Source organism: Rickettsia africae ESF-5, assembly GCF_000023005.1.
Classification (GTDB): domain Bacteria; phylum Pseudomonadota; class Alphaproteobacteria; order Rickettsiales; family Rickettsiaceae; genus Rickettsia; species Rickettsia rickettsii.
The window spans coordinates 807,198-864,868 of the sequence record NC_012633.1 but is presented as its reverse complement, the minus strand read 5'-3'; the positions used below and the strand labels follow the sequence as shown (position 1 = coordinate 864,868).

The following is a 57,671-nucleotide window of genomic DNA, read 5'->3' as shown; positions in this document are numbered from 1 at the left end:
CTGGTTCAAATATTAAAGCCAAATATTGCCATGATTACTAATATTTCAGAGGCTCATTTAGAATTTTTTAACTCGCTTGAAGAGATAGCTGAAGCTAAATGTGAGATTTTTGCAAATTTTAGCAAAAATGATATTGCCGTTATTAATGCCGATACTAATTGCTATAACAAAATATTATCGATATTAAAAAAACTTTCTATTACCGATATACATAGCTTCGGTAGATCAGCTAAAACTTCAGCAGAATTAATTTTATATGAGAACCTAGGAGAGCAAGTCTACTTAAAGTATAAGATAAATAAGAAAGTCTTAGATGTAATGATACCGTTTATTCCTCGGCATTTTACCGAAAATTATACCGGTGTACTTTTAATTATCGATATATTAGGTAAAGATATAGAGATAGCTGCAAATCACTTAGCAAATATTTCTCCTACTAAAGGAAGAGGGGAAATTATCAATATACAAAATTGTCGTGTAATTTGTGATTACTATAACGCAAGTCCGCAGTCAATGAAAGCTGCATTAGAATATTTAAAACAAGTACCTGCCGAGAATAAAACTGCTATAATAGGCGATATGCTAGAGCTAGGGGAAAATTCTAAACGATTACATGAGAAACTAGTGCAGTACATATTAGATGCCGCTTGTTCTAAGGTCTATTTAGTAGGAGTAAATACTAAATATATTAATGATTTACTACCTTCCAAAATAGCTAAAAAATACTTTAAAAATGTTGATGAATTAATTACGCATATTACGGATTTATTTGAAGGTAATGAGCTGATTCTAATAAAAGGGTCAAGAGGCGTAAAACTTGATAAGATTGTTGATTATTATAAATAAATACACTAGGATATTCTTAATATTGTGTGGTTTGGTTGCCCGTCATTGCGCGGAAATTACGTAGTAATTGACGAAGCAATCTCAGGATGTTTGACGAGATTGCTGCCGCGCAGTCGTAGACTGCGCGCAATGACGATTTAGTATCCATGCACAATGAATAACATCAAAATATACTTTTAAATTTAAATCTACAAATGTTATACAATCTTTTACTTCCTCATATCCATAATTCACATATAGCTAATTTATTTCACTATATTACTTTTCGTGGCGGTCTTGCTATTATTATAACTCTAAGCCTTAGCTTTATCACGGGTCCGATATTAATAGAATTTCTGCGATCTCTTCAAAAAAACGGTCAGCCTATACGCTCAGACGGACCTGAATCGCATCAAACAAAAGTAGGTACTCCGACAATGGGGGGCATTATGATTATTTTGTCTAGTTGTCTTTCTACTTTATTACTTGCTGATTTAACGAATAAATATATTTGGATTACGTTATTTGGTTTTATTAGTTTCGGTATTATAGGATTTATGGATGATTATGCTAAGGTAACTAAAGATAATCATTACGGAGTAAGAGGAAAAAGTAAGCTTTTACTTCAAGGAATTATTAGCTTCATTATATGTGTTTTACTAGAATATCTAGATAAAAGTCCAAGTCATTTACTTAACGTACCGTTTTTTAAAAATTTAAGTTTGGATCTTGGTTATTGTTATATAGTTTTTGCTATATTTGTTATAGTCGGCTCTTCTAATGCCGTGAATCTAACGGATGGGCTTGATGGTCTTGCTACCGTTCCTATTGCCTTTACTGCCGGTTCTTTTGCTTTAATAAGTTATTTAGTAGGAAATCTAATTTACTCGAACTACTTACAGCTAACCTATATACCGAATACCGGAGAGTTAACGGTGTTATGTGCGGGATTAGTCGGTAGCTGCCTTGGATTTTTATGGTTTAATGCACAACCGGCAGAAGTTTTTATGGGCGATACCGGTAGTCTAAGTCTTGGCGGTGTGCTTGGTATTATTAGCGTTATTACTAAGCATGAAATAGTTTTAGCTATAGTCGGCGGCTTGTTTGTTATTGAAACGGCATCCGTAATTTTACAGGTATATTACTTCAAAGCTACTAAAGGAAAAAGAATATTTAAAATGGCACCGCTCCATCATCATTTTGAAAAACACGGTTGGGCAGAATCAAAAGTCGTAATAAGATTTTGGATTATTTCAGTTATATTTGCTCTTATAGGCTTATCATCCTTAAAATTACGTTAACTATATTCGTTTATCTATCTTTTATTTATCAAAATACATTACATAAATTAACTTTCTCTTTGCTTTTGTACAAGAAATTTGCTATAATACTGATATTAATTTATATTAGGTGTATGGTATGGTTAAAGAAATAGATATAAATAAATTATTAGCACAAGAAAATAATGCTTTAAATACTATATTGAGCCAAGTAAATGAATTATGCAAACAAAATAAGCAGTTGCAAGGTTTAATCGAAATACAAAATGAAACTAAAGAACTAGAAAAAGAACATAATAGATCGTTGCCTTGGTTTAAAAGATTTGTAAAAACAGTTTCTAATGTAAAGTATATTTTGATAAAAAGTGAAGAACAGTTAACAAATGAAGCAATAAAGTATAATAATAGAATATTAAAAGATATTGATAATAAGATATATAATATAGCGGAAAAATTTGCACCTTTAAAGCAAGCATTACAAGAAGAAATCGAAAAAAATTTTAAGGATTTAACAAAGAAAGATTTATCTAAAGATCAAAGAGCAAGATTATCAGAAGTATTTTTTAGTTATAAGAGTAAACCTGAAAGATTCTCAGCTCTACATATGACAAATCCCTTACAATTCATTAATGCTGAAGCACTAGAGAAACAATATAATGCTTTAAATGCTACAAAACAAAACATCCAAAATTTAATATCCGAAAATTCTAATATCAAAGAACTTAAAGAAATACAAAAACAGGTTGCTGAAATTAGGGCAGAAGTACCTCATACATTTTTTGAAAAATTAAATAATATTTGGCAAAATGTTAAAAATGTTTTTGTAAATAATAGTGAGCAGGTTTTAGCAAAAAACAAAGAGAGTAATACTAGAACAATTAGAAAGATTGATGAACAATTATATAAAACGAAGCATAAATTTGAGGAATTAATTGAAAATAAAGAAAGAAATATTAAGGATATAATTGCAAAATTACCTGACAATGAGAAGTTACAAAAGATAGTAAGTAACCTTACAAATCACATGACTTCACAAAAAGAACCAATATTAGCAAATGCGTCCCTAGCTAAACCTTTGGAAAATAATATAACACCACCGTCTCCTTTATCGGAAAATAACATTCCACCTTCACCTCCACCTCCACCTCCACCTCCACCTCCACCTCCACCTCCACCTTCACCTCCACCTCCACCTCCACCTCCGCCTATGGCTCCGGCTCAGGCTGAGACATTATCTAAGCCTGTAGAATCTACTACGGTTAAAAAACTGGAAAATCAACCACGTCCTTCTATAGATACTTCTGCTTTAATGAGAGAAATAGCAGGGCCAAAAAAACTAAAAAAAGTTGAATTTGACCCTAATACAGGAAAACCGGTTGTACATTCTCATAGTCAGCCTGCTCAGGATGTTAACAAACCTAGTGGACTTGAATCAATTCTCGCACGAAGAATTGCTATAGAGGTGAGTGATAGTAGTAGTAGTGAAAGCGATAGTGGTAACTGGAGTGATGTTAGTGTTAATAGGAATAAATCAAAAGTGCTTAAAACTAAAGGAGAACGAGATGCTACAATGACTACGCATGCTCAAAAAATTAATAATAGGAACTCACAAAAACCATCACTTGTTAGATAATAAATGTCATTCCCGCTTTGCGGGAATGACATAAAACACCATATAAATCTACCCTTTAAACTTCTTAGTTATTTCAACTATTCTTTTACCAAAGAAATTAGCAGTTTTTAAATCGCCTTGAGTAGGAGTAATATCAGGAGAAGATTTGTGGTTAGATTGAGTCATACGTCCTGACCAGCTACCTAAGCGGTGAATTTTATTGGGATCAGGCATCTCATGATCAGAAAAATTCGGAGCAGTTTCAGTTTGCCCGACCCAAATCATACAATGCTGCATAGCGAAGTGAAATAGCTGCTAAATACTGCAAACTTATTACCTGAATAAAAAGCAGAATTAGTAAAAGCTGCAGCTATTTTATCTTTCCATTTTTGTTGTGCCCATCTAGTTGAGGTAGCTTCCATAAATGTTTTAAACGATCTGGCTACACTACCCATATAGGTTGGGACTCCAAGAATGATAGCATCTGCATTGTCTAATAAAGCTCAATCGAGATTATTAGGTTTATCTTTATTTATTTGTATAAGAAACATTTGCTCCTGCTGCCTTTATGCTCTTATTTAGTGTTTCAGCTACTTTGCAGTATGACCGTATCTACTATAATATTACGATAGCTACTTTAACCATGTTATTCTCCATATTATAAATTAACTATAAACTCGGCTTCAGTTTTAGACTTTATTTCTTCAATAGTAACATCGTCAGCTTGTCTAACTAATATCATTTCATCTTTATCAATATCAAAAATTCCAAGATCGGTAATTACTCTGTTAACTACTTTTTTACCTGTTAACGGAAAGTTGCATTCTTTTAATAATTTAGCACCGCCATCTTTTGCGTTATGTTTCATTATAATAACTACTCTTTTGGTGTTAGCGACCAAATCCATAGCTCCTCCCATACCTTTAACCATTTTACCCGGAATAGTCCAGTTGGCAAGATCGCCTGTTTGTGAGACTTGCATAGCACATAAAATAGTTAAATCGACATGCGAACCTCTAATCATCCCAAATGAAAAGCTACTGTCGAAATAGCTGCTTTCAGGAATAGCAGTAATAGTTTGCTTACCGGCGTTAATTAAATCAGGATCTTCCTCTCCTGCGTAAGGAAATGGTCCCATACCAAGCATACCGTTCTTACTTTGAAATATTGCATTCACTCCTTGAGGTATATAATTTGCTACATGCGTAGGCATACCTATACCAAGATTGACATATAATCCGTCTTTAAGTTCCTCTGCGGTTATTTGATAAATTTCTTCTTTGCTCCAAGGCATATCTTATTTTTCCCTGACAGTTAATTGCTCAATACGTTTCTCATATTTTTCACCTACTATTAATCGCTGTATGAAAATATTAGGTGTGTGAATATTGTTAGGGTCAAGCTCTCCCACCTTAACTATTTCCTCTACTTCACAAACTGTAACTTTAGCGGCACCTGCCATGACTGCATTAAAATTTCGTGCAGTTTTATTATAAATCACGTTGCCGCTTTTATCAGCTTTAAAGCCTTTAGTAATAGTAAGGTCAGCTTGAAGGGCAGTTTCCATTATATATTTTTTGCCGTTAAACTCCTTTGTTTCTTTACCTTCCTCTACAATTGTACCTATACCTGTTTTAGTATAAAAAGCCGGAATTCCCATACAAGCAGCCCTAATTCGTTCAGCTAAAGTTCCTTGTGGGTTTAGCTCAAGCTCTAAAACCTTATCAAGATATTGTTGCTCAAAAATCTTATTTTCTCCGACATACGAAGAAATCATTTTTTTTATTTGTTTAGTTTGAAGAAGAAGCCCAAGTCCGAAGTTGTCAACACCGCAATTATTGCTTATAACTGTTAAATTTTGAACATTGCTTTTAAGAAGTGCATTTATTAAATTTTCAGGAATACCGCATAGACCGAATCCGCCCGACATTATAGTCATGCTGTCATAAAGAAGTCTTCAAGAGCAGCTTCAGCCGAAGGATAGATTTTTTATTCATAAATTTTAAATTATTTAATATCTATTATTTAAGACATTAGGAAGATTTTCAAAAGAAGTCAAGGACATACACAAGTTTGGTATATTAAAAAAATACTTTACAAGAAATTAAATTTAACCATTGCTGCTTGTTTTTTGTATTCATCAACAGTATTAGTAACTGCATCAAATATTGATGACAATATAACAATTCAAGAAAATTCTAAAAAAAATTATAGTTATGTAGTGACGTATGATAAAGATATGTCCTCAAGAGCGAGTAGAATGTTGCTATGTCATTAATTGAAGGTTACCGTCAATTAGATGATGCTATGTTTGCCGATTCAGATAATATAGCTATGAAGATCTTAAGTTATATTACAAGATTTACTGCTACATCTTGGATTATGGTAGGTAATCATGAAATAGGAGGTTATGGAGCAAGAGCAAAGAAGTTGATTTAAAAGTAACAAAATATGAAGTAGATCCTTTTGAGGGTACAACATATTTTAAAACTAAAGATTTTAATTCTTTGCAAGTTCATAAGCACATTGCTATAGATACAGGGGGCATGCAAGCAAGTTATTTGTTATCTGAAAATATTAAAGATAGATACATGGCAAGTAACAACATTAATCCTACTTACGGTATAGGTTATTTATGGACAAGATTAGAGCAAGCAAGTTATATTTTTAGTACTAAGTTTGATGGCAAAGATAAAAGCGGTGATGATATAAATACATATGTAAAAGCGATTAACTCCATATACGGTAAAAATTATATTACTAAAAATAAAATTTTTTCATATGCTTATTTAGATTTATTTGATCCGTTTTTATTCTATTCAGGATATTCATTTATTAACTTAAATAATATTCCGATGATTGAATTAGGACCGGTTAAATATTTACCGGCTACTAGAGCGATACTTGCTCCATACGGTTTAGAGTGTGGTTTAGTTAACCATTTTGTTGTTGATAACAAATATATGCAAGTTAATATTAATTACGGCAAAAATCAAAAATTTAAGTCTTACGGTGTCGGAGTTAAAGCTAATAACTTAGTCAAAGTTGAATTTATCGGTTTAGGTAAGGTATGCCTTTAAAATCCTCAGCTATAGTTAGAGCAGGGTTAAAATTAGATTTATAAGAGAAGGCTTTGTTGTATGATTAATATGTCATTCCTGCGAAAGCAGCAATCCAGAAAAAAGCGTGATACATCAAGCTTTTAATTTTCAAAACTTACTGTGTATGCACCGTTTAATTACTGGATTCCCGCTTTTGCAAGAATGACATATTAATCATAATTTGTATATTTTATTATTCTTCTTTTATTATAAAGTATATATATTTGTATATAAGATAATTATGACTATATATGCTAACTATTTTAGAAAAATTCTTATTCTCTTCTGTAAAAACGTTCATCAATATACGTGAAGATACCGTATCTGCTCTTAAAAGGCTTGGTATTAACAATATTCGTGATTTATTATTTTATCTACCTGTTTCATATCAAAATAAAATATTATCGCCTAATTTAACTGAAGTTAGAGACGGTGACATAATCCAAACAGAAATTGTAGTTGAGAGCATTAATTTACCAAAGAAAAGTAGTCAGCCTTTAAAAATTACAGCTAGCAATGATACTGGTTCTTTGTTATTAGTGTTTTTTCATAAACCCCCACCGTTTATTTTTAATAAGCTGCAAGTTGGTACTTCTCATATTATCAGCGGAAAGGTACAATTTTTTGATCATTACTTACAAATTGCGCATCCTGAATTTATTGTAAATCCTAAACTCGCAAAAGAAATAGAGCCGATTTATTCCCTGACATATTTACTTAGTAACAAGCAGTTATATTCATATATCATAAAAGCAATAGAGATATTTGAAGAGAAGTGTAAGAGTATAGAAGATAAAGAAGTAAAAGATTATTTAGATATTATATTGCAGAATTTGCAAATGTTGCATGTTTTCCATCATTGCGAGGAGGCGTGCATGCCGACGAAGCAATCCAGTAATGTAAAATTAATAAATTCTAGATTGCCGCAGCCCCTAAAGGGGTTTCGCAATGATGATTTATATACTAACGCCAAAAAACAACTAGCAGCTAAGGAGCTTATCGCTAATCAAATATCTCTTTTAAATGTACGTACGCAAATAAGTAGAAGACAAGGTAATATTTACCCTAAAGCTGTATCTATTCAAGCAAATATATTAAATGAGCTAGGATTTGAGTTAACCTCTTATCAAAAGCAAGTCATAGAAGAAATAGAGTGTGATCAAAGCGATAAAATAGAAATGATGAGATTGTTGCAAGGCGATGTTGGCTCCGGTAAAACTTTGGTAGCTCTGCTGACGATGGTAAATGTGGTAGCCACTGGATTTCAAGCAACGCTTATGGCTCCAACTGATTTGCTTGCCAATCAGCATTATGAGTTTTTTGTTAAAGCTTTAAAAAATACTAATATAAGAGTCGGATTACTTACAGGTAAGATACTGGGGACAGCTCGTAAAAATATTATGATACAACTTGACAACGATGAGATTGATATATTAGTCGGCACTCATGCTTTATTTCAAGAAAAAGTAAGTTTTAAGAAATTAGGTTATATAGTTATTGATGAGCAGCATAGATTTGGGGTACAACAGCGTTTGAATTTAATAAATAAAGGAGTAAATCCCGATGTGTTAGTTATGACTGCAACGCCGATTCCTCGAAGTCTTGCACTTACTATGTTTGGTGATATGACTATCTCAAAGCTAATGGGTAAGCCGAAAAGTCGTTTACCTATCGCTACAAATACCATGTCCGTTAATAAGATAGAGCATATTATAGTAGCGATAAATAAGAAGCTTATTGCAGGTGAGCGGGTATATTGGATTTGTCCATTGATAGAGCAGGGAGAGAAAGAAACGTCGGAAGAGGATAGTTTATTGATGGATGTGATGAATCGTTTTAACTCTATCGACAATATCTATCAAGGTTATACCGGTATTATTCACGGTAAGATGAAGAACGAGCAGAAAGACCAAATAATGAAGCAATTTAAGGAAGGTGAAATTAAGATATTAGTTGCAACAACCGTTATTGAAGTCGGAATAGACATACCTGAAGCCACTTTGATAATTATTGAAAATGCTGAGCAATTTGGTCTCGCTCAACTTCATCAGCTTAGAGGTAGAGTAGGACGGGGTAGTTTGCAGTCATATTGTATATTGTTATACAATCCTAAAAGGCTTAGAAAAGTTGCACGAGGTAGGTTTGAGATAATGAAACAAACTAATGATGGATTTTATATAGCTGAGCAGGATTTAAAACTTCGAGGTAGCGGTGAGATTTTAGGAGTAAAACAAAGCGGTGAAATCGCATTTTTCTTCGCCGATTTAGCGGACGATTATGACCTACTTCTTAAAGCGCATAAATTTGCGGCAATAGGCTCAAAAGGTAATGTAAATTTTGTTAACTTTCAGATCAAGCTCTTTGCCAAATCTCAAGTAAGCGAGTTGGTTTAGTTTGAATATGCTATTTCCGCTTGACATTGGCGTTGTTGCGTGGATCGATTTTTCCGTCATTGTGAGAAGAATTACGCAGTAATTCGATAAAGCAATCTCTTGCCAAAATCCTGAGATTGCCGTGCTCCTTTCAGTCGCTCGCAATGATGAAAAACCGTACCATGCAAGCAAGCTTTTTTATAAAATCTAGAATACTATAAGTTAAAGCTAATCCTGTGTGATTTCAGCAAGTCTAGTAAACAGAGCGTCAATCATATCCCAGCCTTTTTTTTGAATAGTGAGTAAAGAAGAATCATTAATGTTTATTTGTTTTAATAAATCTATTCCCATTTGTTCATGTTCAGGATCAAGATACATATGTGTTTTGAAATGTTTTGCTGCTTTATGATTAAAAAATATTGATCCTAGTTTTGCATAAAATATAGTAGCACAAGACTCTATTACTAAATGGACAAGGACGGCTCTTTCACTATCTCCAAGAGTCATCATTTTTAGCGTAAACCAAGAACCTAAGGCCTCAAAAATAGAATCTGTAGTTTCTTCATTATTTTCTAAATTTTGGAATAATTCTATATTATGTCCAAATTCATCGGTAAGATGCTCCCATGCAAGTTGTTGAAATTCTTTTGTTTCAGAAAACACTACTCTTGCTAATACCATTTTTTGAAATTCGTATGACCAAATCCGAAAATGTTTAAGAAATTTATTTTTTCGTAGCGTACTATCTAACTTAATTTTAAATAGTTTGTTTTTTTTAAATTGCTCTTTATATTGTTCATTATCCAAAATTAAACGATCTATTATATTCATATATTTAATTATCAATTTATTTAAATATATTAATATTAACTAAATTACGCTGTCACTCATTATTAATGTTTATTTACCAATTTTTAAAACCATATGTGTATTTATAGATGAATATGAATTGTAAGATCATAATGTGTATGCAGTAAATATATAAAACATTGCGACTTATCCATTTTAGATTTATAGCTATTTTTTGTGAATAATCGCTTAGGATCATTAATATATAGGTAATTGTTAAGAAAGTGAGGTTTAAAATTAAGTCAGTATTTGAAAAATTAAACTCATTAAAGGAAATCGCAAGAGTAAAAAGAGTTGAATGCACGAAAGAAGCAAAAATTGCTATAAAACAGCAAAGTTTTAAGTTTGCCTGCTCATGTTTTGAAATAAATCCAAGTATCATTGTAGCAATTACAAAAGTCCCGTAATCAATTAAAGGCCAGCTAATATACCACAATAGTACCATTATAATTGCATGACAATAACCGCTATAGAAAAAGCGAGTTAAAGAATTACGAAAATAATAAATATACCATTGCCCTAAATAGATAGAGATTAGAATATTTGTAGTAAGAAACTGTTTAAATAGTACAGTAGTATATATTTGTAATAAAACACCGAATATTATTATATGGGTTTTTGGTTTATCATGAAAATTATAACCGGCAAAAAAGCAAAATACTGGCATAGCTGTACGACCTATGATCCGCATAATCGTTAATTCAGGATATAGATATAAACCTACATGATCAATGATCATGGTTATAATAGCTAAGGCTTTTAGCCAATCCTGATAATTTGATTGGTGCTTATTTGTTGTTATTATCATAATTAACCGTTTTTAATAAATATGCAGTGCCGAAAAATGCTCCCATTCCAACTGCAATTGTACTACCTAGCATACAGACTTTAATCAGTAAATATTCCGAATAAAAATATTCTAAATAATAATGCTTTATTAAAGCAATTATAATAGACATTAATATACAGCATAACAAAATTTTACCGCAGAAAAGTTTTATACCGGCTTCTATATGAAGCTTATTTTGTTTTGTAGTATAGCTATATAATAAACCTAGATTATACCAAGCTGCAATAGATGTACCGACTGCAATACCGATATGTTTCAAAGAATCCATTAATAATAGGTTCATGCCGGTATTAATTATTATTGAAAATAAGGTTATTTTGAGCGGTGTTTTAGTATCTCCGTTAGCATAAAAAATAGGAGTTAAAATTTTTGCCAAAATAAAAGCAGGGAGCCCAAGTGCAAACGCAGAAATAGCCTCAGCTGTATTTGTAGTATCTTGGCTCGTGAATACTCCTCTTTCATAAATTATATTAATAATCGGATGAGATAGAATTATAATACCGAATGTAGCAGGCAACGATAATAATAATCCCATTCTAATAGCATTATTCTGTATTTTTTTTGCAGCTACTATATCATTTGATTTATAGATTTTTGACAGCTCAGGTAGCAATATAGTAGAGAAGCTAGTACCTATTATTGATAGAGGAAATTGATATATCCGGTCGGCATAAGATAATATAGAAATAGCACCTTCAATAAAGCTAGCAATAGATTGGGATATGAAAAGGTTTAATTGCTGTATGCCGGAGCTAATGGTTGCCGGTCCCATATTAATCAAAAGCTTTTTTACATCGGGATCGCTTGGGTTAAAAATTATCGGAAAGTTTAAATCCGCTCTTTTCACACAGACAAACATAAACGAAACTTGTAATATTCCGGCCATTATTAAAGATAAGCTAATTGAGATAGTAGATTCTATATAATGATCAAATGTTAAAGTAAAAATTATTACGCATATACTTAAAATAACCGGTGAAAAAGCAAATGCAGCGAATTTTTTTATAGAGTTTAATATTCCGCCAAGTAGAGCCGTTAATGAAACAAATATTAAATAAGGTATTGTAATTCGGCATAAAAATACCGTAAGCTCAAACTTTTCTTTTTTACCGTGAAATCCAGGAACAATAAACAGCATTAATTGTGGCATGAAGATTTGCATTAATGCTATTATTACTATTAATGTCAGAAGTAAAAGGGTAAAAATCTCACCTGAAAAATTATTAGCGGCTTTCTTAGAAATAAGCATTTTTTCATTATAAATAGGAATGAATACGCTTGATAATGCTCCTTCTGCAAAAATTCTTCTAAATAGATTCGGTAGTTTAAAAGCAACATTAATGCTATCACCCATAGGCGTAGAGCCGAATAATGATGCGATAAACTGTTCACGCACTAAGCCAAATATGCGAGAAATTAATGTGAAAAAAGCTACTACGACTCCTGAACGAAATAATCGACTTCTTGCATAACTTGCTTCTAAAGGTAATTTGTGCGTCAATCCGGTACTCGCATTCTCACGTACTAAAGTGTACGCTGCGGTGCTGCGTTCCGTGTTTCCTTCAAATTCCTCTTTATTAGCTACGTTATGCAAGAAGTCGGTCACTGTTTGTTTTTTATCTTATTTTTCTGATGTCATTCCCGCGGAGGCGGGAATCCAGTAAAACCTATAAAAAATAAAAACTTGTTTTTATAGGTTTATTTTGTTAATTAATGTGTAATTGTTGAGATCGGGATTAAGGCTACTTTTTCTGGATTCCCGCCTCCGCGGGAATGACATCAAGCACCATGCAAGCAACGTCATGAATTCTTATCCCTAGCTGACCCTATCTATTCCTTCATTGATTAAAGCGTCTGCTTTTGATTTATTTTCCCATCCAGTAACTTTAACCCATTTACCTTTTTCTAAATCTTTATAATGCTCAAAGAAATGCACGATACGTTGCTTGAGCATGTCACATAAATCATCTAGCTCTTTAATATGATCGAAAGTAATATCGAGCTTAGAAGTCGGTACTGCGATTATTTTCTCATCAAGCCCTGATTCGTCTTCCATCATCAATACACCGACTGCTCGGCATTTTATAACCGACCCAGGCACTACCGGATGATGAGCTACGACAAGTACGTCTATCGGATCACCGTCATTTGAAAGAGTATGAGGAATAAAACCGTAATTGCATGGATAGCTCATGGTAGTTTGCATAAAGCGATCAACAAAAATTGCTCCTGATTCTTTGTCACATTCGTATTTGATTGGACCGCTATTCATCGGAATTTCGATAATTACGTTTATTTCGTAATTATTTGCTTTTGCTTTGATTTTATCTATAAACATGTTTTTATTTATTTGGTTTAGTTATTTTTTGTCATTGCGAGGAGAATTACAACGTAATTCGACGAAGCAATCTCAGGCCTATTTTACTAGATTGCCACGTCGCTTCGCTCTTCGCAATGACGTTGTTATTGCGGAGGCCTGTAATTCTCATCATGCTTTGCAAGTAATTGTCTTGCTATAAATTTCCCGTTCGATAATTGTCCGATGGCAATAATTCCTTGTCCTTTACGAAATAGAGTCGGAAGGGTTCCTTGATATAATATCTCGAAATCCTTAATATTATCGGTAATAACAAAACTTATCTTATCATCAGCAATTTTATTTATTGAGTCTGTTTTAACCAGCCCACCGACTCTTAACTCTTTGCCTTGTTCTATTTCATTAATTTTTGACGGCGGCAAAAAAAATACTATATTTTTCTCTAAATTGTAAAGTATTATACTAATTCCTAAACATGCTGAGCAAAAACAAATAATTATTGTTATTAATCTATTTCTTACTCTCTTTTGCATTAAAGTTCTGTTTATTTTTCAATGACTTGTAATTTAAAAAACTTACAATTAACAATGTCGCTAAGGTTAAAAAGGTAAATAAATACGCTACCGATATATAATTATTCATTTCTTAAAAATTCCATCATTTCCTTAGGTGAAGAATCTAAATAGAAATGTTTCAGATATTTTCCGTTTGCATCGATTAAATATGTAAAAGATGAATGATCAAGCATATAGTTCGGGTCGTCATCATCACCATGCACACGAGCATAGAAAACCTTGAATTTATCAGTTACATCTTTTATTTGCTGCTCGTTACCGGTAAGACCTATAAATTTCGGATGAAAATGTTTTAGATATTCTTTAAGTGCTATAGGAGTATCACGTTTTGGGTCAATAGTGATAAAAACAGGTAGAATATCTATTTTATGTTTATTTAAAATTTCTACAATCTCCGTCATTTTATTTAGAGAGGTTGGGCATATATCAGGACAACTAGTAAATCCAAAGTAAATGAGGCTTAAGTTGCCTTTCAACTTATCACTATTAAATATCTCTCCATTTTGGTCTATTAGTTCAAAGTCACCGCCGATTTTTACGTTATCTTCATAGATATTAACTTGACCGGCAAGTGGCTTTTCAGGCGTTCTTAAAGATAACAACAAATATAATGCTCCTACTCCTATTATTAATAAGCTAATTACGATAATTATTTTTATAACATTTGACTGTATTTTCATAAGATATTATCCATTTTTGCGTTGTCATCCTAGCTGGTCTTGCTGTATGGCTCTTATGTCATTCCTGCGAAAGCAGGAATCCAGAGAAAAGTGAAAATGTCATACCGTGGCTTGACTACGGTATCTTATATCATAGGCCGTGTTCTGAGATTCCGCAATCAAGTTGCGGGATGACATTAAAGGTTACTGGATTCCCGCTTTCGCAGGAATGACATAAAAATACCATACAACAAAGTCTACTCTTTTACACAAGCCCTAATTTTTTAGGTTTAAAATATTGTACCCAAATGTCTATTAACAATTTAGTAATGATAATTGCCGAAAACATTGAAGATATAATCCCGATCGTTAATGCAACGGCAAAACCTTTTATTGCACCTACTCCAAATATATAAAGTAAAAAAGCAACGATTAAAGTAGTTAGGTTAGCATCAAGGATAGTGGCAAACGCAGATTCAAAACCGGTTCTAATAGCATAAAGATTAGACACTCCTTTATGCAGTTCCTCTTTAATTCTTTCGTAAATCAATACATTAGCATCAACAGCCATACCCATAGTGAGTATTATTCCTGCAATTCCCGGCAGAGTTAAAGTAGCTTGGAAAAGTGAAAGTAAAGCTAAAATATATAACAATGCAAGGCTTAAGGCTATATTGGCAAATAAACCAAGCACACCGTAAGACCAAACCATAAATATACACACTGCTATAAATCCTATAAGTCCTGCCTTTTTGCCCGACTCTATAGAATCAGCACCCAAATTTGGACCTATACTTCTCTCTTCAATAATTTTAAGTGGGGCAGGAAGCGAACCGGCTCGCAATAATAGTGCAAGCTCATTTGCCGACTCAACGGTAAAATTTCCTGTTATTATACCGCTTCCGCCCATAATCGCTCCGTTTATCGTTGGAGCACTTAGTAATTTATTGTCTAAAACTATAGCAAGGCGTTTACCGGTATTATTTTTAGTTATTTCACCAAATATTTTACTACCTAAATTGTTGAAAGAAAAAGCAACTACCGCTTGCGAATTTTGGTCAAAAGAAGCTGAAGCGGTTGTAAGCTGATCCCCACCCAAAACAACTTTTTTCTTTATAACGACATAATACTCCCCATGACTTGCGTTATCTCCCTTAACTAGCATTGAACCTACTGGAACATGTCCTTTTACCGCTTCTTCGATATTGGCATTTTCATCAACTAAATGAAAAGTTAGCTTTGCAGTTTTCCCTAATATATTCTTCAGGTAAGAGGGATTTTCTTCACCGGGAACTTGCAGTAATATATGCTTATCGCCTTGTTTCTGTAGGGTCGGCTCTTTAGTGCCGGTACTATCAACTCTCATGCGAACGATCTCAATAGATTGGTCTACTACCTTATTAAGTAAGTCATTTAATCTAGATTCGCTGTAGCTAAGCTTGATTTTATTTTCATTTACTTCAGCGATAATTTCTGGATCGATTTTATTAATTATTTTCTTTAACGGCTTTAATTGCTCAGGTGATCTTACTTCTAATTGAATGCTATTTTGTCTCACTAACAGATTTTTATAGCGGATTTTATCCTCACGAAAATTTTTGCGTAAAGTGTCGGCAAGATTTTCCATTGAATCATTTAAGTAGGTGTCAAAATCAACATCGAGTAATAAATGGGCTCCTCCTCTAAGATCAAGTCCTAGATTTACTGAATCATGAGGTAGAAACTTAGAGTTTACCTGCATGACATTAGGTAAGGCACAAATAACCGCAAAAACCGTACATATAATTGAAAGAAAAATTTTCCACTTAGGAAGCTTTTGCACCGCTTACCTTCTTATTTTTTTTGTTTTCTTTTTTTACTGCTACTTCTTTTGTACGACTCGTTATATCGATAATAGCACTTTTTAAAACTTTAATACGTACATCTTTAGCTATTTCGATTTCAATATTATTGTCATTTTCACTTACTTTAGTCACAATACCATAAATGCCGCTATTTGTTAGAACTTCTTCGCCTTTTTTAACTTCACTTACTAATTTCTCTCTTTCTTTGCGTCGTGTTTCTTGTGGACGTAATAATAAGAAGTAAAATACAGCAAAAATTAAAACCATCGGTATTAAGCTTGTTAACCCCGATTGTAAAGAATTTGTTTCTGAAGGCACTACCTCAGTTTCCTGTATTTCTATAGTGTCGTTATTATTTGCCTGATTATCTTGCGTATTTGCTGACATATGTATATTTCCTAATTGTTGCAATAGTCTTCCTGTATAACCTCTTTCTAAAAGTAATTTGTATACCTTTGATACTTCAAGCTTTGGTACGTCAAATTTTAGGTTTCGCCTTTGCTCATGTAGTTTGCTACGCTCCACAGGCTCACCACTTATTTGGCTTCCAACTTTTGAAGTATTTGCGGTATACATCAATCCGGTACTCGCATCTCACGTCCCTTTGCTGTGTTTCCTTAAAATTTCTCTTTATAAGATAGGTTATGCACTAAGTTTAATAAAATAAAAATAGCTACCTAATAGCTTTAATGCAAGGGTAAAATAATAATATTAAATATATTTAAATGTATTTTATACTAATATAAATTATCACAAAACCGATAAATGGCTATTTTTATGACAGTTATAACTACTAGAATTTCTAATGAACTAGATATTATACGTAAAGCAATAGAAAGTTATATAGAAGAAAAAGCAGATTTATTAATTGCTTTGTCTTGTATAGAAAAAAGAGAAGAAGTAATTTCATTAGAAGATATTAAGAAAAAATATGGTTTGGAAGATTGAATTTATGATAAACTTACTGATGTCATCTGCAAAAGGGCGTTGTTGCTTAGCTCGAAAAACATGCTCTATGTCATTCCTGCATAGGCGGGCATGACATAAAACGGACAAAATTACTGGAGCGGGTGAAGGGATTCGAACCCTCGACTTCAACCTTGGCAAGGTAGCGCTCTACCCCTGAGCTACACCCGCTTAAATAAAATAACGGCGTTTTAATGTAAAAAGTTTAAGGGGATCAAAATTAATTACATATAAAACGCCTTAGTGCTTTTTAATCTAAGCGAATCTGAATATAAGTAATTATAAGATAAATTGCAAGTATTAAATTAGAAATTTATTGGCATTGCTCAATAAAGATAGATTATTTAATAAATTAACGCCATTGCAAGGCAATTACAAAGTATATTGACTAAGCAATTTAGTTAAAAACTCTGTAAACTAGAATTTATTATTATTTTTTTAGATTGATACGCTCCTTTCAGTTGCTCAGCTCATTACGACACCTGTCTTGAGTTAGCAATGCTATAAAAAATCTAATTTTGTTAACTTGACTTTTATTTTTATATAAAACAGTATAGTTCTTTATTAATTTTAACTAATCTGTAAAAAAGTATGTGAAGTTACGCAAAAGAGCAAAAAAGTTTAGCCCGTAATCAAAAAGAAACAATAGGGCTACTATCGATAGGTACGTTTCTTGAATATTTTGATCTCACGCTCTATGTACACATGGCGGTAATACTTAACGAGCTATTTTTTCCTGAAGCCGATGCACGAGCAGCTTCTCTATATTCTGCCATTACATATTGTGCAACATATGTATTTAGACCTATCGGTGCTTTAATATTCGGTTGGATAGGAGATACTATAGGTCGTAAGGCAACGGTCATTATTACAACTTTTTTAATGTCGCTTTGTTATCTTATAATGGCTAATTATAAAAACTTATGCCGAAATTGGTATTACGGCGACTTTTGTAGTAACTGCGTGTCGTATCGCTCAGGGGATGTCCTTTATAGGGGAGGTAGTAGGTGCCGAGCTTTATCTAACCGAAATGGCAAAAATTCCTCAACGTTATTGGGTGGTGGCTTCGCTTGTTGTTTTTGTAATTTTAGGTGCAACCGTGTAGCATTGGCGGTAGGAACACTTGTTACTTCTTTTGGACTTGATTGACGTATTGTATTTTTGTTTGGAGCAGCTATTGCTATAGTTGGTGCTGTTGTAAGGACAAATCTTAGGGAGACTCCAGATTTCATTGATGCAAAAAGACGAATAAAGAAAACTGTAGCGCAAACAGGGATAGATAGTAATCGGTTAAAATCAAGCCCTATTTGGAGTGAAAAAATTAATAAACCAACAGCAATAGCTTTCTTTTTGGTACATTGTGGAAGCCCCGTTATGGTTTTATATTGTTTATATTTATTGCGGTAATATGCTAAAAACTCATTTAATTACAGTGCTACTTAAGTAATTCATCAAAATTTTATTGTTTGTGGTACAGAATTAATAAGTACAATAATTGTTACTTATTTGGTTTGTAAAATACATCCTTTAAAAGTCCTTAAAGTAAGATTAACAATATTTTCTATGGTAGCCCTTATGTGTCCTATCTTACTAAATAATATTTCAAATACTATAGAATTACTTTTATTCCAATTATTTATTGTAGTATTTGCCCCTACTATTTTTCCGGCAGGTGCAGTGTTTTATGCAAGATTTCCAGTATTAAAACGTTTTACATGCGGCAGTTTTATATTTGCTTTATCACGAGCTTTAATGTTTGCAGTTTCTTCTTTTAGAACAATTTACTTGATAGATTATTTTAATCACTGGGGATTATTATTCTTGATTATTCCAATTCTAATTGGTTATACATTTGGAGTAAATTATTTTATAAAGTTAGAGGAGGAAGCAGAGAGTTATTATTAGAAAAAGCTTTGTGTCTTTCAAGTTCAATATTAAAAACTTTTAGGCATAACTTAATTCTTGTTCTAGTTTATAATTTATTTAGCAGCGACCAAAAGACAATTTATTAAAGTTGCTTCAATAATTTTTCTAGCTTTCTCAGGTGATTTAACTCCCAAAGTTTGCACATTATGAATTCGGTCAAATAATTTTATTAATGCCGTATTGTCTCTTTTCTCTTTAATTAATAAGTATTAGGCTTTCTCCGCTACTTATCTTCCCGTAAGATTTAATTCTAGTTAGACCTTCTACGTGTTTTGCTACTTCCGGTCCAAAAATTTCGGTAATTGCTTCTTCAGTTAATTCAGTGTCTTCAATAGTATCATGAAGTAAAGCGGCTTGCAGCATAATAATGTTATAAAGCTTAGGTGCTTCTTCAGCTACAAATTCAGCAAGCATAATTTTTACCTCAATCGGGTGCGAATAATAAGGATTGTCTGATTGACGCATTTGAGAACCGTGTTACGTGCATAGTAGATACCTTTTGTGATTTCGAGTATATCTATAGGATTTGCTACTTTAGTATTTAAATATTCGAGTTTATCAAGTAATTTTTTACTATAAACACAAATTGCAAACTTTTCTTTCCAAGAGCTTATATCTTCTATAAAAGTTATTTCTTATTTCATTATAATTTGTGGGCTATTAATTAAAAAATTAGGCATTGCCTAGAAAAAGTTGATAATTTGAAAAGTTTACGTCATTGCCACGCTCTTTGCAGTTGCTTAGCTCATGACGATATCAACCGTTTCGAGGAAATGCCAAAAATTGCAGTAATAAATAGCTGCAGATTAGGTTCTATGAAGGAAAATTAAATTAATCTATTTTTGCTATTTTTTGCTGTAAATCATAAGATTTTTTTGAAATAGGAACAACTATTACTGCAAAAATCTTATTAATGTTCGCTAAAAAATATCTGAAAATATAAATAATTTACTTTTCCTTCACAGAACCTAAAGATTATTGTTATATTATTTTAAATATTAATCCTAAAGTCAAAATATAACTATGTCAAACTGTAATAGTTTAGAAGTACAAGAGTACGCACAAGCTAGCTCCTTAAATAATACTAATCTAACTGCATCACAGGGTGAGTTAATACTAACTGTTGCAAATTTATTGTTCAAAGAGTCAAATATTAATAATCATCAGAATATACAAAGAGATAATAATATATCTTATGAGAATAATATTACTACCGACTTTGAAAATCAGGATACAAGTTGTGGTATATGTAAATGTCTTGGAGCGATAGCTACTGTTTGCTGCAATGTGTATGTATTTTTATTTGAATAAATTTTACACTAAAAAAATATGAGCAAGGCTTAAGAAAGTTAGGAAACCTAGAGCATCGGTTATGGTTGTTAGAAATACACCGGAGCCTGTAGCGGGGTCTATATCAAAATAATGCAGTATTATAGGAATAGCAGAGCCGAATAATCCGGCTACTAAAAAATTTAAAATAACTGCAATAGCAAAAATAACGCTAAGATTTAAGTCAAGCAACATCACAAAGCTAAGTCCTGCTCCGATAATTGCAAGTACAAAACCGTTAAAAGCCGATACGGCTATTTCTTTTAATATAACTTTATTGACATTATTATAATGAATATCTTTATTAGCAAGGGCTCTAACCGTAACGGTCATGGCTTGTGTTCCGGCATTTCCGCCCATTGAAGCTACAATAGGCATAGTGGCTGCAAGCGTTACAAGTTTTGCAATAGTATCGTTAAAATGGTTAATGATAAGTGAGGTCATGCAGGCAGTGATTAGATTAACAAAGAGCCAAGGAAAACGATGTCTAACGGTATAAAATACATTGAAGAAAGTATCTTGAGTGTGTACCCCGCTTAATGATAATATATCTTTGCCGGCTTGTTCTTCGATAATATAAATTATATTATCGATTGATACGCTACCTACTAACTTACCGCTTTTATTTACTACCGGTACAATAGTTAAAGCATATTGTCTAAAAATGAAGCTTAGTTCATTTAAGTCGGTAAAAGCATCTGCAAGTTTAAAATCTTTGTTCATCAAATCTTTTATCAATTCATTTTGTTTGCCTTTAATTAGCATGCTAAGAGAAATAATACCGATAGGGCGTAATTTATTATCCGTAACGATTGCCGCATAAAAGTCATTCTTTACGTTCTTGATAAAATTTAATGATTCCTCGACCGTCCATCCTTCTTGAAGATTAATAAAATCTCGTTCAATTACCCTACCTACCGTATTTTCGGGATATGTACAACCTACGGTAATTTGGTGTTTTTTTTCTTTAGTGAGATTACTTAGGATAAGGTCTTTTATATCATCGTCTAGATCGATTACTACTTCAATAGCATCTTCTATAACTAGCTTATTGATTAATTCTGCAGATTTTTTTATGCCTAAAGTTTCTATTATTAAAGGTTTACTATAAGCATTTAATGATACTAACGTTTCAGGCTTAATTTCATCCTGTAATAAAGGAATAATTATTTTATATGTTTTATTGTTAAGATTATCTAAGAAATCTGCTAAATCGGCATAATGAAGCTTGGCCAGCCTGCTTGCAGCAGCATCATAATTGTGATCTTCGATCAGATCGTTAATTTGATCAAAAATTTCAGCAAATTGATCGTGATGATCTGGTAAGATGCTTTTAAATATATTGAAATTAGGCATAGCCTATTGACCTAATAGTTTATTATATACTTATTATAATTATTTAAAGCTGGGTAGCTAGGCTTGGCACAGAATTGTGTACAATTTGCTAACCAATATAAAGCACAGAGTACAAATAAGCAATAGTTTTTATTTCAACTCCTTTTCATTTATCAGGAGTATACAATTAGCACAAACATTTGCTAACAAGACGAACTTAGGAGTAAATATAAAATCTGAAGTGTCGAAACAAACAAAAATTTGACTTTGTGAAAAACCGGCGAATGGTGCGGTCGAGAAGACTTGAACTTCCAATCTTTTTACAGAACAGCACCCTCAATGCTGCGCGTCTACCAATTTCGCCACGACCGCTTAAGTTTTACTCTATAGCAGATTATGAGTAAAATATCAATAGAATTCTTTTGATGTTATTTCCACCTTTCTATGTCATTCCCACTTCCACGGGAATGACATAAACTAGTCATGTGACAACACCTTTAGTCGTTCGCAATGACGGCAAAGCTATTCAAGATAAATCAACAACAAAACTAGGTGTAATCGATTGCTTAACAGCAGCTTTCATTAAACTATCTAGTTTTTCATCAATATTATCAAAATCAATATGATATTCTCTAGAATTTCCGGTTAACACTAGGGCAGAGTCTATACCAAGGCGATTTGCTGCAAGTATATCGGTGTAAACAGTGTCCCCAATCATTAACATGCGATTCTTAGGGGTATTATGACATTCTTTTAAAATTTTGCTATATATTTCTTCATATGGCTTACCACTATAAATTACTTTTCCGCCAAGCTGCTTTATTTTTTCGGCATAATAGCCGCTACAATATCTATAAACACCGTGCTGATTTATTCCAAGGTCAGGATTAGCACAAATATTGACCATTTTACGTTGTACAACAATTTTAAATAATTCATTGAATTCGTTTAAATCTAAATTTTCGTTTTCGTCTCTGTAAATAGTCATTAAGAAAATATTAGCTTTGTTAATATCATCAGTGATAGGACATTGAATTCTGTTTATTATATCATTTTCTAAATGTCCTAAATGATATATTGCTGGTTTTTCTATACCGAATCGCTCTTTACTTTCTAGTATCATTTCTACTGCTATTTCGCCTGAGCTAATGATCATTCCCGGTTCTGCATTTAATCCCCACGATTTAATTGTTTGATGCAGTGAAAAAATATTGCGTGGAGCATTAGTGACAAAATATACTTTTTTTCGTTCAATAATCTGATTGATATTTTGTACGACGCCCGGATAGGTACACCCCCCTTCAATTATTACCCCCCAAAGATCGAATAAAAACACGTCATAATCATTAATTACGTCGAAAATATGTTTTAACTTTAATATATTCATTGTTATCTCGCTAATTTGGTATTGACTAGAATCAATTGATATCGTCATTGCGAGCAGCCGTAGGCTGCGTGGCAATCCCGTCAAATATTCTGAGATTGTGGACGTACAATTACTTCGTAATTTTCTTGCAATGACGTAAACTTTTTAAATTATCAATCTTTATTTTGTTATCTCGCTAATTTTAAATCAAGAAACTTTACTATTTTAATAAGTTACGTTATAGTCATTTTTATTGTTTCTAGCAACAAGTAATAGAGCCAAATATATAATATATATAATATGTCGGAAATTGAAGAAAAATTTAACGAATCATCATACGGTGCTGATTCCATAAAGGTTTTAAAAGGTCTTGAAGCCGTAAGAAAAAGACCGGGAATGTATATCGGGGATGTTGGAGACGGGTCGGGTCTACATCATATGATTTATGAAGTAGTCGACAACGCTATCGATGAGTCGCTTGCTGGTTATTGCGATCTAGTACGAGTAACATTAAATAAAAACGGTTCAGTAACCGTATCCGATAACGGGCGAGGTATACCCGTTGAAATTCATGGAGAAGAAGGCATATCGGCAGCTGAAGTTATTATGACGCAACTTCACGCCGGCGGTAAGTTTGACCAGAACGCTTATAAGGTTGCAGGCGGTCTACACGGTGTTGGTGTATCGGTTGTAAATGCTCTTTCTGAATGGCTTGAGCTGCGTATTTGGCGTAATAATAAGGAATATTTGATGAGATTTAATAATGGTATAACGGAAGCTCCGCTTGCGGTTGTCAAAGAAAATATTGATAAAAAAGGTACGGAAGTTACTTTTTTTCCGTCTGTAGAAACGTTTACTAATATAGAATTTGATTTTGGCACTATAGAGCATCGTCTTCGTGAGCTTGCTTTTTTAAATTCAGGCGTAAAGATTTTACTCGTCGATAATCGTTTTGAAGAAGTTAAAGAAGTAGAGTTTTATTATACGGGCGGTATAGAAGCTTATGTAAAATATATAGACAGAGCGAAGCACGCTATCCATCCATGTATAGTAGTTAATACGGAGAATGCTGAGTCTGGTATAAGCCTTGAGCTTGCGATGCATTGGAACGATTCTTATCATGAAAATATTTTATGCTTTACTAATAATATTAGGCAGCGTGATGGCGGAACTCATCTTAGTGCTTTCAAATCAGCGATAACACGTGTTATTACCTCGTATCTTGATACTACGGGTCTTAATAAAAAAGCTAAAAATTACTTTAGTGGTGAAGATACTAGGGAAGGGCTATGTTGTGTGCTTTCCGTTAAAGTGCCTGATCCTAAATTTTCTTCTCAAACAAAAGATAAGCTAGTAAGCTCCGAAGTACGACCGGTTGTTGAGAATGCTGTTTATACAAAGGTTCTTGAGTGGTTTGAAGAGCATCCAGCAGAAGCTAAGGCAATTATAGCTAAGATTATGGAAGCTGCGAATGCTCGTGAAGCTGCTAGAAAAGCAAGGGAACTCACTCGAAGAAAATCAGCTTTAGAAGTTTCGAATTTACCAGGTAAACTTGCAGATTGCCATGCAAAAGATCCTGCTATTTCAGAATTGTTTATTGTTGAGGGGGACTCTGCGGGCGGTACTGCAAAGCAGGGTAGGGATAGCAAAATTCAGGCTATATTGCCTTTGCGTGGTAAAATTTTGAACGTTGAACGTGCAAGATTTGATAAAATGCTCGGTTCGGACCAAATCGGTACGTTAATTACAGCGCTTGGAATTAGTGTTGAACGAGAATTTTCCTTAGAAAAGCTTAGATACCATAAAGTTATTATTATGACCGATGCTGATGTTGATGGTTCGCACATTAGAACTTTATTACTCACGTTTTTTTATCGTCATATGCCTGAGCTAATAAATAAAGGCTATCTATATATAGCTCAGCCACCGCTTTATAAAGTAAAGAAAGGAGCAGCCGAGTTTTATTTAAAGAATGAGCAAGCGCTGCAAGATTATTTGATCAAATCAACTATTAATGATGCAACCTTAATTCTAGACGATAAAGAGCGGTTAGTGGGTGATAATTTAGAAGAGCTAATTAATAAAGTGGTTAAGTTTAACGACTTGCTTGACCATGCTAGCAAAAAATTTAATCGCTCAATTACCGAAATTCTTGCTATTAATGACTTACTTAATAACAAAATATTTGAGCCTGAAAGTGATTTAAGACTTAAAAAAGCTTTAGATGTTTTAAATAGCTTAGAAGATTCGTCTGATAAGACTAATTGGGAAGTTTTAAAACATGAAAATAAAATAGAGTTCTTCTGCTTTAGTAGGGGTTTAAAAGAAAGTAAAATATTATTGAAAGAGCAGTTAGAATCATTTGAGTTTGTACAAATATCAAAGCTTGCTTTAACGATTTGTGATATATTTAGTAAGCAATTAAAGTTTATAGTGAAAAGTCAGGAATTCGATATTTTAACACCGGGTCAGTTGTTAAATACCATTATAGAATGCGGAAAAAGAGGTATAAATATTCAGCGTTTTAAGGGGCTTGGTGAGATGAATTCCGACCAGCTATGGGAAACTACTCTTGACCCTACAAAAAGAACTTTGCTTCAGGTAAGAGTTGCAGAAATTGATGAAGCAGAAGGCATTTTCTCTACTTTAATGGGTGACGTTGTTGAACCTCGCAGGTTATTTATCCAAGCAAATGCGTTGAATGTCGTGAATTTGGATGTGTAGTATAATCGGTGTCATACCGTGGCTTGACCACGGTATGACAATTTAATCAGTTTCTCCTCGCAATGACGTTACAATTTTATCAAAATAATTTATGCACAAATTAATTATTCACGGTGGTACACCTCTGAAAGGTAGTATTAATATTAGCGGTGCTAAAAATGCCGTGCTACCTATTATGGCAGCGTCTATTCTTACCGATAAACTGCATATTACTAATGTTCCAAAGTTAACGGATGTTAGTACTATGAAAGATTTGCTCCGAAGTCACGGGGCAGATATTGAAATAATAGAACATCAAGATGAATTTGAGCTTATAATTGATACCAAAAATATAAATAACTTTACTGCAGATTATGAAATAGTCCGTAAAATGAGAGCATCGATTTGGGTGCTTGGTCCTTTGCTTACCAAATACGGTAAAGCAAAAGTATCGCTTCCGGGTGGTTGTGCTATTGGAGCAAGGCAAGTAGATTTGCATATTGCTGTATTAAAAGCTATGGGAGCTGAGATTGAAATAGAAGACGGTTATATTAACGCTTCAAGTAAAGGACGCTTAAAAGGTACTCATTTTGTTTTTGATAAAGTTTCCGTAGGTGCTACGATTAATGCAATACTTGCAGCTGTTTTAGCAGAGGGGGAAACTGTGCTTTTTAATTGTGGTCGAGAGCCGGAAATAGTTGATTTATGTAATTGTCTTATCACAATGGGAGCCGATATTGCAGGTATCGGCACTAGCGAAATAACAATTAAAGGCAAGGATTCTTTAAATAAAGCGAGCTATAAAGTACTTTCTGATCGTATTGAAGCCGGTACTTATATGTTTGCGGCAGCTATTACTAAAGGTGATGTAAAAATTTGTAGGATTGATTATCATATTGTAAAAAATATAGCTTTAAAACTTATCGAAACAGGTATAAAAGTCGTGCCGATCAATAACGGAGTTCAAGTAACTTATGAAGGGAAGTTAAATTCAGTTGATTTAGAAACTAATCCCTATCCTGGCTTTGCTACTGATTTGCAAGCACAATTTATGAGCCTTATGACGCTTAGTAGCGGTGTTTCAATGATCACCGAGAATATTTTTGAAAATCGTTTCATGCATGTCCCTGAATTATGTAGAATGGGAGCAGATATAGTAGTACGAGGTAATAAGGCGGTTGTTCGAGGTGTAGAAATGTTAAAAGGCGCAGAAGTTATGGCAAGTGATCTTAGAGCTTCAGTATCGCTAATACTTGCCGGTCTTAGTACTAGTAGCAAAACCGTATTACACCGAATATATCATTTAGATCGTGGCTTCCAAGATTTAGAAAAAAAATTAAGTAATTGTGGTGCAGATATAAAAAGGGTATAATATATTCGATCAACTTCAAAAATGGGCTAAGTCGTTCTACAAGAGCTGAGGTACGCAGCTGAGGTACGCACGTATTAATAAGTATACGCTGTTCCTCGCCTTGTGAACTCCTTGCTCTTTTTGAAGTTGATCTGCGTATAGTCGTTTCCTATTTATTTGTAGTATACTATTTTTAACGGAGAAAAATTATGGCAAGAATTACAGCAGAAGATTGTAATAAAATTATACCGGATAGGTTTCGGCTTGTTGTCCTAGCAACAAGATATGCTAAATTATTAAATTATAAAGTAGAAACTAATCAAATTAAAAAAGAAAAGCGTGATAAGCCTCCTGTTATCGCATTACGTAGAATTGCTGCCGGAAAAGTATCGGTAGCTCAGTTAGAACAAGATTTAATAAATAGTCTGCGTACAAGAACTATGATAGAGCCGCTTGTTAATCAAGATGAATCAGAAGCTGTAGAAGAAAAATTTGAATATTTACCTGAAGTTTATATCGGGGAAGATTATTCTGATTTAGATGATCAAATCTTTATTGATGAGAATGGCGAAGATTATGAAACCGATAAGTAAATGCTTATCGGTGTTGGTACTGATATAGTACAAATTCCTAGAATCGAAAAAATATTACATTTATATCCAGAACTTTTTGCTAAAAAAATTCTAGCTTCAAAGGAATTAAAACAGTTTGCTTTGTTGGGAAAAATAAACCATGCTGCTTTTTTAGCCAAGCGTTTTGCTGCTAAAGAGGCTGTGAGTAAAGCCTTTGGAGTCGGTATAGGTCAAGGTATAAATTTTAAAGATATTACTATACTAAATAATGATTTAGGTAAGCCTATAGTAGAAGTTAGCTCAAACTATACAAACACACTCTCTCCTTTTAATATTCACCTTTCTCTTGCTGATGATTATCCTGTGTGTGTAGCATTTGCAGTGATTGAGAGTAGTTATAATGTTATTCTTGGGTAGAGACGTGTTACTGTGTGAACCCTATTTCATTCCCGCGGAGGCATTGTTGTGTGGATACCCAAACCGTCATTGCGAGGCACGAAGTGACGTGGCAATCTCATGCAGTAATAACAAACTCCTGAGATTGCTTCGTCAAAACTTACAGTTTTTCCTCGTAATGACGACGTGGTATACGGGGAATGCCCGCTCTCGCAATAACAAAATATAAATTACGATCCGGCTTTGCTGTCTGCTTTAGGTAACATGATTTTTAAATTAGCTTTAGCTTCTAAATCAGCAATATATTTCTTTAGTATTTCTGCAGCTAATATATTATCAATAGTTACTTTTGCTTCTTCTTTTGTTGGAATAGGTACAGGTTTTTTCTCAAGCACTTTGATAATATGCCAACCGAAATCGGTTTTTACAGGAGTTGAAACTTCGTTTACTTTTAAAGCAAAAGCTTTCTTTTCAAATTCCGGTACTAACTGTCCAGGTTGATTTAGTAGAATGTAACCGATAACGCCGCCGTTTGAAGCTGAAGCTTTATCAAGAGATAACTCTTCTGCAAGCTTAGTAAAGTTTCCGCCTTTGCTTAATTTGGTTTTGATATCATTAGCTTCTTTTTGAGATTTAACTAAAATATGAGCAACTTTTATTTGTTCTTTACCTTTAAGATTACCGACATATTTATTATATTCGTCATCAAACATCTTATCTGTAATGTTAGATTTTATGTAGTTTGCTAGTAATTCTTGTTGAGCTAATTGATTTTTTGCATTTTCAAGTTTTTCTTGAAATTCTTTAGACGAAGTAATATTTGACTTAGCAACTTCTTCTTTTAACAAAAGATTATTAATATAAATTTTTATTAATTTTTCCTGATCTTGTGGTGGAAAATCATCAAAATTTTTGATTGTTTCACCTGATTGAAGATTAAGCTGAGGCTTAAATTCTTTCATAATTTGTGATTCTTTTACTTCACCGCCTTTATAGGTAGCAACTACCTTGTCTTTATCAGCAAAAGCAATACCGGAAAGCATGCTAACTGATAAAAATATAACAGATAATTTTTTCATTTATGACTCATAATTGTGTTAAATATAAGCTTAAATTTTATAAAAATAATATATAACCGTCAACAGCTATTTGAGAATATTTTATTTATTAATAATAATTTACAAATATTTGTAGTAAAAAATTATTCATTTAAATAAAATTATAACATTTGATAATTTTATAAAATATACCTATATTTAAGTACTAAAATACTAAAAATATCATAAGGACTTTAATGCTTTCTATTTTAAAAAAACTTTTCGGTACTGCAAATGATCGTACTGTAAAAAAACTATTTTCTGAAATTACAAAAATTAACTCGCTTGAACCTGCTATACAAAAATTATCAGATGAGGAGTTGAAGAATAAAACTGTGGAGTTTAAAGAAAAGCTTAAAAACGGAGCTACTTTAGATGATATAGTATATGAGGCGTTTGCGGTAGTTAGGGAAGCAGCTAAAAGAGTTTGCGGTATGCGTCATTTTGACGTTCAGCTTATAGGTGGCCTGATATTACATCGAGGCATGATTACCGAAATGCGTACCGGTGAGGGTAAGACCTTAGTTGCAACGCTTCCTGCTTACTTAAATGCTTTAACTGGAAAAGGTGTACATGTTGTAACCGTAAATGATTATCTAGCACGCCGTGATTCTGCTTCCATGGGTAAAATTTACAATTTTTTAGGTTTATCGGTTGGATGTATTGTTGGCGGTATGCCTGATGAGGTAAAACGAGCCGCCTATAACGCCGATATTACTCATGCAACAAATAATGAACTCGGTTTCGATTATTTAAGGGATAATATGAAGTATAGCTTGCAGGAGCGGGTACTTCGTCCTTTTAATTTTGCTATCATCGATGAGGTTGATTCGATTTTGATAGATGAAGCAAGAACTCCGCTCGTTATCTCGGGTCCGGTTAATGATAATGCAGAATTATACGGTAAAATTGATAAAATAGTACGTCTGCTTAATGCAAGTGATTTTGAAAAAGACGAAAAATTAAAAACTATCAATTTAACGGAAACCGGCATTACACATATAGAATCGCTTTTAAGTAAAGAAAGTATTATAAAACCAGATACTAGTTTATATGATTTTGAGAATTTAACTTTAGTACATTATGTTAACCAAGCCTTAAGAGCTCATAATATGTTTACTGTTAATGTAGATTATTTGGTGCGTGAAGGTAAAGTAATGATTATTGATGAGTTTACCGGTCGTGTAATGGAAGGGCGTAGATATTCGGAAGGGTTACATCAAGCATTAGAAGCAAAAGAAAATGTGAAAATTCAAAATGAGAACCAAACTTTAGCATCTATTACTTTCCAAAATTATTTTCGTAATTATCCTAAATTATCGGGTATGACCGGTACGGCTATGACCGAAGCACCGGAACTAAAAGATATATATAATCTCGATGTGGTCGCAGTCCCAACCCATAATAAAGTTACAAGGCTTGACCTTGATGACGAAATTTACGGTAGTAAAAAAGAAAAATATGATGCTATCTTAAAGCTAATTAGGGATTGTTACGATCGTGGACAGCCTATACTTGTCGGTACGATAAGCATAGAAAAGTCAGAAGAACTTTCAAGCGTTTTAAATAAAGAAAAAATCCCTCATAAAGTATTAAACGCCAAATTTCATGAGCAGGAAGCTTTTATTATTGCTCAAGCAGGTAGGTTTAAGGCAGTAACGATTGCAACTAATATGGCAGGGCGGGGTACTGATATTATGCTTGGCGGTAATCCTGAAATGTTAATAGAACAGCTGGATAAAGCACATAATTATGAAGCTAAAGTAGCTGAAATAAAAGCTCAAATTGCCGAAGAAAAGAAGCAGGTTATTGAAGCAGGCGGTTTATTTGTGATAGGTACGGAAAGGCATGAAAGCCGTAGGATAGATAATCAACTAAGAGGAAGATCAGGTAGACAAGGTGATCCTGGTAAAACTAAGTTTTTCCTATCGCTTGATGACGATTTAATGCGTATTTTTGCATCAGATCGTATATCAGGAGTCCTTAGAACACTTGGATTGAAAGACGGAGAGGCTATCCACCATCCAATGATTAGTCGTTCACTTGAGAAAGCGCAGCAAAAAGTGGAAGGACATAACTACGAAATGCGTAAAAATTTATTACGTTTTGATGATGTAATGAATGACCAACGTAAGATAATATACGAGCAACGTACTGAAATTATTAAATCTAAAGATAGTCACGGTTTCTTAAATAGTACTACTGAGGAACTCGCCCAAAAGATAGTATTAACTTTCATGCCGGTAGGCTCTTATAGAGAAGATTGGGATATAGAGAATTTAAGCGTAGAATTACATCGTGTTTTTTCTATAAAATTTGATCATAATGTAGTAAGTAAAAATGATGTAACGGAAGAAGAAATCACGAAGACCGTTATACAAATGGCTCATGATATATATAAGTCAAAAGAAGAAGCCTATAGTAGCGAGTTAATGCATAATGCCGTGAAATATATTTTATTAACTACCCTTGATCAAGTTTGGAAAGATCATTTATATAGCTTAGATCATTTAAGACAAGGCATATCTCTTCGAGCTTATGGCCAAAAAGACCCTCTTAGTGAGTATAAAAGAGAAGCATTTAACTTATTCGAGCAGATGCTTAATAATTTAAAAGAATTATTTATTCAAACCGTATACCATTTCCATATTGACTTAAAAAATGTTCAAAAAGAAGATGTTTCGCTTGAGTATAAAAAACTTCAGAAAAATATGCGTGAGAGTCGGGAAGATCCGGCATTTAGTAAATATAACGCAGGAAGTAGCATTGAGACTGACCTTAAACCAGTCGTATCACGCATTGATCCAAAAGATAGAAACCCTGACGATCCTACTAGTTGGGGTAGGGTATCTCGTAATGAGCTATGTCCGTGCGGTTCAGGCAAGAAATATAAATATTGTCATGGTGCAAATGAATAGATGAAAACCTATAATACCCTACGATTTTTACTCTATGTCATTCCCGCGAAGGCGGGAATCCAGAAAAACTCGAAAAAATCAAAAGGTTATAGCTATTTCTTAAAATTTCTTTACATTTTTAGAAAAAGTAAAAATTCTTCGAGATTTTTATATTTTCTGGATTNCNGCNTTNGNGGGAATGACATAGAGTAAAAATCGTAGGGTATTATAATGAAAACCACTTTACCTCAGCGTTCTCTAAAAATCCAAGCTAGGCTTAATTTTATAGTGTAGCAAATTCTAGATATTGCACAAGATAAAATCGCTATGATTATCTTTGGCTCTTTTGCAAGAGGTGATTGGGTGCGTGATCTACCTAACGGTTACCATACGGCAAGGATTAATCAGTAGGAGTTCTCAGTATTGTCTGCGTGACTTCCTAATCGTCATTGCAAGGAAATTGCATAGCAATTGATTAAGCAATCTCAGGAGTTTGTTATTATTTCATAAGATTGCCACGCAGCCTACGGCTGCTCGCAATGACGATTTGGGTATCCAAGCAAGCCTTTTGCAGGAATGACAATTAGATCTTTATCACCTTTAAGAAATACAAAGTATAAATAAGTAGAATATGATAAAAGAACTATTAAATAGTAATTTAACTCTGTTGCTAAAGTCAAATAGAGTAGTAGTGCAAGATATAGAACATTATGTAAAACAATGTAGCTTTGAAAATGTTTTAAAAGAGTCTATTTTTCTCTTGATTAAAGTGGGCCTAGTAAGGAGTTTAAATGAATTACGTGCAGTATCTACTACTGAACTATTTTCGGTATCTACAAATAATGCACTAAAAGTTGGCTAAATGGTTAGTTGAAGAAAAAAAAGCAAATGTTAATATGTGTAGTGATATTTTGAAGAATACTCCTTGAAATTCAGCCGCACGTCACGGAAATTGTAGCAGAATATCTAATATCAAAAGGCGCTGCAGTAAACGGGAACGAGGAGCTTGGCTAGGATCACCTTTATATGAAGCAGTAAGCACTTTAATATAGCAAAACTATTACTTAAGAACGGAGCTGAGGTGGATCAAAGAAAATCCGGAGGAATACCTTTGCATGCGGTTGCTAAAAATGTTCGATGTACTTCTAAAGATATTAAGGATGATGAAATATATAAGCTGTTAGTATCATATGGTGCTGATATCAACGCAAAAGTAGAATTTACAGGAGTAGGGTTTAGTATATATGATGGAAAAACGATATCAGAAATAGTAGAATTTAAAATAGCATTCGTCGGTGAAAGTGAAGTAATAACGGAAGAATAATTATGGATATCTTAACATATTTATAGGCATTGCCTAGAAATCGTTGATGCCGTCATTGTAAGCGGCTGTAGGCTCCTGTTGCATGGATACCAAATCGTCATTGCGAGTGACTGTAAGGAGCGTGGCAATCCAGAAAAATAATAAAAATGCTACGCATTTTACTAGATTGCTTCGTCAATTACTTTGTAATTTTCCTCGTAATGACGTCAACTTTTCAAATTATCAACTTTTTCTAGGCAATGTCTATTTATCGACACGGTAGTTATTGACAAGTTTAGGAAAAAGTTTTATATTCTTCACAAGTTTAAGAAAAAGTTAATAGTATATGTCTAAAGCAAAAACAGCTTCCAAAAATAACCCGACTTCTAGGGAACAGGCTAAAGAATATTTTCATAATGGTCAGAAAATCAAACCGGTCAAGCTTATTGCTGCTCAAAAGTCTTTTCTAGCTGCCGAATATGAATCTTCCGGAGATTTAGTCGTAGGGAGCAATGGTCAGCCATTACCTTGGGGATTAGTTAAAAGCTTATCTTAATATTTTCACTTCCAAAAACCTCGCCAATAAATAATCGGGGGCATAGCTCAGGGGTAGAGCATCTGCTTTGCACGCAGAGGGTCAAGGGTTCAATTCCCTTTGCCTCCACCACTTCCAATAAGGGGTTTCAAGGCTTTTTGAAATTTAGTAAAAACTTTGAATGTTCCTTTTGTTTTAATTTTCGCTCCATGTCTTGCTAAAAAAATATTCTGTACCTACTATTATTGGTTATGGGAAGTATTTACAACAGCAGAATCTAGGCAAAAATAATAATCTACATACTCAAAAGCTGAGGTGACTATTTACTTGAGAAAGAAATATACGAAGCTTTGCTAGAACTCAGTAATTATAGCAGTGAAGAGAATAATAAATTATTAAATACGACTTATTTTCTTATAAATTAATAAAAAAATAAGGACATAATATGAGTGGTACAACAAAAAATATAAATGCAAAGGGAGCAGCAAGCATGGGTCTTGATAGTTGGCTTGGCGTTACTGTAGGTGATAATATTACTCACTCTTTTAGTTTAGATACTAATAGTAATATTTTTTAGGTATCACCGATACTATGAATTACTATAATGGCTTAGGTAGTATAGACATAAATAATGCACGTGTTAATTTTAATATAACTAATAGAGCTTTAGAAATAAATGCTAATAACAGACCTTTTAAATTGATTGTAGACGAGGATTTTTCTATAAAAATTGCAGAGTTTAACACCTATGAAAATGAGCAATATACTTTTACAAATCATTATCAGGATAAAATGAGTTTCCAAGATATAAATACGTTAGCAAAAATAACTAATCTATCTCATAAAGAATTTGTTAAAATTTTATCTAATAATTATACGCTAGAAGAAATAAAGGAGATTGCAGATAAATATAAAGCAATAGATAAAGAGGCATTAAATTTATACCAGCTAGGTACTCAGACTATGCAGATAGCAGGCGATATAAGAAAGCTAGTAGCAGGCACATCGCTGGTAGACTTAAAGAAAAATTTACAAAATCTTGACTCTGTAAGATTTGGTATGTAGGTATCAAGGGGAGTAAGTACTACAAATAATTTAGTAGTTGAGAGTTTGCAGGACGTAATACAAGATTTTGATATGATTACTAATGGATTAAATAAAGAAAAAAAAGCAGCTTTGAAAACAAGATTCAGTTGCTCAAAGATGCTTGCTCAAACAAAGGAAGCTATTTATGCCAAAGCATTTGATATTTCAACGCACTATTTAAAAACATTTAAAGGTACAGGTTTAAAAGGTATGTGTTAATAGCTCCTTCTAGATTAATTGCCGTTCGTTTTAAAAAATTTTTAGATGATATAGGACAAGTAAGTTCTGAAGTTGTTATATCTGCTACTGATGACCGGGACGGTTATAAAGATATTGAAAGCGAAAATGAAGTAGATAAATTTATAAAAAACATTAGGGAACAATATGGAGCAAAATTTAATAATAGAATTATTAAAAAATTTAAAAGTTCCGATGATCCTGAAATTTTAATTGTAGTTTCAAAATTACTAACCGGTTTTGATGCACCGCGTAATGTCGTTATTTACATATGCAAAGAATGAAAAGAGTATAGTCTTTTACAAGCAATTGCTCGTGCGAATCGTCTATTTGAAGAAAAAGGGAAAACTAAAGAATACGGTTACATAATTGACTATGTAGGGTTATCGAATCAATTAAAACAAGCACATCAATTTTATGAAAATTATGGTTTAAACAATTTTGATAGAGAAGATTTAGAATATGCTATATTTTTTGTAGATGATAAATTGAAAGCATTTTTTCCGTTACTACAAGAAATTAAAAATATTTTTATAAATGTGCCTAACGATTTGGATTCTGAACAGCTTGAACAGCATTTAGCCGATGAAGTTATACGCAATAAGTTTTATTTCTTGTTGAATAAATTTAAAAATCTGATGTTTATAGCTTCTAATTCTTATGAATTTTATGAAGAAAAAGAACAAGTTAATTTACAATATGAATAAAATTTAATAAGCTCAAAGAGATAGTGGAAAAGCATTATAAAGAAAAACCGGATAAAAAAATATATACCGCTCAAGTCATGAAGTTGCTTGATGAGTATGTTATTGCCGGTCATATTACTAAAATTGAGGCGGTTAACATTTGGTCATGGATATGGCTAATCAAATACAAGATACTATTAAGGCTTATATCAATATCGATCCTGCCTTTTATCAAAAATTTTCTACCCTTAATAAATAACACAATAATACAGCATCATAATAAACGTTTATCGGATAGTGATCTTTTAAATAGAGTTAAAAAAATAAGAGCTGAATTTAAAAATGATGTGCCAAGTGAACTCGGCACTAACAAAACAATAATAGCTTCTTACAGAATCGCAAAGATCAAAATCAGTGTGAAAATGCCATTCAAATTGCTCTTGATACCTATGAATCATTAAGCAGGAAATAAATTGTTCATTGGACAAAACACACTTCCATTTTAAATGAAAAATTCACTTGATGATTATTTTGTTGATGTTGTTAAAAAAGAAATGAGGATTGACTTTAATAATGAAAATTTAAGTGATGTTGTGGAAAGCCTAATTGATTTTGCTAAAGATCATGAAGCTAAATGATTTGGCTTAAATAACGCAAATAGCGAATTATTGCATAATGCGCTATTGTAGAATTTTTAAGCTATCAATATTTATATAATATCTTTAGTCGTATTATCGTAATATTTTCCTAATATGTCTAAAGCGTTTTGGTCATAGTCATTTTGAGCTTTCATATGCCATACCGGTGCATAATCGCGAGCTGCTAAAAAATGTTTTGTATAATGTTTTAATTCTCTCTCACCTGAGTGACCAAGTTTGTATGAAAGTGTATAAGAAATGGTGGGTTGATTTGGGGCCTTTTCTATTTTTTATTGAATATAATTATACTGTAATTCGTTTGTATTGCCTATAATGTGGATATGAAATTTATGTGTCTGTTGTAAGTTATATATCTCTGTTAGCTTTTCAGGTTCTATTTTGCACATAGCATTCCAGCCTTGATCAAATACCTCATTATCTCCTATAGGATTACCGTTTTTTGCTTGTATAAGCTCATTCATTTTCTTACGAAATTTTGCGGTAGTTATTTTACCGGTTTTATACTGATCTATTATTCCGTTAGTTTTTCTTCTTCTTTTGCCATACTAGCAATATCCGGTATACTTAGTCCGTTGTATTGGCTAAATTTTATTATAGCGAGTTCCCTCTTGGTTAAAATTACCTGAGAATATTTAAAAACATGAGCTTTTATCATAGTGATTACCTATAAATTGTTAGTTTTAAAAATATAAAATTGTTAAATAAAAAATCAATATTATAATATTAAGAAATCATATTTAGGGTAAAATAATGAGTTTAAAATCCGCTTGGCTAGATACGCCTCTTGGTTCTATGCTGGCAATTAGTGATACAGAGAGGCTTTATTTGCTCGATTTTGTTGAAAGTAAAGGATTAGAGTATAAAATTAAAAGACTTAAGATTAACACAAAATCGGCTATTACTGAAGATCGCACTAGACCGATTATATCAATTGAAGAGGAGCTTCAATCTTACTTTAGCGGTACTTTGCAAAAATTTAATACTCCGATATATCTTTTAGGAAGCGAATTTCAAAAATTAGTATGGCAAGAGCTAATGAATGTACCTTATGGTGAAACAAGAAGTTACTTTACCCAAGCTAAATTAATAGGTATGGAAAGATCTTATAGAGCCGTTGCAAATGCTAATGGAGCAAATAAATTTGTTATAATTATTCCGTGTCACCGCATCATCAATAATAACGGTAAGCTTGGCGGTTATGGTGCAGGGCTAGATCGCAAAAAATGGCTTATCGAGCATGAGAGACAGAAGTATTAAATAAAAAATCAATGCCTGAATTTCGGTTACAGGAGTTTTAAAAAGTTCATATAATATAATTATAAATTTATATTATAGGATAAATTAATATGTTTAATAAGCTTCAAAGACAAGAATATTATCAGGCATTAATTAATAAAGATGACAGATATGAAAATATCTTTTTTGTAGCGGTTAGAATAACAAGAGTATTTTGTAGACCGACTTGTCCTGCACGGAAACCTAAATTTGAAAATTGTGAATTTTATAAAACTGCTAAGGAAGCTTGGCATGCTTCATATAGACCTAGTCAGCGTTGCAAGCTTCTTTCACATCCTTGGTGAAGCTTCAGGTTTAGTTTGTACTCTTGTTAATGCTATTGAGTTTAATCCTGCTAAAAGATGGAAAGATAGTGATTGTGATGAGCTATCAGTAGATGCTTCTACAGCACGTTGCCAATTTAAAAAACGTTTTGGTATGACGTTTGTAGAATATGCGAGAGCAAGGCGTATGGGTATTGCGATGAAGCAAATGCGCATGGGTGCATCGGTCATGAATACACAAATTGATATGGGTTATGAGTCAAGTAGCGGTTTGCGAGATGCTGTCTCTAAAATAATGGGAGGACCGCCGACAAAATTTAACCGGCATTTAAATATTTTAAAAGCGGCTTGGCTAGATACGCCTCTTGTTTCTATGCTGGCAATTAGTGATGAAAAATTGCTTTATTTGCTAGAGTTTGTTGATAGAAGAGGTTTGGAGCGTGAACTTGAGAGGCTAAGGATTAAGACAGAATCTGCTATTATTCCTGGAAGCACTGAACCGATTTGAATGATTGAAGAGGATCTTCAATTGTACTTTAACGGTACTTTACAAAAATTTAATACGCCTATATAGCTTTTAGGAAGCCCATTTCAAAAAATGGTTTGGCAAGAATTAATGAATATACCTTACGGTGAAAACGAAGCTATTTAAATCAGGCTAAAGTTTTGGGCAAACCTTAATTCTTATAGAGCTGTTGCAAATGCTAATGGTATGAATCAGTTAGCAATCATTGTTCCTTGTCATCGTATTATTAATAGCAATGGCAAACTTGGAGGCTATGGCAGGGGATTACATCGTAAAAAATGGCTTATTGAACATGAGAGACAATTTACAACAAATGAGAAATATTTTACTTGAGAATGCTACTATTCCTGTAGAACGTAGAATGCTATTCTTGAAAACTAGAGAAGGAGAGTATGGAGAGCATGACCGATTTATTGGTGTTACCGTGCCGACTTTACGTACAATAGCTAAAAGTTATTTATAATTTGGATATGGAGGATTTAAGCCGACTTATTACTTCAGAATTTAATGAAGAGAAATTTTTAGCATTAGCTATTTTGATTATGCAATATCAGACAGCACAAGATAAAGAGTTTTTGTATAATTTTTATTTAAACAATATAAAACACGTAAATAATTGGAATTTAGTGGATGCATCAGCTCATCATATAATCGGAGCTTATTTATGGGATAAAGAAAAGGATTATTTCTTTACACTAACAAAATCGGAAATTCTATGGGAAAGACGAATAGCTATAGTTGCTACTTGGTATTTTATCAAAAATAATACATTAAATACGACTTTTGAAATAGCAAAATTACTCTTAAACGATAAACATGATTTAATGTATAAAGCAGTAGGTTGGATGGCTACGTGAAGCAGGAAAAAAAGATGCAAAACAATTAATAGATTTTTTGGATCGCTATACTTTACAAATGCTAAGAATCGCAGTTTGTTATGCTATAGAGAGATTACCACAAGAAGTGTACAAAAAATATCTTTTAAAAAACTAGATTTATATTTAATCTATGTTAATATTTCATTTTAATTTATTAAGGGTATTATTATGCTAAAAACATTACTAATTAGTTTTATAACTTTAATTTGTGCAGTAAACTATGCTGATGCTGATAACCAAACAGCTCGAAATCCTAATTCTACAACTTCTTCTTCTGATCAGCCCGATGATTTACCTGCAGAGGCAGCTGTTCACTTTGCACAGCCTTGGGCAAGACCTACAACAAATGTGCAAGGTAAAGTTAGCAATTCTGCTATGTATTTTACATTAATAAATAGTAGAAGTAAGAGTTATAATTTAGTGAATATATCTTCAGATAAGATAAGTGGAATAGAAATTCATCAAACAATTAATGATCAAGGGGTTAGTAAAATGGTAAAAGTGGATTATCCATTTTTAATTGCCGGTAATATTAATGTTGATTTTAAGCCCGGTGACATGCATATTATGCTTTATGACCCAAAAGTAGATTTAAATGTAGGAGATGAGTTTAAAATAACCTTTTTCTTTGATGACAATACACGAAAAATAGTGAATGTTAAAGTCGCAAATGACAATCCGTACAATAAAACGGGGAATTGAAGGTTATTGTTGCATGGTGCACTCTTCTATGTCATGCCCACAAAGGCGGGAATCCAGTAAAACCTATAAAAAACTTGTTTTTTTAGGTTTAATGTGTAATTTTTATATCAATATTAAGGTTATTTTTTCTGGATTTCGGCTTTGAGCTAAGAATGACATAGGACCACTATACACATGACCCTAGAAATTACCGGAAGTGAGTTAATTAAATCTAAACTTATAGATGCTCCTGAACGTTCAGGGGTTTATCGAATGTTTGACGTTAACAAGCAAGTTCTCTATGTCGGTAAAGCTAAAAATTTAAAGAAACGCCTTACTAATTACATTAAAAGCAATTTAGATAATAAGACGCTTCGGATGATTGCAAATACTTGTTTTTTAGAGTATAGCATCACTAATTCCGAAGTTGAAGCACTACTTTTAGAAGCACAGTTAATCAAGAAATTTCAGCCGAAATTTAATATTCTTCTTAAGGACTGCAAATCTTTTCCTTTCATTAAGTTACGTTTAGATCATGATTTCCCACAATTACTAAAATATCGAGGTAAAACTCTAAGTGACGGGAAGTTTTTTGGTCCTTTTGCCTCGAGTGCGGAAGTTAATACTACTTTGACCGAACTACAAAAAATTTTTAAATTACGTTCCTGCACGGATAATTACTTTAATTCACGTACTCGCCCTTGCTTACAATATGAAATAAAACGTTGTTATGCTCCTTGCGTCGGTAAAATAAACAAGGAAGACTATAGAGACTTAGTAACTCAGGTTAAAGATTTTTTACAAGGTCGCACTAAAGAACTCCAAGAGAACCTATCTAGAAAGATGGAAGAGCTAAGTAGTCAGATGCGTTTTGAAGAGGCGGCAGAAATTAGAGATCGCATTAAAGCACTGAGTTATGTGCAGCTTAAGGCAGGGGTTTCAGATGTCGTTAAAGATGCAGATATAATCGCTATTGTGGAAAAGAACGGGCATTATTGCGTGGAAGTGTTTTTATATAGGGCAGGGCAAGCATGTGGTAATATTCCTTATTTTCCTACTTCTACCGAAAATAGTACCAAAGAAGAAGTATTAGAATATTTTTTATTACAATTTTACCAAAAACAACACGTGCCTGCGGCAATTATAATTAATCATGAAATTAATGATAAAGAGAATGTGATAGAGGCGATTAAGAAAATCAACAATATACTTCAGATTAATATTACAGTACCTAATAAAGGCGGTAAGGCTAAATTAGTTCAAAATGCTGAGACAAATGCTTTATTTTCTCTAGAGCAGTATTTGAAGAAATTTGCAAAAAATCAAGAGATTATGTTTGAAATTAAAGAGCTATTTGGTCTTTCTGAAATTCCTGAAAGAATTGAGATTTATGATAATAGCCATATTCAAGGTAAGTTTGCAGTTGGAGTGATGGTAGTTGCTGGTAAAGTCGGTTTTGATAAAAAAGAATATCGGGTTTTTAATGTCCATGCTCCCTCTCTCGTATGTCATTCCCGTGAAAGCGGGGATCCAAAAAGGTTAATGGATTCCTGCTTTCGCGGGAATGGCATAAAGAACTGCGGGGGTGACATAAAAGGTGACGATTATGAGATGCTTCGGCAAGTCCTAACAAGGCGGCTTACAAGGTTAAGGCAAGAGCCGCATAAATTGCCAAGCTTAATGATTATAGACGGCGGCAAAGGGCATTTAGGCGTTGTTAAAGAGGTGATGGATAAATTTGAAATGAATATTCCTTTTGTTTGTATGTCAAAAGGAGTAGATAGAAATGCCGGTTTTGAACAGTTCCATGTGATAGGTAAGGAAGTATTTACTCTAGATAAGAATTTGCCGGTTATGAAATATTTACAAATCTTGCGAGATGAGGCACATAATTTTGCCATAAAGAATCATAGACTAGGTAGATCACGTGCTATAAAAATATCACGCCTTGACGATATAGAGGGCGTAGGTGAAACTCGAAAAAAAGCATTACTGCATTATTTCGGTTCGTATAAAGCAGTATGCGATGCAACCATATATGAGCTTGCTAAAGTAAATGGTATTAACAAGTTACTTGCTGAGATGATTTTTAATGTTTTGCACAGAAAAAACTAATATTATAACTCATGAAAAACCTAGTTGTATGAGTCGCGATGTCATTCTCGCGGAGGCGGGAATCCAGTCACTAAAAAGTCTAGACATACTAAATTTAAAAAATTAAAAGCTCGATTTTCCTACTTGTCACTGAATTCCCGCTTCCGCAGGAATGACATCGAGCAGGTTTCTGGATGCATGCAAAAGGCTAGCTTTTTATATCCTCAATAGGATCTTTAAGTTCTTGGCATGCTTCGCCTATTAATTTAGGTTCATCATTCTGAGATAAATCATTAATATTAAATTTAGTTAAGTCAGGATAATATGGAGTCATTGTACTATGAATAGAATAATTTAAAGTTCCTGTCATTAAAGAGTTAACAGCATCATTTTTTGCTTAGTAGAGTAATACATATTACGCATATTTTCTGAATACGTAGCTATATCAGCTAAAGTGCTATCATTAACGTCATCACGTGAATTTAAGCTTAAATTTTATTCTCCCATTCTTGTCTTCAATAGGAATTATTATGCTATATTTTCCTTCAATACTATTTTGCTTAGACATAAAATCCTCATAATTCAATTATTAACCTTGAGTTAATATATTAAATTATTTAAAACTGCAAGTAAATAGATAATATATTTTATATGACTTTCTTCGTAATGACATTAGAATACCACCATCCTAGAATAAATATCACAAGACTCACCATTGTCCCTATAAACACTCCTCTAAGGTTGAAATATTGCAACGATAAAGAATAATATTCCCATATTAAGAAGATAGCTGCTCCGCCAAGTGATGATAAGACCATTATAGTTTTAGATGTTCTGATACCAAAAAGCGTTGTTATTAACGGTACTAATGTTACCGGTCCCCAGAAACCAGTGAAGAATACTACTAAGTCAATTACATTACTAAATTTTAAAGCTACAATTATTGCAAAACTTCCTATTATAATGTTAATAATTCGAGCAATTAATAATAATTTTTGCTGATTTTTAACCTTAAAAATAGGATTGATTATATCTTTAACAATAGCTATAGAAGTAACGTTTAAATCAGAATCAGCAGTAGACATAACGGCAGCTAAGAGTCCACTTATTACTATCCCTTGAATTAAAGTTGGGATGATTTGGTTGATTAAATAAGGTAATACTAAATTTGACGGTTGGTTTGGATAAAGCTTATAAGCAATTAAACCATTTAAAGTAATGCAAATCAAGAAGAAAAAATATATAGCGGATTTTGCATATATTGCTTTAGTTGTTTGCGTAGGATTTTTATTAATTAAAGCTCTTTGAATAAATGTAGGATATAGATTCATGACGCTAAAACTTAAAGCTGCTGCCATTGTATAAGAAAGTAGGTTGCTCCGATCAAAATTTGCATTTTCCGTAGGTAGGTTATTAATAAAATCTACAAAACCGATTTTATTTAAACTGATAAAAGTTATGGTTGGTATAGCGATTATCATCGCCAAAAATTGTAGTAAATTAGTAAAAACAATAGATTGTAAACCGCCTATTGTAGTATATATAAGTACTATACTATAACTTAAAATTACCCCATTTACATCATTTATTTCTAAGATATATTGAAAAATATAGCCGCTGACGCTTATTTGAGCAGCCAAAAACCCCACTGAAACGATAACCGAACTAACCCCTCCGATAAAACGACCTATATTACCGTAATATGTACTTAGGATATCGCCGATGCTTTCAGCTCCGTAATGTTTGGCAATTAAAGGCACTATATAGATTGCAATTAATATATCTATAGGTATTGTAAGTATAAGAGCGTAAGCATAATATTCATGTCCCAAAAAAGCCTTTTCCATAATGCCGAAAGTGGTGGCTCCTCCGACAGAACTTACAAATATCGTAGCTATTAATAACAGCTTACTATTTTGCGCTTTACTTTCAACATTTGCATAGTTCTTAAAACTACTATTTTTAGCTCGGTAATATATACCAATAAGTAGAATAGATATTAGGTATATGAATACGATAATATTATCAATAGGTAAATTAAACATAAATTAGATTTTAAAGCTCAAACTTAGCATTTGTTCACAATATATATGTAGTCAAGAATGCTAGATTTATAATTATGTGTCATAATCTGTTCCAAGAAGTTCAGTATCTGGTGTGCAAATATCTTGATTGGGATCATATTTCTATATTTTACAGTGGGGTTTAATTTTTGTTCAGTAGTTTTTTTTTAGGGGATAGTTAGCGTTTGATTGAGTTGTAGTTTTTATATTTTTACAATATTTATGTATTTTAAAAATACCTATTTTAAGTTGCGGCATAATTAACCTTTATTTATGTAAAAAATAAAATCCTTATTAACATTAATCAATAATTATTTCAAATAAAACATAATAAAAATTAATAAGTCAATATTTTTTAAATTAACCTATATTAAAATAGTTCTATAGGTCATTATTAAGTATGTTTAAGAAACCTATGCATGTACTTCACCAGCTAATTCAAGTCCCAACTCTTTAGGATTTTCATTAGCAACTACAACAATTTTAGATATTCTTGAACCGGTATAGAAATTTGTAGTATCATTTAATTTTTCTATATCTTTAGTGGTAACAAGAGAATTATCTATTGTGCTAGAATTATTATGTTGAGACACTATTGCAAGGCTTAAAAAAGCTTTTAATTCAGGTTTATCATCGGGTACTAATTCTATTAGTTTTTATCTCGATGATCTGCTCCATATTATTAAATTTAACCATTTCTGTGTAGGCTTCATGAATAACTAATTGAAGAGGTGTATATCCATCTAAATCTTTTAACTCTGTTGAAGCTCCTTTTTCTAGTAAAAATTCAGCTATATCATAAAGTTTGCGGTAAATAGCCTTATGTAGAACTGTATGATAAAACGAATCTTGAATATTGATATCATCACCTTGATGATCTAAAATCTTTTTTATAAGATGTTTTAGTTGAGCGGTTTGAAAAAACTTGGATTGGTAAAAAGAATATGCTCCGTAAGTGATGTGAAACTGTTCGAATAGTTTATCTAGTGTAATGTTGTATTCGGAGTCTTGTGCAGAAGATGAAGATATCAGTGGTACTTCTTGAATGGCCGATAAACTAATGCTAGGGATAAAATTGGAAGAAGCAATAGGAGTTAGGGTGTTGTCTTGCTCTAGTAAGGTAATATCCAGACACCATACCTGTATCATAAGAAGATGTTTGTTTTGTTATTAGAGTAGCCATCGTTTCTATTTCTCTAACTTTAGCCATAAAATTACTATAATCATTTATCTGAAATTAATATATTAAATAATATGAATTTTCAAGGTGAAAATCACTTTAAAAAATCTATAAAATCATTGGATTAAGCTTTGTTGTGTGGTTCGATGTTATTCCTGTATGGCGTTGTTGTGTGGATCAATTCCCCCTCTGTCATCCCACGACTTGATCGCGGAATCCATTCTAAAATACTAATATTAGTATTTTAAATTATTTTTTTGGATACCGTGGTCAAGCCACGGTATGACATCTTAATAATTTAACTCATCCTTGTTAAAAACCCTTGACTCCTTGATATTCCTATAATATCCTATAATTTCCCATTAAATCCCAAATTAACCCAATGAATGTATTTTTATCTAAGTATGTAAATGGTGTTGATAAAAAGAGTAGGGTGTCGGTGCCGGCGAATTACCGTGCGGTACTAGGTAAAGAATTATTTAACGGTGTAATTGCTTATCCGTCGATTAGGAATAATTGTATAGAGGTGTGCGGTATTTCGCATATCGAGAAATTAAGGCAGATGATAGAGACGCTTGATCCTTATTCCGAGGAGCGTGATGCGTTTGAGACTATGATATTCGGGGAAGCTGTACAACTTTCCTTTGATGGGGAGGGAAGAGTTATATTGCCGCAATCTTTAATGAAGCATGCAGGAATCGAAGAGCAAGCATGTTTTGTAGGTAAAGGGGTGATTTTTGAGATTTGGCAGCCGCAGAATTTTGAGAAATATTTAAATGCCGCTCAAAAAATTGCTCATGAAAAGCGCTTAACTCTAAGGAATGCTCATTAATGATACAATCTCACGTGTCTGTAATGCTAAATGAAATGTTAGAGGCCTTAAGCCCAAAAGCCGGTGAGTCTTATTTAGATTGTACGTTTGGAGCAGGAGGATATAGCAAAGCAATATTAGAAAGCTGTAACTGTTATGTCACAGCCTTGGATCGTGATCCAAACGTGATTAAAAGAGCCGAAGAAATTCAGCAAAGTTACGGTGAGAGATTTGATTTTGTAGAAACAAATTTTGCGGATAGTTTTGCAAAGCTTAAGGAAAAAAAATTTGATGGGATAGTGCTGGATTTAGGCGTTTCATCAATGCAGTTAGATATAGCAGATAGAGGATTTTCGTTTTTGCATAACGGACCACTCGATATGCGTATGAGCGGGCAAGGGCTTAGTGCCGAGGAGTTTGTAAATGCGGCAGAGGAAAAAGAGCTAGCTGACGTAATTTACAAATACGGAGATGAGAGTTTTTCACGAAGAATTGCTAAGAGAATTGTAGAATATAGAAAAACGGCGAGAATTGATAGTACAAGCAAGTTAGCCGAGATTGTTAGAAGTAGTATAGGATTTAGAAAAGGCAAAATTGATCCTGCAACTAAAACTTTTCAAGCCATTAGGATTTATGTAAACGATGAGCTTGGGGAGTTAGAGCAGTTTTTAGTGAATGTAAAAAATATATTAAAGAAAGACGGACGTTTAGTTGTGGTGTCTTTTCACTCTTTAGAAGATAGGATAGTTAAGAATTTCTTTAAAGAAAATTCGGAAAAGCCGGTAGTAAGATCAAAATATGCTAAAGACGACATGACGATTGATCCAAATAAATGGCTTAAGATTATTACTAACAAAGCTCTAGCACCGTCAGATAAAGAAGTAGGGCTAAATATTAGAGCGAGATCGGCAAAACTTCGAGCAGCAAAAGCGATATATGAGTAATTAATTATGAGTATAAGAAAGCTTCACTATTTAACATTATTGATAACAATTATAGCAATATGTAGTTTGTTTAGCATAAAGGAGAGAGTCTCAACTCTTGATTATCAATTAAGTAGCGTTGTAAAACAGATAAATAGTGAGAATAATAATATTCATATTTTAAAAGCAGAGCAAGCTTATCTACTTTTGCCGGCTAGATTGGAAAAACTTGCGGCGGCTTATTTAAAATTAGAAACAGTTAAATCTTATCAAATGATAAAAGATCCGTTAGGGCCAAATATCGATCAAAATATTAAATTTAATCATAATATTAGTATTTCCAAGAGTAGTAAATGGCGTTACAAAAGAATTACAAATAATAAGTATATACAGACTGTTTCGAGTAGAGTGAAGGATACTCGATGAACTTCAAAAATTGGCTACGTCATCCTACAAGTACTGTGATACTCACGTATTAAGTATACGCTCCGTCCCTCGTCTTGTGGATTCCTTGCTCTTTTTGAAGTTGATCTTCGTATCTTGGTAGGATTGTTGCATGGCTTGGAAAAAGCGTTCGATGTCATTTCCGCGTAGGCGGGAATCTAGGGTAAAGCGAGATAAATCGAGCTTTTCAAAAAATCTTGATTTTAAAGATTTTTTATTTTTCAAATCAAGTTTTGAAAAGGTTTTAAAGTACTGGATTCCCGCTTTCGCGGGAATGACATAAGGATTGCGGAAATATTAGTGTTTGAAACACCATAAATAACATATGAAACAAATTTGGGAAAAATGGAAACCTACAATTAAAAGTCTAACAATTTGGAATGTTTGTAGTAAAAATACAAAAATCCGATTATTAATGGTTATTTGTGTCTTTTCTTTTCTTTTTTGTACTTTATCTTACAGATTGATAATCGTTGCTACGAATGTTTACGATAAAAATATTAATTCCTTTAAAAAAAATCATCAATTTAGAAAAGAAATAGTTGATCGAAACGGTAATTTATTAGCAGTGAACCTACCTTCTGCCTCATTATTTGCTAATCCACAAATAGTACTTGATCCTGAAACTTCCGTAAAAAAGCTAGCAGAAATTCTACCTGATATTAATAAAGCTAAATTACTTGCAGAACTTAAGTCAAATAAAAGCTTTATATGGGTAAAAAGGGATGTACTACCTAGTCAGCAAGAAAAGATAACTAGCCTTGGGTTACTTGGTTTTGAATTTGAAGAAGAGCAGAAACGAATTTATACCTTTTCTAATTTATTGTCGCATGTTGTCGGTTATGTAGGTAGAGACTCGGTAGGGCTTAGTGGTTTAGAGCTCGCTTATGATAAGTATTTAACTAATTCTGATTATGAATTAAATGAACCAAAGAATCGGAAAGAACCGCTTCAATTATCTATTGATATCAGATTACAAAGTATTTTAAGTGAGGAGATTGATAAAACTTTAAAGCAATTTAAGGCCATAGGAGCAGTAGGCATTATTGCTGATCCAAATAATGGCGAGATTTTAGCATTAGTAAATAAGCCTGATTTCGATCCGCATTATCCGAGTTTAGCCAAACCGGAAGAGCTGTTTAATATAGCAAGTCTCGGGATTTACGAAATGGGTTCGGTGTTTAAAGCATTAACTATGGCAGTCGGCTTTGATACCGGTGCAATAAATATGAATGATGCTTATGATATAAGTTATATGAAAGTAGGAGGGTTCCAGCTTAAGGATTATACTCCAAGGCAAGGATGGCATAGTGTACCTGAGATTTTTCTATATTCTTCAAATATTGGCACAAGTCAAATTATGCTTGAAATCGGTAAAAGCAATTTTAAAAAATACCTAAAGAAATTAGGTCTATTAGATCAGTTGCAAATAGAATTACCTGAACGAGGTACTCCGTTATTTCCTTCCGAGAAAAGATGGAATGAGTTAACGAGTGTTACTATGTCGTATGGCTACGGCATTTCGATTAGCCCTTTGCATTTTGTTAGAGCAATGTTACCGGTTGTTAACGGTGGTACTTTATATGATCTTACTTTATTAAAAAGAAAGGATGAAAAAGTAATAGGTACAAAAGTTTTTAGTGAAAATACCTCTACCCAAATGAAGAAATTATTTAGAGCGGTAGTAAAAGAAGGTAACGGTAAAAGAGCAGAGGTCAAAGGCTATCTTATCGGCGGTAAGACCGGTACGGCAGAAAAACTTTCACAAGGGGCAGGAAAAAAGAAATATCTAAAAAATAGTAGAGCGTCATCGTTTTTAGGTATGCTGCCTGCATCTAACCCGCAATATGTTATTTTTATTAGATTTGATGAGCCGAAACCGACTAAAGAAAGCTTTGGCTTTGCAACCGCAAGTTGGACGGCTGCCCCTACTGCCGGTAGAGTATTTGAACGTATGATATCTTTATATGGTTTAGAACCGATAGAACAAAGTGAGGAAGAAAGTTAAAATATTACCTAATAATTATAGATTTTGTCATTGCGAGCAGGCATTGTTGCGTAGATCGGTAAAACCTACTTGATGTCATCCCCGCCTATGCGGGAATGACATAAAACGATCTGTGCAACAAAAAGCCTAAATTTTCTGGCAATGACGCATTTATAAGCTAAAAAGGAGGTTTTTATGTCAAAAAATAAAAATATCACAGATAAACCTAGTATACCTATCCCATGGCTTAAGTCTTTTGATCTTACGACAATAATAAATAATATTATATCAAAACAACTATTTATATCCACAAGTTCCGAGGCACAAGAAGAATTAGAGCTTAGCGATAATGATAAAAGACCTAACCCTAGTTGTTGTGAGTTATTGTAGAATCCATATTCATTTTTTAAAACTGTACAAAATAGAAAATTAATTTATATTTTGTATGTGGTTGATATGGTCGTTGGGTGGTTGCAATTTTTCTATTGTCACCCCGTGGTTTGACCACGGGGTCCAGTAAAAATGACCACACAAAATGTTGTTTATATAGATCCCGCGATCAAGTCGTGGGATGATAACCTAATTGCCGATCAAGTCACGGTATGACACAGTACAAAACTATATAACAAAAAACTATTTATGTTAAAGATAAAACAGGAAATATATAAAAATAGCTTACAAATAATATTAAAATTGCTGTTTGCTTTGCTATGTTTTTTTATAATATTATTTCCGTTAGTGAGTTATAAAATAAATATTCAAAGCAGAATCTTTCCGGCGATGGAAATTATATTTATTTATTATTTTATGTCGTTATATTCCTTAAATATTTTTAGCATATTTTTTCTCGGTCTATTTATAGATCAAATAAGTGGTATGCCTATCGGTACAAATTCGCTAGTTTTTTTATCGGCATATACGATTTATAAATTATCTTCAAAATATTTTGTAGCTAAAAACTATTTAATAAATTTCATTATTTTTTGCGTTTATGGTTTATTTATATTGAATTTTAAATATTTACTAATAAAAATCAAGAAGCTAGAAGCAGACGGATATTTAATAATTTTCTTTCAATTTTTAACAACTATATTTTCTTATAATATAATTCGTCTTATACTTGACTCTCCTATGAATTACTTTAAAAAGTATGCTAAATAAGAAAATACTACATGGTGAGTTAATTTCACGAAGAGCCTTTATAATCGGATTAGGTAAACTCGGATTTTTATCGTTGCTTGGAATAAGAATGTTTTATTTACAGCTTATTAAAAGCGAAGAATATAAGACTTTATCGGATAAGAATCGTATTAATTTTGTTGTACTTCCACCGACTAGAGGAAGAATTTACGATTTAGATGGCAATATTTTAGCTACTAATAAACCATGTTATCAGCTAGTAATAGATAGAAGCATTAATAATAATTATAGGGATGAATTAGAAATAATTAGTAATATTCTAAATTTATCTCCGGAAAAATATAATTATATTAAGCAAAAAATTAAAAAATCTAGTCGCCACACTCCTTTAATAATATTTGATCAGCTTGATTGGCAGCAAGTATCAATGATTGAAGAACAAAAGCATAAACTCGCTTCAATATTTATTGATATAGGTTATTTAAGGTTTTATCCTTTTTCAAGCGTTACTTCTCATTTAATCGGTTATCTTGGTCAAATAAATGAGCACGAGAAGCAGGAATTAAATATACATAGTTTAAGCGATTTTAATATCGGTAAATCCGGTATTGAAAAATATTACGATAACAAACTAAGAGGAGCATTTGGTTATAAAAAAGTTGAAGTAAACGCTTACGGTAAGCAGGTAAGAGAAATAGCAGGAACCCCTACTAAATCGGGTGAAGATATACATTTAAATATCGATGTGTCTCTTCAGCAAAATATCCAGCAATATTTAAATCCTAAAGGTTCTTCGGCAATAGTTATGGATACTAAAACCGGCAATGTACTAATTTGTGCTTCCACTCCGGGTTTTGAATCAAATCATTTCAGTAAATTATCGGAAAATTATTGGCAAAGTTTAACGAGTGATCCTTATAAGCCTTTAATTAATAAGGTAATACAAAATTCTTATCCTCCAGGCTCAGTTTTTAAAATAATTACCGTACTTGCAGCCCTTGAAGTAGGCATTAATCCTAATAAAACCGTTTTTTGCGACGGTAGCTCTGCTCTTGGTACTAATAGCTTTAGATGTTGGAATCATAGCGGACACGGAACGTTAGATATGATGTCTGCTTTAAAGCATTCTTGTAATATTTATATGTATGAATTAGCAAGAATAGTAGGTCCGGATAAAATTCTTGAAGTTGCAAGAGAATTTGGCCTCGGTTCAAAAACCGGTATTGATTTAGCTCCTGAAAGTAGCGGGTTTGTACCGTCAAAAGAGTGGAAAAAGAAAAAATTAAAGCGTCCTTGGTCAATAGGAGATAGTTTTAATTTAGCAATCGGACAGGGGTTTCTAGGGGTAACGCCGATGCAGCTTGCAAGGTTTATTACAGTTATTGCAAGTAACGGTAAACTGTATACGCCTAGAATATTAAAAAATGATCCGGAATTTTATAATGTCAATATTAAGCCCGAAAATATCACAATAATCCAAGAAAGTTTGTATAATACCGTTAATGTTGCGGGAGGTACGGCGTATTATAATAGAATTTTAGGCAAAAATAGGCAGCTCGCTGGTAAAACCGGTACTTCGCAGGTGCAAGGCAAACTAAATGCTAAAGATGATTTAAGCCGTAAATCTATTGCTTGGGAGAGGCGTAATCATGCCTTGTTCTTAGGCTTCGCTCCTTATCACGATCCTAGTTATTCCGTTACCGTCTTTATTGATCATGGCGGAGGCGGTAGTAAAGCCGCCGCCCCTGTAGCTCGTAAAATTATGTCGGACGTGTTGGATAAGTATTTATAGCTTTTTTCAGTTTGTAGTTTGTGCTATTATGTGTCGTAATGTGTTATTAATTAAAGATAGGTCACAAGATGGCAAGACTGAATTTAACTATTCCGGACGAACTAAATAATAGTTTAGCATAGTCAGCAAAAAACTTAGACAGATCAAAAGGGTATATATAGTATGTAAAGCAATTGAATATTATCTACAGGAAATACAAGAAGATTCAGAAGATGCAAAATTGCTTTGCAAAGAATTAATGCCCCTGATTTTAAAACTTACACTACTGACGAAGTGAGGGAATGGTTAAAAAAGAAAAATGTTTAAAGTTATATGAGAAAATAAGGCATGTGCAGAATTAGCTGAATTGTGTGGTATCCAGAAAACAACTTAAAATACTAATATTATTAGTATTTTTAATTAGACCCCGTGCTCAAGGAACTAGGTGACAATGGCAAAACTGATCCACACGGATAATGCTAGCTTTATATAATTATATCTTAACTCATATCAAAAAATACTTTATTTTAGTTAGTAGTTTGTGTTATTAATAACTAGGCTTTGCATGCGGAAAATTAAATTAATCTATTTTTTGTTGTAAATCATAAGATTTTTTTGAAATAGGAATAACTATTATTGCAAAGATCTTATTAATTTTCTTTTACAAAACCTAGGAATTATTATAGAGGTATATATATGTCTAAGAAAAAGCAGGACGATCAAATAATAAAAGAATTAGAAGAAAGACTAGCAAAACTTAAAGGCACTCCTCCATCACTTGAAGAATTAGAAGAAAGGTTTGCAAAGCTCCAAGATAGACCTTATATCCCCACAAAAAAATCCGGTAATGAAGTAGACGATCTAATTGAACAGCTGCAATCTGAGCTTAAACTAGAACAAAAAAGTAAACGCCTTAATGATCAAAAAGACCAAGCAATACGTGATAGGCTAGATAAATTAAGAGAAGACAGTCCTATAACGCAAAAAAAGACACCTATAGATCTTTCTTTTAATGATACTAAATCAATAATTACCGATACTATAGATGCTCAGGCAGATATAGCTAGTTCATATGCTAATCGCTCTACCGAGTTAGAGGAGAAAAAAGCATTACTCCATTTAGCTCATAATCTAACTGAAGCGAGAGATATTATAAGGGATATACCCCCTATATCTAAAGAATATGCGCCTAAACTATTAGATGTTATTGCTAGTTGGTTAGGTAAAATTTATGAAGGAATAAAGAAAATAGCTTCGCCTGCAGTTAATATTATAAAAGAAATAGGTAGTAGTCTTGTTAATTCGATTAAATCACTTCCTCACCAATCTTCCAAGCAACAGATAAAATTAAAGAAGTTATATAGAACATATGTTGATTTGAAAGGAATAAAGCCAAAGATAAAAGAAGAGTTTCTTAAAAAACATTATGAGCGAATTGATCAGCTACAAACTCCTAAGGAAATATTTGTAGAAACTGCCAAAATTACTCAATCTATAAGGATAGCCGGAAAACAAAAGATAAATACTCTTAAACAACAACAAATTATTAATAGAATGAAGCAGCAAAGTCCTACTGCTTTTATAAATAATAATTCATTTACACCGTCTAATACTCCTACTAATAAAGCAAAGTCTTCCAAGAGCAACCAAAGGTAAATGCTATGTTCTTCCTGTGAAAGCAGGCATCTAGAAAAATAACCCTTAATATTGGACAAAATTATACCTTTAACAAAATAAGTATATAAAAAATTTTTTATATGTTTTACTGGATTCCCGCTTTCGCGGGAATGACATAAAGAGCATTTACTGATCCACACAACAATGCCACGCGGGGATGACATACTGAATGTTCGTATAAGGACCAAGGTATTTAAAGATTATTCTACTCCTTTCATTCCGCTTGTCTTAGCTTTATCAAACGAAGTATCTTTAATTGCTGCTTCGGTAAAATCGGCATTTGTTAGGTCGGAGTTATTAAAGTCCGCCTGATCAATTTTAGCTGATTTAAATATACTATCTGTTAATATTGAGTTTGAAAAATCTGTTTTAGTAAGTATTGCTGCAGAAAAATTAGCCTCTTTTAAAATGGAATTTTTTATTACCGTATTTGTTAGGTTAGCATTTTTAAAGATACTATTTGAAAAATCTACTCTATCAAATATTAAGTTGTTCAAGTCAAAATTTGTTAAATTCATATTTGCTAAGTGAGTTATTTTTTGCAAATCTTTTACCGAATTTATTACTATATTATTTGGTAGAATTTTGCTCGAATTATCACTATTTAAAATAATATTATTAGAAACATTAGTATTAATAAAACCGGAATACGCTTGGTAGTTAATATTATTTATTTGCGAATTAGAAAGGACGGAGTTAATAACCGTAGTATTTGTTAGAGTGGAATTTATTAGAGCTACTTGGTTTAAATTGCCTAAAGTAATTTTAACATCTGAAAAATTTACGTTTTGTATTAAAGATTTAGAAAAATTTATATTATTAAATTGTCCGTTAGTTATATTTGAGTTTATTATTTCACTGCTGTTTAAGTCAGTATTAATCACTATAAATTGTTTAAAATCATTATTGCTAAAAATATTATTAGTATAGCTAATATTATCTAAAGTAATATTTGAGCCTTTAGTTTTATTAATCCTTACAAAATTAGCATTACTATTTTTTATTGATAAAGTATTAAATTGATTATCGTTTAGACTCATATTATTTAATATCGCATTATTGATTTTAAAATGCTTTAAGACTGAACTACTAATTGTACTATTTTGTAAATCACATTTAGTAAGGCTAATATTTTGTAATGTTGAATCTTGAAAGGAAGCGTATGAAAAGCAAGAGTTATTACTTTGTACGTTATTAAAATTTACTTCATTAAAAATACTTTGTGTGAAGTTAGAATCCTTAATTATTACTGCTGTTAATGTAGTTTGACTTAGGTTGCTAGATTCAAAATAATTATTAGTAAAATTGGTATTATTTATTATACTTTTTTCTAAATCCGTACCGTAAAATATTGAATTTGTTATATTAGTATTTTTAAAGCTATTATTCTGTAGGTTAGCTTTTTGAAAATTAACACCGTCGATAGTATTATTGTTCCATAATACATGACTAAATTTAGAATTTTCAAAGTTGACATTTATTATAGTAGTTTTATTAAAAGCAGTATCGCTAAAATTTGATTGAACAAAATTTGTATTTTGTAATGTTATATTGTGAAAAATTGAACCTTGAAAGTCAGAATTATATCCGGAAATATTTTTTATTACCGAATCTGCAAAATTACTTTCTTGAATTATAGCATTTGTAAGTATTGCTTTGTCTAAATTGCTACCTGCAAAATCAGCACGTAATATTTCGCAGGAAGTCAAATCTATTCCTGATAAATCTTCATTTATTAGCTGTACTCCTATTAATTTTACTCCTTTTAAATTTGAACCGAACTTTTCTTTAAGGTTCACTTTAAGGTTTTTAGAATTTTGCGATATTATATAATTCCGAATTACCGTGCTTTGGCTATCCGTAAGTAATCCGTTCGCATCACGGGTAGATTCGGAACAGCTGCTTAATAACAAATAAATCGTAATTATTGATATGACTTTAAGCATTTGCTTCCTCATATTCTTCGTCATTTATTCTATTTGTAGGAGGTATATGTAAGCTTAATAATTTTAATTTACGATGCAAAGCCGATCTTTCCATACCGACAAATGAGGATGTTTTTGAAATATTATTATTAAAACGACTCATTTGTGCCGATAGATATTGACGCTCAAAAACTTCTCTAGCTTCTCTAAGCGGCATAGATAACATATCAAAGCTATCTTCAAGTTTTGTAAGATTAGCACTATTTGCTAATATTTCAGAAGGTATCATATAAGGTTTTATAATTTCATTATTACCTGTAGTTAACGGATTCATAATTAAAGTCCATTCAACAACGTTACGTAATTGTCTAATATTGCCCGGCCATTCATAGGATTGAAGAGCAGCGATAGTTTCATCGGCAAAGCTACGTTCTTTTAAACCTGAAAATTTTGAAAGTTGCTTAACAAAATACTTAACGAGTAGCGGTATATCTTCTTTTCTTTCATATAATGAAGGTACTTTTAGAGAGGATACATTAAGGCGATAATATAGATCTTCTAGGAATTTGCCGTTATTAACTTCATCTTGGATATTTTTAGAAGTACCGGTGATAATTTTTATATCAATTTTAATATTTTTTCCGCAAGGTTTTGTAATAGTTTGATCTTTAAGGAATTTTAATAATTTTACTTGGATGGGAATAGGAATATTACTGACCTCATCTATATATAAAGTACCGTTATTGGCAAATTCTAAGATAGTAGGGCGTTTATTATTTGCCTGCTTTTCCGATTCGCCGAATAATTCTTGATTGATTTTTTCCGTAGTCATACAGGTAGGGCTGAAAATAATGAACGGATTATTAACCCTTTTAGATTGTTTATGAATTAATCTTGCTGCAAGTTCTTTACCGCTACCGACTTTACCGTGAATCATTATACGACTGCTAGAGGTAGCTGCCTTTGCTATTGCCATTTTATATTTTAAAGTTACCGAACATTCGCCTACTAATTCAGTTTTATCTATAACCTTTGATTTTAAATCTATATTTTCGCGTTTTAACTTTGTTACTTCACAAGCTCTTGTAAGTAAAATAACTAATTTATCATTATTAAACGGTTTTTCTATATAATCGTAAGCACCCATTTTTATAGCATTTACTGCTGTTTCTATAGTACCGTGACCGCTAATAATTATTACCGGCATTAAAGGATAGCGTTTTTTTATTATCTCTAAAATCCCAAGTCCGTCAATTTCGCTTCCTTGAAGCCAAATATCAAGTA

At 32.6% G+C, this 57,671-nt stretch carries 59 protein-coding genes, 3 tRNA genes and 8 pseudogenes (2 of these 70 cut by a window edge); 43 read left to right on the top strand and 27 right to left on the bottom strand.

What is annotated here, in order from left to right:
- The 3 genes from RAF_RS04640 to rickA form a co-directional block, all read left to right on the top strand.
- Positions 1 to 846, top strand: partial view of a UDP-N-acetylmuramoyl-tripeptide--D-alanyl-D-alanine ligase gene (locus tag RAF_RS04640; protein ID WP_012719883.1) — the 3' portion only. Its footprint begins 504 nt before the window's first position; 846 of the gene's 1,350 nt are visible here — the last part of the coding sequence; the start codon falls outside the window, past its left edge; the stop codon is at positions 844 to 846.
- Between the two features lie 194 nt (positions 847 to 1,040).
- Complete coding sequence (gene mraY / locus RAF_RS04635) at positions 1,041 to 2,126, top strand: phospho-N-acetylmuramoyl-pentapeptide-transferase (protein ID WP_012719882.1); 1,086 nt, start codon at positions 1,041 to 1,043, stop codon at positions 2,124 to 2,126.
- A 118-nt stretch (positions 2,127 to 2,244) separates the two neighbouring features.
- Entirely contained in the window at positions 2,245 to 3,738 is a 1,494-nt protein-coding gene (gene rickA / locus RAF_RS04630; RefSeq protein WP_041471906.1) for an Arp2/3 complex-activating protein RickA, read from the top strand.
- Positions 3,739 to 3,786: 48 nt separating this feature from the next.
- On the opposite strand, the gene RAF_RS09990 is transcribed toward rickA, so the two are convergent.
- The 4 genes and pseudogenes from RAF_RS09990 to RAF_RS04610 all read right to left on the bottom strand — a co-directional run bounded on the left by RAF_RS09990 (position 3,787) and on the right by RAF_RS04610 (position 5,703).
- Positions 3,787 to 4,002, bottom strand: a complete 216-nt coding sequence (locus RAF_RS09990) for a hypothetical protein (protein WP_041471905.1) — start codon at positions 4,000 to 4,002, stop codon at positions 3,787 to 3,789.
- A complete protein-coding gene (locus RAF_RS09985; RefSeq protein ID WP_041471904.1) occupies positions 3,999 to 4,172 on the bottom strand; it encodes a flavodoxin family protein in 174 nt (57 codons plus the stop codon). Before RAF_RS09985 ends, RAF_RS09990 begins: the two co-directional genes overlap by 4 nt.
- Positions 4,173 to 4,375: 203 nt before the next feature.
- Entirely contained in the window at positions 4,376 to 5,011 is a 636-nt protein-coding gene (locus RAF_RS04615) for a 3-oxoacid CoA-transferase subunit B (protein WP_012719880.1), read from the bottom strand.
- A 3-nt stretch (positions 5,012 to 5,014) separates the two neighbouring features.
- Positions 5,015 to 5,703 (bottom strand): annotated as a pseudogene (locus RAF_RS04610) (CoA transferase subunit A).
- A gap of 282 nt (positions 5,704 to 5,985) precedes the next feature.
- Here RAF_RS04610 and RAF_RS09980 point away from each other — a divergent pair.
- From RAF_RS09980 to RAF_RS04595, 3 genes are all read left to right on the top strand, one after another.
- The gene (locus RAF_RS09980; RefSeq protein ID WP_234943873.1) at positions 5,986 to 6,156 is read left to right on the top strand and encodes a hypothetical protein; all 171 of its coding nucleotides are present in this window, start codon (positions 5,986 to 5,988) and stop codon (positions 6,154 to 6,156) included.
- A gap of 68 nt (positions 6,157 to 6,224) precedes the next feature.
- A complete protein-coding gene (locus RAF_RS09445) occupies positions 6,225 to 6,797 on the top strand; it encodes a hypothetical protein (protein WP_012719878.1) in 573 nt (190 codons plus the stop codon).
- A 272-nt stretch (positions 6,798 to 7,069) separates the two neighbouring features.
- Positions 7,070 to 9,211, top strand: coding sequence for an ATP-dependent DNA helicase RecG (locus RAF_RS04595; RefSeq protein WP_012719877.1), 2,142 nt, complete (start codon positions 7,070 to 7,072; stop codon positions 9,209 to 9,211).
- A 207-nt stretch (positions 9,212 to 9,418) separates the two neighbouring features.
- Here the strand turns inward: RAF_RS04595 and RAF_RS04590 are convergent, their stop codons facing one another.
- The 9 genes and pseudogenes from RAF_RS04590 to RAF_RS10625 all read right to left on the bottom strand — a co-directional run bounded on the left by RAF_RS04590 (position 9,419) and on the right by RAF_RS10625 (position 16,863).
- Positions 9,419 to 10,021, bottom strand: a complete 603-nt coding sequence (locus tag RAF_RS04590; protein ID WP_004998004.1) for a hypothetical protein — start codon at positions 10,019 to 10,021, stop codon at positions 9,419 to 9,421.
- Positions 10,022 to 10,094: 73 nt separating this feature from the next.
- On the bottom strand, positions 10,095 to 10,847 hold the full coding sequence (locus RAF_RS04585; protein ID WP_012719876.1) for a TraX family protein: 753 nt from the start codon (positions 10,845 to 10,847) through the stop codon (positions 10,095 to 10,097).
- Complete coding sequence (gene murJ, locus RAF_RS04580; protein ID WP_410524342.1) at positions 10,828 to 12,390, bottom strand: murein biosynthesis integral membrane protein MurJ; 1,563 nt, start codon at positions 12,388 to 12,390, stop codon at positions 10,828 to 10,830. Before murJ ends, RAF_RS04585 begins: the two co-directional genes overlap by 20 nt.
- A gap of 315 nt (positions 12,391 to 12,705) precedes the next feature.
- Positions 12,706 to 13,227, bottom strand: a complete 522-nt coding sequence (gene ppa / locus RAF_RS04575) for an inorganic diphosphatase (protein WP_012719874.1) — start codon at positions 13,225 to 13,227, stop codon at positions 12,706 to 12,708.
- 125 nt (positions 13,228 to 13,352) lie between these two features.
- Complete coding sequence (gene ccmE / locus RAF_RS04570) at positions 13,353 to 13,739, bottom strand: cytochrome c maturation protein CcmE (protein WP_012719873.1); 387 nt, start codon at positions 13,737 to 13,739, stop codon at positions 13,353 to 13,355.
- A gap of 101 nt (positions 13,740 to 13,840) precedes the next feature.
- On the bottom strand, positions 13,841 to 14,461 hold the full coding sequence (locus RAF_RS04565) for an SCO family protein (RefSeq protein ID WP_012719871.1): 621 nt from the start codon (positions 14,459 to 14,461) through the stop codon (positions 13,841 to 13,843).
- Positions 14,462 to 14,705: 244 nt separating this feature from the next.
- Positions 14,706 to 16,262: a protein translocase subunit SecD gene (secD, locus tag RAF_RS04560; protein WP_012719870.1), complete on the bottom strand. Its 1,557-nt coding sequence runs from the start codon at positions 16,260 to 16,262 to the stop codon at positions 14,706 to 14,708.
- Complete coding sequence (gene yajC / locus RAF_RS04555) at positions 16,246 to 16,671, bottom strand: preprotein translocase subunit YajC (protein WP_041472031.1); 426 nt, start codon at positions 16,669 to 16,671, stop codon at positions 16,246 to 16,248. The genes secD and yajC overlap by 17 nt, the downstream gene beginning before the upstream one ends.
- Positions 16,623 to 16,863: pseudogene (locus RAF_RS10625) on the bottom strand (palindromic element RPE5 domain-containing protein). The gene yajC and the pseudogene RAF_RS10625 overlap by 49 nt, the downstream one beginning before the upstream one ends.
- A gap of 186 nt (positions 16,864 to 17,049) precedes the next feature.
- On the opposite strand from RAF_RS10625, the gene RAF_RS04550 reads away from it, so the two are divergent.
- Positions 17,050 to 17,232: a hypothetical protein gene (locus RAF_RS04550; protein ID WP_004998028.1), complete on the top strand. Its 183-nt coding sequence runs from the start codon at positions 17,050 to 17,052 to the stop codon at positions 17,230 to 17,232.
- A gap of 114 nt (positions 17,233 to 17,346) precedes the next feature.
- On the opposite strand, the gene RAF_RS04545 is transcribed toward RAF_RS04550, so the two are convergent.
- A tRNA-Gly gene (locus tag RAF_RS04545) sits at positions 17,347 to 17,421 on the bottom strand.
- 534 nt (positions 17,422 to 17,955) lie between these two features.
- Here RAF_RS04545 and RAF_RS09975 point away from each other — a divergent pair.
- The 3 genes and pseudogenes from RAF_RS09975 to RAF_RS09965 form a co-directional block, all read left to right on the top strand.
- Positions 17,956 to 18,111, top strand: a pseudogene (locus RAF_RS09975) (proline/betaine transporter); the annotation flags it as partial.
- Between the two features lie 121 nt (positions 18,112 to 18,232).
- Positions 18,233 to 18,355 carry a hypothetical protein gene (locus tag RAF_RS09970; RefSeq protein WP_041471903.1) on the top strand — a complete coding sequence of 41 codons (123 nt, stop codon included), beginning with the start codon at positions 18,233 to 18,235 and terminating at the stop codon, positions 18,353 to 18,355.
- A gap of 458 nt (positions 18,356 to 18,813) precedes the next feature.
- Positions 18,814 to 19,155, top strand: coding sequence for a hypothetical protein (locus RAF_RS09965; protein ID WP_041471902.1), 342 nt, complete (start codon positions 18,814 to 18,816; stop codon positions 19,153 to 19,155).
- A 216-nt stretch (positions 19,156 to 19,371) separates the two neighbouring features.
- On the opposite strand, the gene RAF_RS09960 is transcribed toward RAF_RS09965, so the two are convergent.
- Positions 19,372 to 19,641, bottom strand: coding sequence for an HD domain-containing protein (locus RAF_RS09960; RefSeq protein ID WP_012719867.1), 270 nt, complete (start codon positions 19,639 to 19,641; stop codon positions 19,372 to 19,374).
- 558 nt (positions 19,642 to 20,199) lie between these two features.
- Here RAF_RS09960 and RAF_RS04515 point away from each other — a divergent pair.
- Positions 20,200 to 20,487, top strand: a complete 288-nt coding sequence (locus tag RAF_RS04515; protein ID WP_012719866.1) for a hypothetical protein — start codon at positions 20,200 to 20,202, stop codon at positions 20,485 to 20,487.
- A 3-nt stretch (positions 20,488 to 20,490) separates the two neighbouring features.
- Here RAF_RS04515 and mgtE read toward each other — a convergent pair whose 3' ends face one another.
- The 3 genes from mgtE to RAF_RS04500 form a co-directional block, all read right to left on the bottom strand.
- Complete coding sequence (mgtE, locus tag RAF_RS04510) at positions 20,491 to 21,861, bottom strand: magnesium transporter (protein ID WP_010977490.1); 1,371 nt, start codon at positions 21,859 to 21,861, stop codon at positions 20,491 to 20,493.
- Positions 21,862 to 22,125: 264 nt separating this feature from the next.
- Positions 22,126 to 22,212: transfer RNA gene (locus RAF_RS04505), tRNA-Leu, on the bottom strand.
- Positions 22,213 to 22,366: 154 nt separating this feature from the next.
- Positions 22,367 to 23,227, bottom strand: coding sequence for a TIGR01459 family HAD-type hydrolase (locus RAF_RS04500; protein WP_012719865.1), 861 nt, complete (start codon positions 23,225 to 23,227; stop codon positions 22,367 to 22,369).
- 279 nt (positions 23,228 to 23,506) lie between these two features.
- Between RAF_RS04500 and gyrB the strand changes: the two genes are divergently transcribed.
- From gyrB to acpS, 4 genes are all read left to right on the top strand, one after another.
- Positions 23,507 to 25,930, top strand: a complete 2,424-nt coding sequence (gene gyrB / locus RAF_RS04495) for a DNA topoisomerase (ATP-hydrolyzing) subunit B (protein ID WP_012719864.1) — start codon at positions 23,507 to 23,509, stop codon at positions 25,928 to 25,930.
- 91 nt (positions 25,931 to 26,021) lie between these two features.
- Positions 26,022 to 27,281, top strand: coding sequence for a UDP-N-acetylglucosamine 1-carboxyvinyltransferase (gene murA, locus RAF_RS04490; protein WP_012719863.1), 1,260 nt, complete (start codon positions 26,022 to 26,024; stop codon positions 27,279 to 27,281).
- 188 nt (positions 27,282 to 27,469) lie between these two features.
- On the top strand, positions 27,470 to 27,853 hold the full coding sequence (gene rpoZ, locus RAF_RS04485; protein WP_010977486.1) for a DNA-directed RNA polymerase subunit omega: 384 nt from the start codon (positions 27,470 to 27,472) through the stop codon (positions 27,851 to 27,853).
- Positions 27,854 to 28,249: a holo-ACP synthase gene (gene acpS / locus RAF_RS04480; RefSeq protein ID WP_012719862.1), complete on the top strand. Its 396-nt coding sequence runs from the start codon at positions 27,854 to 27,856 to the stop codon at positions 28,247 to 28,249.
- Positions 28,250 to 28,458: 209 nt separating this feature from the next.
- On the opposite strand, the gene RAF_RS04475 is transcribed toward acpS, so the two are convergent.
- A complete protein-coding gene (locus RAF_RS04475) occupies positions 28,459 to 29,307 on the bottom strand; it encodes a peptidylprolyl isomerase (protein WP_012719861.1) in 849 nt (282 codons plus the stop codon).
- 215 nt (positions 29,308 to 29,522) lie between these two features.
- On the opposite strand from RAF_RS04475, the gene secA reads away from it, so the two are divergent.
- The 12 genes and pseudogenes from secA to RAF_RS10410 all read left to right on the top strand — a co-directional run bounded on the left by secA (position 29,523) and on the right by RAF_RS10410 (position 36,707).
- Entirely contained in the window at positions 29,523 to 32,243 is a 2,721-nt protein-coding gene (gene secA, locus RAF_RS04470; RefSeq protein WP_012719860.1) for a preprotein translocase subunit SecA, read from the top strand.
- Positions 32,244 to 32,453: 210 nt separating this feature from the next.
- Positions 32,454 to 32,615: pseudogene (locus RAF_RS09955) on the top strand (nucleotidyltransferase); the annotation flags it as partial.
- Positions 32,616 to 32,853: 238 nt separating this feature from the next.
- Positions 32,854 to 33,084 (top strand): hypothetical protein, encoded by a 231-nt coding sequence (locus RAF_RS04465; RefSeq protein ID WP_032850888.1) that lies wholly within the window; start codon positions 32,854 to 32,856, stop codon positions 33,082 to 33,084.
- A 219-nt stretch (positions 33,085 to 33,303) separates the two neighbouring features.
- Positions 33,304 to 33,546, top strand: a complete 243-nt coding sequence (locus RAF_RS04460) for an ankyrin repeat domain-containing protein (RefSeq protein WP_012719859.1) — start codon at positions 33,304 to 33,306, stop codon at positions 33,544 to 33,546.
- A gap of 325 nt (positions 33,547 to 33,871) precedes the next feature.
- Complete coding sequence (locus RAF_RS04455; protein WP_004998070.1) at positions 33,872 to 34,081, top strand: hypothetical protein; 210 nt, start codon at positions 33,872 to 33,874, stop codon at positions 34,079 to 34,081.
- A 36-nt stretch (positions 34,082 to 34,117) separates the two neighbouring features.
- A tRNA-Ala gene (locus tag RAF_RS04450) sits at positions 34,118 to 34,192 on the top strand.
- A gap of 313 nt (positions 34,193 to 34,505) precedes the next feature.
- Positions 34,506 to 34,637 (top strand): hypothetical protein, encoded by a 132-nt coding sequence (locus tag RAF_RS10415; RefSeq protein ID WP_016728225.1) that lies wholly within the window; start codon positions 34,506 to 34,508, stop codon positions 34,635 to 34,637.
- A 14-nt stretch (positions 34,638 to 34,651) separates the two neighbouring features.
- Complete coding sequence (locus RAF_RS04445) at positions 34,652 to 35,125, top strand: hypothetical protein (RefSeq protein ID WP_012719858.1); 474 nt, start codon at positions 34,652 to 34,654, stop codon at positions 35,123 to 35,125.
- Between the two features lie 72 nt (positions 35,126 to 35,197).
- A pseudogene (locus RAF_RS04440) lies at positions 35,198 to 35,667 on the top strand (UvrB domain 3-containing protein).
- Between the two features lie 204 nt (positions 35,668 to 35,871).
- Positions 35,872 to 36,090, top strand: coding sequence for a hypothetical protein (locus RAF_RS04435; protein ID WP_004998084.1), 219 nt, complete (start codon positions 35,872 to 35,874; stop codon positions 36,088 to 36,090).
- Between the two features lie 23 nt (positions 36,091 to 36,113).
- Positions 36,114 to 36,530 carry a hypothetical protein gene (locus tag RAF_RS04430; RefSeq protein ID WP_041471901.1) on the top strand — a complete coding sequence of 139 codons (417 nt, stop codon included), beginning with the start codon at positions 36,114 to 36,116 and terminating at the stop codon, positions 36,528 to 36,530.
- 45 nt (positions 36,531 to 36,575) lie between these two features.
- On the top strand, positions 36,576 to 36,707 hold the full coding sequence (locus RAF_RS10410) for a hypothetical protein (protein ID WP_014410871.1): 132 nt from the start codon (positions 36,576 to 36,578) through the stop codon (positions 36,705 to 36,707).
- A 290-nt stretch (positions 36,708 to 36,997) separates the two neighbouring features.
- Here RAF_RS10410 and RAF_RS04420 read toward each other — a convergent pair whose 3' ends face one another.
- Both RAF_RS04420 and RAF_RS09425 read right to left on the bottom strand, forming a co-directional pair.
- Positions 36,998 to 37,189 (bottom strand): hypothetical protein, encoded by a 192-nt coding sequence (locus RAF_RS04420; protein WP_014410869.1) that lies wholly within the window; start codon positions 37,187 to 37,189, stop codon positions 36,998 to 37,000.
- 50 nt (positions 37,190 to 37,239) lie between these two features.
- Complete coding sequence (locus tag RAF_RS09425) at positions 37,240 to 37,383, bottom strand: hypothetical protein (RefSeq protein ID WP_200858168.1); 144 nt, start codon at positions 37,381 to 37,383, stop codon at positions 37,240 to 37,242.
- 95 nt (positions 37,384 to 37,478) lie between these two features.
- Between RAF_RS09425 and RAF_RS04415 the strand changes: the two genes are divergently transcribed.
- From RAF_RS04415 to uvrC, 8 genes and pseudogenes are all read left to right on the top strand, one after another.
- A complete protein-coding gene (locus RAF_RS04415) occupies positions 37,479 to 37,985 on the top strand; it encodes a methylated-DNA--[protein]-cysteine S-methyltransferase (RefSeq protein ID WP_012719857.1) in 507 nt (168 codons plus the stop codon).
- An 89-nt stretch (positions 37,986 to 38,074) separates the two neighbouring features.
- Positions 38,075 to 38,308 carry an Ada metal-binding domain-containing protein gene (locus tag RAF_RS08010; protein ID WP_083762113.1) on the top strand — a complete coding sequence of 78 codons (234 nt, stop codon included), beginning with the start codon at positions 38,075 to 38,077 and terminating at the stop codon, positions 38,306 to 38,308.
- Positions 38,256 to 38,552 (top strand): annotated as a pseudogene (locus RAF_RS10620) (methylated-DNA-protein-cysteine methyltransferase); the annotation flags it as partial. The gene RAF_RS08010 and the pseudogene RAF_RS10620, both read left to right, overlap by 53 nt.
- A gap of 30 nt (positions 38,553 to 38,582) precedes the next feature.
- Positions 38,583 to 39,146: pseudogene (locus tag RAF_RS10615) on the top strand (methylated-DNA--[protein]-cysteine S-methyltransferase).
- Entirely contained in the window at positions 39,106 to 39,276 is a 171-nt protein-coding gene (locus RAF_RS07995) for a DNA alkylation repair protein (RefSeq protein ID WP_083762111.1), read from the top strand. The pseudogene RAF_RS10615 and the gene RAF_RS07995 overlap by 41 nt, the downstream one beginning before the upstream one ends.
- 7 nt (positions 39,277 to 39,283) lie before the next feature.
- Positions 39,284 to 39,806 (top strand): annotated as a pseudogene (locus RAF_RS04400) (DNA alkylation repair protein).
- Between the two features lie 53 nt (positions 39,807 to 39,859).
- On the top strand, positions 39,860 to 40,393 hold the full coding sequence (locus RAF_RS04395) for a copper chaperone PCu(A)C (protein ID WP_012719855.1): 534 nt from the start codon (positions 39,860 to 39,862) through the stop codon (positions 40,391 to 40,393).
- 174 nt (positions 40,394 to 40,567) lie between these two features.
- Complete coding sequence (uvrC, locus tag RAF_RS04390; protein ID WP_012719854.1) at positions 40,568 to 42,487, top strand: excinuclease ABC subunit UvrC; 1,920 nt, start codon at positions 40,568 to 40,570, stop codon at positions 42,485 to 42,487.
- 187 nt (positions 42,488 to 42,674) lie between these two features.
- On the opposite strand, the gene RAF_RS09410 is transcribed toward uvrC, so the two are convergent.
- From RAF_RS09410 to RAF_RS04375, 4 genes are all read right to left on the bottom strand, one after another.
- Complete coding sequence (locus RAF_RS09410) at positions 42,675 to 42,836, bottom strand: hypothetical protein (RefSeq protein ID WP_004998095.1); 162 nt, start codon at positions 42,834 to 42,836, stop codon at positions 42,675 to 42,677.
- Positions 42,837 to 43,113: 277 nt separating this feature from the next.
- Entirely contained in the window at positions 43,114 to 44,511 is a 1,398-nt protein-coding gene (locus RAF_RS04385; protein WP_012719853.1) for a sodium:solute symporter, read from the bottom strand.
- 431 nt (positions 44,512 to 44,942) lie between these two features.
- A complete protein-coding gene (locus RAF_RS04380) occupies positions 44,943 to 45,122 on the bottom strand; it encodes a hypothetical protein (protein WP_041471900.1) in 180 nt (59 codons plus the stop codon).
- Between the two features lie 37 nt (positions 45,123 to 45,159).
- The gene (locus RAF_RS04375) at positions 45,160 to 45,678 is read right to left on the bottom strand and encodes an ankyrin repeat domain-containing protein (protein WP_012719852.1); all 519 of its coding nucleotides are present in this window, start codon (positions 45,676 to 45,678) and stop codon (positions 45,160 to 45,162) included.
- Positions 45,679 to 46,091: 413 nt separating this feature from the next.
- On the opposite strand from RAF_RS04375, the gene mraZ reads away from it, so the two are divergent.
- The 8 genes from mraZ to RAF_RS04335 all read left to right on the top strand — a co-directional run bounded on the left by mraZ (position 46,092) and on the right by RAF_RS04335 (position 54,441).
- On the top strand, positions 46,092 to 46,541 hold the full coding sequence (gene mraZ, locus RAF_RS04370; RefSeq protein ID WP_010977464.1) for a division/cell wall cluster transcriptional repressor MraZ: 450 nt from the start codon (positions 46,092 to 46,094) through the stop codon (positions 46,539 to 46,541).
- Positions 46,541 to 47,464, top strand: a complete 924-nt coding sequence (rsmH, locus tag RAF_RS04365) for a 16S rRNA (cytosine(1402)-N(4))-methyltransferase RsmH (protein WP_012719851.1) — start codon at positions 46,541 to 46,543, stop codon at positions 47,462 to 47,464. The genes mraZ and rsmH overlap by 1 nt, the downstream gene beginning before the upstream one ends.
- A gap of 6 nt (positions 47,465 to 47,470) precedes the next feature.
- Positions 47,471 to 47,869 (top strand): hypothetical protein, encoded by a 399-nt coding sequence (locus RAF_RS04360; RefSeq protein ID WP_004998104.1) that lies wholly within the window; start codon positions 47,471 to 47,473, stop codon positions 47,867 to 47,869.
- A 343-nt stretch (positions 47,870 to 48,212) separates the two neighbouring features.
- Positions 48,213 to 49,895, top strand: coding sequence for a peptidoglycan D,D-transpeptidase FtsI family protein (locus tag RAF_RS04355; RefSeq protein ID WP_012719850.1), 1,683 nt, complete (start codon positions 48,213 to 48,215; stop codon positions 49,893 to 49,895).
- Positions 49,896 to 50,069: 174 nt separating this feature from the next.
- Positions 50,070 to 50,264: a hypothetical protein gene (locus RAF_RS04350; protein ID WP_041471899.1), complete on the top strand. Its 195-nt coding sequence runs from the start codon at positions 50,070 to 50,072 to the stop codon at positions 50,262 to 50,264.
- A gap of 249 nt (positions 50,265 to 50,513) precedes the next feature.
- Positions 50,514 to 51,035: a hypothetical protein gene (locus RAF_RS04345; RefSeq protein WP_012719849.1), complete on the top strand. Its 522-nt coding sequence runs from the start codon at positions 50,514 to 50,516 to the stop codon at positions 51,033 to 51,035.
- Positions 51,025 to 52,806 (top strand): penicillin-binding protein 2, encoded by a 1,782-nt coding sequence (gene mrdA, locus RAF_RS04340; RefSeq protein WP_012719848.1) that lies wholly within the window; start codon positions 51,025 to 51,027, stop codon positions 52,804 to 52,806. The genes RAF_RS04345 and mrdA overlap by 11 nt, the downstream gene beginning before the upstream one ends.
- Positions 52,807 to 53,481: 675 nt before the next feature.
- On the top strand, positions 53,482 to 54,441 hold the full coding sequence (locus RAF_RS04335) for a hypothetical protein (RefSeq protein ID WP_012719847.1): 960 nt from the start codon (positions 53,482 to 53,484) through the stop codon (positions 54,439 to 54,441).
- Between the two features lie 221 nt (positions 54,442 to 54,662).
- Here RAF_RS04335 and RAF_RS04330 read toward each other — a convergent pair whose 3' ends face one another.
- Together RAF_RS04330 and RAF_RS04325 are read right to left on the bottom strand one after the other, a co-directional pair.
- Positions 54,663 to 56,408, bottom strand: coding sequence for a pentapeptide repeat-containing protein (locus tag RAF_RS04330; protein WP_041471898.1), 1,746 nt, complete (start codon positions 56,406 to 56,408; stop codon positions 54,663 to 54,665).
- Positions 56,401 to 57,671, bottom strand: the 3' portion of a protein-coding gene (locus RAF_RS04325; RefSeq protein WP_012719845.1) for a sigma-54-dependent transcriptional regulator. It continues 154 nt past the right edge of the window; 1,271 of the gene's 1,425 nt are visible here — the last part of the coding sequence; its start codon lies off the right edge, out of view — the gene reads right to left on this strand; the stop codon is at positions 56,401 to 56,403. The genes RAF_RS04330 and RAF_RS04325 overlap by 8 nt, the downstream gene beginning before the upstream one ends.

Excerpts from the sequence above, each read along its gene's own strand:
- mraY (WP_012719882.1), top strand. The coding sequence starts at position 1,041 with ATGTTATACAATCTTTTACTTCCTCATATCCATAATTCACATATAGCT.
- rickA (WP_041471906.1), top strand. The coding sequence starts at position 2,245 with ATGGTTAAAGAAATAGATATAAATAAATTATTAGCACAAGAAAATAAT.
- RAF_RS09990 (WP_041471905.1), bottom strand. The coding sequence starts at position 4,002 with ATGATTTGGGTCGGGCAAACTGAAACTGCTCCGAATTTTTCTGATCAT.
- RAF_RS09985 (WP_041471904.1), bottom strand. The coding sequence starts at position 4,172 with ATGGGTAGTGTAGCCAGATCGTTTAAAACATTTATGGAAGCTACCTCA.
- RAF_RS04615 (WP_012719880.1), bottom strand. The coding sequence starts at position 5,011 with ATGCCTTGGAGCAAAGAAGAAATTTATCAAATAACCGCAGAGGAACTT.
- RAF_RS09980 (WP_234943873.1), top strand. The coding sequence starts at position 5,986 with ATGTCATTAATTGAAGGTTACCGTCAATTAGATGATGCTATGTTTGCC.
- RAF_RS04595 (WP_012719877.1), top strand. The coding sequence starts at position 7,070 with ATGCTAACTATTTTAGAAAAATTCTTATTCTCTTCTGTAAAAACGTTC.
- RAF_RS04590 (WP_004998004.1), bottom strand. The coding sequence starts at position 10,021 with ATGAATATAATAGATCGTTTAATTTTGGATAATGAACAATATAAAGAG.
- RAF_RS04585 (WP_012719876.1), bottom strand. The coding sequence starts at position 10,847 with ATGATAATAACAACAAATAAGCACCAATCAAATTATCAGGATTGGCTA.
- ppa (WP_012719874.1), bottom strand. The coding sequence starts at position 13,227 with ATGTTTATAGATAAAATCAAAGCAAAAGCAAATAATTACGAAATAAAC.
- ccmE (WP_012719873.1), bottom strand. The coding sequence starts at position 13,739 with ATGCAAAAGAGAGTAAGAAATAGATTAATAACAATAATTATTTGTTTT.
- RAF_RS04565 (WP_012719871.1), bottom strand. The coding sequence starts at position 14,461 with ATGAAAATACAGTCAAATGTTATAAAAATAATTATCGTAATTAGCTTA.
- yajC (WP_041472031.1), bottom strand. The coding sequence starts at position 16,671 with ATGTCAGCAAATACGCAAGATAATCAGGCAAATAATAACGACACTATA.
- RAF_RS04550 (WP_004998028.1), top strand. The coding sequence starts at position 17,050 with ATGGCTATTTTTATGACAGTTATAACTACTAGAATTTCTAATGAACTA.
- RAF_RS09970 (WP_041471903.1), top strand. The coding sequence starts at position 18,233 with ATGTCCTTTATAGGGGAGGTAGTAGGTGCCGAGCTTTATCTAACCGAA.
- RAF_RS09965 (WP_041471902.1), top strand. The coding sequence starts at position 18,814 with ATGGTAGCCCTTATGTGTCCTATCTTACTAAATAATATTTCAAATACT.
- RAF_RS09960 (WP_012719867.1), bottom strand. The coding sequence starts at position 19,641 with ATGCGTCAATCAGACAATCCTTATTATTCGCACCCGATTGAGGTAAAA.
- RAF_RS04515 (WP_012719866.1), top strand. The coding sequence starts at position 20,200 with ATGTCAAACTGTAATAGTTTAGAAGTACAAGAGTACGCACAAGCTAGC.
- mgtE (WP_010977490.1), bottom strand. The coding sequence starts at position 21,861 with ATGCCTAATTTCAATATATTTAAAAGCATCTTACCAGATCATCACGAT.
- RAF_RS04500 (WP_012719865.1), bottom strand. The coding sequence starts at position 23,227 with ATGAATATATTAAAGTTAAAACATATTTTCGACGTAATTAATGATTAT.
- gyrB (WP_012719864.1), top strand. The coding sequence starts at position 23,507 with ATGTCGGAAATTGAAGAAAAATTTAACGAATCATCATACGGTGCTGAT.
- murA (WP_012719863.1), top strand. The coding sequence starts at position 26,022 with ATGCACAAATTAATTATTCACGGTGGTACACCTCTGAAAGGTAGTATT.
- rpoZ (WP_010977486.1), top strand. The coding sequence starts at position 27,470 with ATGGCAAGAATTACAGCAGAAGATTGTAATAAAATTATACCGGATAGG.
- acpS (WP_012719862.1), top strand. The coding sequence starts at position 27,854 with ATGCTTATCGGTGTTGGTACTGATATAGTACAAATTCCTAGAATCGAA.
- RAF_RS04475 (WP_012719861.1), bottom strand. The coding sequence starts at position 29,307 with ATGAAAAAATTATCTGTTATATTTTTATCAGTTAGCATGCTTTCCGGT.
- secA (WP_012719860.1), top strand. The coding sequence starts at position 29,523 with ATGCTTTCTATTTTAAAAAAACTTTTCGGTACTGCAAATGATCGTACT.
- RAF_RS04465 (WP_032850888.1), top strand. The coding sequence starts at position 32,854 with ATGATAAAAGAACTATTAAATAGTAATTTAACTCTGTTGCTAAAGTCA.
- RAF_RS04455 (WP_004998070.1), top strand. The coding sequence starts at position 33,872 with ATGTCTAAAGCAAAAACAGCTTCCAAAAATAACCCGACTTCTAGGGAA.
- RAF_RS10415 (WP_016728225.1), top strand. The coding sequence starts at position 34,506 with ATGAGTGGTACAACAAAAAATATAAATGCAAAGGGAGCAGCAAGCATG.
- RAF_RS04445 (WP_012719858.1), top strand. The coding sequence starts at position 34,652 with ATGAATTACTATAATGGCTTAGGTAGTATAGACATAAATAATGCACGT.
- RAF_RS10410 (WP_014410871.1), top strand. The coding sequence starts at position 36,576 with ATGAAAAATTCACTTGATGATTATTTTGTTGATGTTGTTAAAAAAGAA.
- RAF_RS04420 (WP_014410869.1), bottom strand. The coding sequence starts at position 37,189 with ATGAATGAGCTTATACAAGCAAAAAACGGTAATCCTATAGGAGATAAT.
- RAF_RS09425 (WP_200858168.1), bottom strand. The coding sequence starts at position 37,383 with ATGATAAAAGCTCATGTTTTTAAATATTCTCAGGTAATTTTAACCAAG.
- RAF_RS04415 (WP_012719857.1), top strand. The coding sequence starts at position 37,479 with ATGAGTTTAAAATCCGCTTGGCTAGATACGCCTCTTGGTTCTATGCTG.
- RAF_RS08010 (WP_083762113.1), top strand. The coding sequence starts at position 38,075 with ATGTTTAATAAGCTTCAAAGACAAGAATATTATCAGGCATTAATTAAT.
- RAF_RS07995 (WP_083762111.1), top strand. The coding sequence starts at position 39,106 with ATGAGAGACAATTTACAACAAATGAGAAATATTTTACTTGAGAATGCT.
- RAF_RS04395 (WP_012719855.1), top strand. The coding sequence starts at position 39,860 with ATGCTAAAAACATTACTAATTAGTTTTATAACTTTAATTTGTGCAGTA.
- uvrC (WP_012719854.1), top strand. The coding sequence starts at position 40,568 with ATGACCCTAGAAATTACCGGAAGTGAGTTAATTAAATCTAAACTTATA.
- RAF_RS09410 (WP_004998095.1), bottom strand. The coding sequence starts at position 42,836 with ATGACAGGAACTTTAAATTATTCTATTCATAGTACAATGACTCCATAT.
- RAF_RS04385 (WP_012719853.1), bottom strand. The coding sequence starts at position 44,511 with ATGTTTAATTTACCTATTGATAATATTATCGTATTCATATACCTAATA.
- RAF_RS04375 (WP_012719852.1), bottom strand. The coding sequence starts at position 45,678 with ATGATACAGGTATGGTGTCTGGATATTACCTTACTAGAGCAAGACAAC.
- mraZ (WP_010977464.1), top strand. The coding sequence starts at position 46,092 with ATGAATGTATTTTTATCTAAGTATGTAAATGGTGTTGATAAAAAGAGT.
- rsmH (WP_012719851.1), top strand. The coding sequence starts at position 46,541 with ATGATACAATCTCACGTGTCTGTAATGCTAAATGAAATGTTAGAGGCC.
- RAF_RS04360 (WP_004998104.1), top strand. The coding sequence starts at position 47,471 with ATGAGTATAAGAAAGCTTCACTATTTAACATTATTGATAACAATTATA.
- RAF_RS04355 (WP_012719850.1), top strand. The coding sequence starts at position 48,213 with ATGAAACAAATTTGGGAAAAATGGAAACCTACAATTAAAAGTCTAACA.
- RAF_RS04350 (WP_041471899.1), top strand. The coding sequence starts at position 50,070 with ATGTCAAAAAATAAAAATATCACAGATAAACCTAGTATACCTATCCCA.
- RAF_RS04345 (WP_012719849.1), top strand. The coding sequence starts at position 50,514 with ATGTTAAAGATAAAACAGGAAATATATAAAAATAGCTTACAAATAATA.
- mrdA (WP_012719848.1), top strand. The coding sequence starts at position 51,025 with ATGCTAAATAAGAAAATACTACATGGTGAGTTAATTTCACGAAGAGCC.
- RAF_RS04335 (WP_012719847.1), top strand. The coding sequence starts at position 53,482 with ATGTCTAAGAAAAAGCAGGACGATCAAATAATAAAAGAATTAGAAGAA.
- RAF_RS04330 (WP_041471898.1), bottom strand. The coding sequence starts at position 56,408 with ATGCTTAAAGTCATATCAATAATTACGATTTATTTGTTATTAAGCAGC.